Genomic DNA, 57,671 nt, shown 5'->3' on the forward strand with positions numbered 1-57,671 from the left:
CCCCGGCGGCCCGCAAGCAGCGGCCGCCGCGGCCGCCAAGGGCGCTCCCGCAGCAGCCGGAACGGAGCTGCCGCAAGAGAAGCCGCCTGCGGCCGAACAAGCGGCGGCCAAGCCAGCTAAACCCGAGGCGACGAAAAATATCGTGAAGGAAGCGGGCAAAACGCCTGTTTTGACGTTCGAGGACCTGTATTCCGAGATGACGGTGCGCGGCGTGAAACTATCGGATCAGGTGAATCAGTTGTCTGGTAAAAAAATGGAAATGACCGGTTTCATGGCTCCACCGTTGACCGCCAAAGTCAACTTTTTCGTGCTGACCAAAGTCGCGCTCACCGTCTGCCCGTTCTGTTCGACGGATGCGGACTGGCCGACGGATATCGTAGTCGTCTTTATGCCCAAGGGCAAGGACGTGACGCCGACGGAGCATCAGGTCAAAGTGACGGGCACGCTCAGCGTCGGCTCGCAGACGGACGAAGAAACCGGCTTCGTCAGCCTGATCCGCATCAACGCGGACAGCGTGGAGGTGCTGAAGTAATGCTGCATGCCGAGAACTTGACCAAGTCGTACCCCCTTCCGGGCAAGCGGCAGGTGGACGTGCTGAACATTTCCCATTTTGCCATGAACGCAGGCGAACGGGTGGCCTTGGTCGGACCGAGCGGCTCGGGCAAAAGCACTCTGCTTCAGCTCATCGCCGGCATCCTGCGGCCTACAAGCGGCACCATCCGCCTGCTGGACCGGCAGCTCGAACGGCTGAGCGAAGCGGAGCTGGACCGTTTCCGCGCGCAGCATATCGGCTACGTGTTCCAGAGCTTCAACCTGCTGCCGGGCTTTTCTGCGCTGGAGAACGTGCTGGCGGCCATGCAGTTCGGCAAAACCATCCCGCCGAAGGCGCAAAAACAGCGCGCCGGCGAGCTGCTGGCGCAGGTCGGCCTCGGGCACCGGCTTCACCACAAGCCGGACCAGCTCAGCGGCGGCGAGCAGCAGCGCGTCTCCATCGCGCGGGCGCTGGCGAACCGCCCGGCCCTTGTGCTGGCGGACGAGCCTACGGCCAGTCTGGACCACGCCAATGCGGAACAGGTGTTTTCGCTGCTGGCCGAAGCTTGCGAACAAAACGGAACGGCCCTGCTGCTGTGCACCCATGATCCGGAGCTGGCCGGCAGACTGGACCGCGTCGTGAGCCTCCGGGAGCTTTCCATTTACGATACCAGAGAGGTCGGGTAACATGTCTTTGCTGCACATGGCTTGGCGCAACCTCATGAACCGGCGGGTCCAAACGCTCATTACCGTCATCGTCGTAGGCATCGGCGTCGCGATGACGCTGAGCATCATGATGCTCTCTGCTGGCATCAAACAAGGCATCGTCAAAGCGAGCGAGCCGTTCGGCATGATCGTCGGCTCCAAGGGGAGCGCCAACCAGCTCGTGTTCAACACGATCTTTTTGATGGACAATCCGTTGGCGAATATTTCGCTAGATTATTACCATACGCTGGAGAACGATCCCCGGGTCATTCAAGCGGTTCCGTTTGCGCTCGGCGACAATTACCGGGGGTTCCGGCTCGTCGGCACGACCCCTTCCTTCTTCGCGCTGAAAGGGAAGCCCAGCGACCCGCCGTATTTCCAACTCACGGACGGGCGGTTGTTCGACAAGCCGTTCGAAGCGGTGCTTGGTGCTAAAGTCGCCAAAGAGACCGGGCTGAAGGTCGGGGACCGGCTCGTTTCGGGTCACGGCGTCGCCAAATCATTGCAGCACGACGAAGGCCACAAGGACCATCCGTACACGGTCGTCGGCATCCTGCACAGCGTATCGGCCCCTTCGGATCAAGGGATTTACGTCAGCATGGACAGCTACTGGATCAGCCATGAGCATCCGGGGGAGCAAAAGCACGAGGAAGATGAGCATGGCGTGACCGCCGCCTTGGTGAAGCCGCGAAGCTACGTGGACCTGATGAAGATGTATCAGGAGATCAACCAGGGCAAAGAGGCGCAAGCGGTGTTTCCCGGGCAAGTCATCGCCAAAATTTTCGATATGATGGGCAGTGGCGAGCAAATTTTGAAATATATCAGCTACGTCGTTCTGGGCATGGCCGGGCTGACCGTCGTTCTCGCCCTGTACGGCTCCACCGTGGAACGAAGACGGACCGTCGCCATCCTGCGCGCCATCGGGGCAAGCCGCAGCGCCGTCGTCACGATCGTGCTGCTCGAATCCGTGCTGGTGGTCGTCTTCGGCTGCGTGCTCGGCACGGCACTCGGCGGTGGACTCACCTTACTGTTGTCGGACTATATCGGCTCGCAAATATCCGTGACGGTCGCGGTCGCGTACAGTTGGGACGTAGCTGCCGTTATCGGAGGCGTTGCACTGCTGGGCATGGTCGCAGGCATTCTCCCCGCCGTCAGCGCCTACCGAACGGAAACGGCCCGTTATTTGCACACGGCCTAATCAAATTTGTAAAAAACGACGGGTCGCCCTCGCTTCAGCTCGGAATAAGCTGAAAGAGGGCGATTCGTCGTTTTCGTTTTAACGCTGGAGCAGCGCCGTTATTTTTTTCTCAAACGTGGCGTAGTCGGCAGCACCGGTAATTTTATCCGCGATCATGCCGCTGCGGTCTACCAGATACGTTGTCGGAATCGGCACGATACGGTACGCCTGGGCCGTCTCCGCCCGTTCATCGAGCAGCACCGGAAACGGCAAACCATGCTCCGAGACGAAAGCCCGGACGGATTCGATCCGGTCCTTGGCCGTAATGTTGACCGCCACCACCTCAACTTGGCCCTGATACCGCTCATACAGCCGGACCAGCGCCGGAGCTTCCGCTTTGCACGGCTCGCACCACGATGCCCAGAAATTAATGATCAGCGGCTTGCCGCGAAATTGCTCCGACGTATACGTTTGTCCGTCCAGCGCCGGGAGCGCGAAAGCAGGTGCCTGAGCCCCAATCTTCGCCGCCGTCCCGGAACGAGCCGGGAGCTTGGAATACAACACCAAGGATACCAGCGCGACCAGAAGCAGCAGCATCCCTTTTCTTTTCATCGTTTCACCGTCCGTCCTTCTCCTGCTTGTCCCCTTTATTGTATCGGAAGATTGTTTTCCGAATGTCAACAGAGATGTTTGTAAAAGAACATTCTGAAATGGTAGAATCAGGTTGTTCATGCAATTTATACGGGATTTTCTATGAATAGGTTTCGTCGCTGCCTGCGGTTCACGAGGCTTTGTGCAAAAAGAGTTTCCATCATATAGAGAAGGAGCGTATAAAAGCAGATGAAAAAACTTTTATTGTTGGCACTATGCCTCTCTTTGACCGGATCGACGGCGGCTTACGCCTACCAGCCCCAGAACGATCCGCCTGGCATAAGGAACAAGTCGAATGACGTTATGGATTATTTTTCTGTCGAAACCTCGAAAGAGGGCAGCTTCTTCTTCACATCCGGGGACGGAAAAGAGGATCTGAACCCTGGTGTAGACGGTTCGATTTATCGGGTCGTGATCAGTTCAAACGTGAATGCCGTCTTTACAGCCGTGTTCCCGGACGGCTCGGAGCAGGCCTTTGAGATGGACAAATCTCATAACGGTTACTTGTCGATTCCGATCGAGTCCGGCGTCAAGTCGCTCAAAATTAAAGTTGGAACGGACGGATCGCGAACGGTCAAGGCCAACTTGCACCAGTATCGCGTACATACGGAAAAAAATAATTTCATTTTCAATTATAAAAAATGGAAGAAGAAAACGAGGTAAGTTAACCGGACAGACTAAAAAGGGAACCCGCACCTGGTCCCCTAGAGTGTTGAGAAAGAGGTTTTTAAAGAAAATAGAGATACATATGGAGGTGGGGTATCTGCTGGAGGAGCGTGAGCGTTCGCCTTTGTCTGCTGGAAATATCCGCTACTACGCGGCTTCAAATATAGATTTCCTGCAGACAAGAGCGACCGGAAGTAGATATCCCACCCCCTCGTACACCTCTATTGACATTCCAGCCGGATCAGACCTCGCGTATCGCCACGTAAATCTCGACCTCGGCATCGCCGGGATCAAAGCCGCGCGCATCGTATACTTCGAAGTCGCCCGTATAGGCGCGCTCGTACGAAGACGTCTCGAACCACGCCCAGATGCGCTGCCACGCCTCGGCCACGATGCGGGCCACGGGACCCCGCTCGCTTTTGAACACGACGTACCGCGCCTGCGGAACCGCCTCTACGGCCAATCCTTCCGGCGCCGTCTCCTTCGCCCACGCATGCCCGATCAGCACCGTGTAAGCTCCGTTCACGTCGCTCTCGTAATCCGTATACAGCACGTAGGTCAAATGCGGCTCGCTCACCCCATCGATCCGGGATAGCTCCGCAGCAAAAAAATCGTTCCACAGCCGCGGAATCGCCCCGTCCGGGCCGATTTCGCGCTGATTCGTCGTTCGGGCGCTCACGCCGACAAGGTTCATTGCGGGTTTGGAAGCAAAGCTCGTTTCCATAGGTTCTTCCTCTTTTCATCGTATAGTTGACCATCAAGTAATTGTGATGTTCTGTAACCTTCGTTTCTTAGTATACGATGCTAAATTGGACAGCCCCCTGTCATAGTTCCGCGTACTGCGCGATAATCTTTTGCGCCCGCTCCTTCAGCTCCCTCGCTATAAACGCCGGCTCGTCGATTCTCACCTTGTCCCCGAAGCTGAGCATCCAGCCGTAAAGCCACTCGTTCGCCGGATAATTGCCGCGGATGCGGATCGAACCGTCCGGCAGCCGCTCCGCCTGCTCCGTCGGAAACGTATCCTCCACCCGGTCGCGGACTTCCGGCCGAAAGGTCAGCACTACATCCAAGGCGCCGGACCCCGACCATTCCGGCTGCCAGGAATATGAGTCCAAGGCCGGCGCCGGACGCGGCTCGAAACGCTCCTCCGTCACGCGAAGCTCCCGGACCCGGGACAGCCGAAATACGCGAAATTCGCCCCGCAGCGTGCAGTAGGCATGCAAGTACCACAGGTAGCCTTTGAGGATCAGGCCGATCGGCTCCACAGTCCGTTCGGTTCCCGCTCCATCCAGATTCGTGTAGCGAAAAGTAACCGTACGACGCTCCCCGATCGCGGTTCTTAGCGCCTGAACCCTGGCCCTTGCCGACGCGCTCTGCCCCCACGGATTGAAGTCGAACGTCAACGGCGCTCCCCCATGCTCCAGCAGCTCCCGCTCCGTCGGCTGGAGCATCGTTTTTACTTTTTCCAACAGATTGGAAACCGACTGGTCGTCAAACGCCGTACGTATGCCTTGGACCGCAGCCAGCATAGACAACAGCTCGTCCAGAGCCAGAAATTGACGGCTAATCGTAAACTGCTCCATAATCTCAAAACCGCCGGTCGTCCCCTGATGCGCGACAATCGGAATGCCCGCCAGGCTAAGCGCCTCGATATCGCGGTAAATCGTCTTGGTGGATACCTCAAACCGGTCGGCCAAAGCTTTGGCGCTGAGTCTTTTTCGATTCAGCAGCAGCACGGTGATCGCTAACAAACGATCCGTTCTCAGATGCCCCGCCCTCCCACCTCGTCATTACGGGGAGCTACCATCGTTCGTCAACAGCCCCTCCGTTGCCTTTTACGAGCATTATAACAGAAAGGACAGGCTGGGGCCGATGGCATCTATGTATTCCGTTCATCCCCAGAAACGCAATAAACGGACATCGAGCGGATTTTCGGCACGGCGGCGCTGTCCAACACGTTCAGACGAATCCGGTCCGTACGGACCCGAGCAAACCGGTCGATCTTCTTATGCCCGACCGCGCTGCCTCTTACGAGCTCAATCCACCGTCCGTCCAGCATCGCTTCCAGCGAATATTCCCGAATGCGCTCGCCATACCGGATGTCTTCCATCAGCACCGCATGATCCAGCTCCATAGGCTCGTCCAGCACCAAATCCACCCCGCCTTCTACATCCTGCACTTCGGCAAGCGATCTGCCAAAACGGCGGCGGATTTCCTCCCCGAGCGCCAGCACGCGCTCCACGTCCGCCTCCGGCAGCAGTCCCCGCCGATCCGGAGCTACGTTCAACAACAGCGTCGCTCCGTGCCCGACCGAGCGGTAATACACGTCCATGAGCTCCTCCAGGCTCAGCAGGCGAGCTTCGTCTTCCGGATGCCAAAACCAGTGATTCTTGCGGATCGGCACGTCGCATTCGGCCGGCAGCCAGGCCGGCGTCTCCGGCAGCCAGTTCACGGCCGCCTCGGTGAACATGCTGACCCGGGCCGTCTCGGCCGTGTTCCAGCACGGATACGGCGCGACGCCGTCCTCGTTCCCGACCCATCGGATGGTCGGGGCCCCCATGTTGAAAATCATCGCGTCCGGCTGATGCCGTTTGACGAGCGCGATGATGCGCGGCCAATCGTACTCGCGCCCTTCGGACCCGGCCCCGTCGAACCATACCTCGACGAGCGGCCCGTACTGCGTTAGCAGCTCAGTCAACTGCTCGGCGTAGAAGTCGTCGTATGCGGCGCGATCCCGATAGCAGGCCGCATTCCGGTCCCACGGCGATACATAAATGCCGAACCCGAGCCCCTCGCTTCGGCAGGCCTCCGCACAAGCGCGCACGACGTCGCCTTTCCCGTCAAGCCACGGGCTCGACTTCACCGAATAGTCCGTCGTCCGGGTCGGCCACAGGCAGAAGCCGTCATGGTGCTTCGCCGTCAATATAAAATAGCGAAACCCGGCCTGCTTCGCGGTCCTTACCCATTGAACGGCGTCCAGTGCCGTCGGATGGAACCGCTCGGGCGAGTCCGAGCCGTCGCCCCATTCCTGATCGCAAAACGTATTGATGCCAAAATGGCAAAACATCCCCAGCTCCATATCCTGCCAGCGGAGCTGCTGCTCCGTCGGTATAGCTAACAAAGGCTCATGCTTCATCATGCCGGCACATCTCCTTCCGCTTCTTCGAATTTTCGGGCAACCTCGCAGCCAAGCCCGCTCTGCCACTCCGTTGGGAGTACAGGCGGGCTTGGCTCGTCAGCCGGATTACTTCTGACCCTTGGCTTTAAAGCTCTCGTTCATTTCCTTGATGTGGCTTTGATAGCCCGGGTCGTCTTTCATTGTCTTGACGAATTTATCCCAATCGTCGATCGTCGATTTGCCGATGATAACATTGATAATCATATCGTTGATCTTTTTGTTCCAGTCGGCTCCTTTTTCCTTGAACGGCGCCGATTTCGGCAGCCCGAACTCCGGATTCGGCTCGGATTGTCCCGCGATCGTATCGACCAGCTTTTTATTGTACTCGAGAATGTCGGACGGCATGCCCGGCGCGCTGGCGCGCAAATACTTGTTGTAATAGCCGGTTACCCATTGGCCCGTAGAGTCGCCCGAATAGCCTTTCTTCTTGCCATCTTCCGTTTGCGTGACCGCACCGTCCGTGCCGATGGTGAAGTCCGTATCCTTAATGCCATACGTTCCCAGATTGTAGCCTTCCTCGGTAGCGGTATAGTCGTACACTTCCAGAATGCGCTTCAGCTTCTCCTCGCTCACTTTCTTGCTGACGAGGAATTGGCCGTAATAGCCGATAGCCTGCTCGTAATGCGCTTTGCCGTCCGCTGCTTTCGGAATCTCATAAGCCACCAGGTTGGCGTTCGGGTTCGCTTTTTTCAAATCTTGATTGAATTTATAGGCGTCGGAGACGTTCGTGATCGCCGCCCCTGCTTTGCCTTGAACGAGCATGTCGCGCACCTGCTGGCTCTTCAGAACCGGCAGATCCGGCACGATGCCTCCGGATTGGAACGTTTTGTTCCAGAATTGCATCGCCTCTCTCGCCTGTGGCGTCATCCAGTTCGGGGTGATGCTGCCGTCCGCGCCTTTCTGCCAGCCCGTTCCCGCACCGAACATACTGATCAGGTACCCGGCCGGGCCCGGTGAGCCGAAGAGCGCCAATCCGTACGTGTCGGCTTTGCCGTTGCCGTCCGGGTCGTTCTTCGCGAAAGCAGTCAGCACGTTATACAGCTCGTCCATCGTCTTCGGCGGCTGCATGCCGAGCTTGTCGAGCCAATCCTTGCGCAGCAGGAGCGCCTCGGAGCCGTCCAGCGGACGCACCCGCGGCAGCGAGTACAGCTTGCCTTTAATGGAGGCGTTATCAAAAACGTTTTGCGGATATTTGGATAAGTTCGGGTAATTTTTGATGTACGGCGTCAGTTCCCAGAACGCGCCTTTGTCGATCGCATTCAGGAAGCTCGGCGTCGTGTTGAAGTCTTCCACGAACATCACGTCGGTGATGTCGCTCGACGCCAGCAGTACGTTCAGCTTTTCCGTGATGTTGTTAGCCGGGATGTAGTTGATTTTCAGATTGACGTTGAACTTCTCGCCGATCTTCTTGAGCCCTTCCAGCTCGCCAGTCGGCGCTGCGCTGAACGCGATTGTCGTGACGGTGATATCCATCGGCTTGCCGGATTTGCCGTCCCCTTGAGCTGCCGGAGCATCGGATGCCTTCCCGCCGCAGGCGGCGAGCGAAGCAACCAGGGCGACCGATACGGCGCCTGCGGCGATTGTTTTCATCGTTTTCATTCAAGATGACCTCCCTTAAGTATGTTTCCGGATGCGAGGCGAATGTTCTTTTATCGGTGAACGGCCGGACACGGTCGGGCTAGGATACCATCAGCCTTTGACCGAGCCCACCATCATACCCTTGACAAAATACTTCTGCAAAAACGGATAAATTACAACGATCGGCAGCGAGGAGATGACGACGGCTGCCATTTTGATCACATCCGGCGGCACGGTCTGCTCGCTTTGGATCATGGCCGCAACGCTCGGGTCAGCCACCTGCGTGGACGCCTGAATCAGCAGCAGTTGAAGCAGCACCTGCATCGGCCGCAGCGAGTCGTCGTTGATGTACAGCACCGCACTGAAATACGTATTCCAGTACGCCACCGCAAAAAACAGTCCGAAAGCGGCCAGCGCCGGCAGCGACAGCGGCAGCATCACCCGGAAGAAGACGCCGATGTCCGAGCAGCCGTCGATGTTGGCGGCCTCCTCCAATTCGGCGGGCACGTCCTGATAAAAGTTCTTCATCAAGAACACGTACCAGGCCCCGGTCAGCACCGGCAGAATGAGCGCCCAGATCGTATTGGTAAGGCCCAAGCTGTCCACAAGCATATAGTTCGGAATCATCCCCGGCTGAAACAGCATCGTGAGCAAAATCGCCACGAGGAAAAACTGCTTGCCCTTGAGCCGCTTGCGCGACAGCACATACGAGAGCGAGCTGGTAACGACAAGACTGAGCAGGGTACCAACGACGGCCAACACCGCGCTGATTCCCATCGACCGGATGAACGTTCCCGTCGACAAAATGTAACGATACGAGTCAAGACTCCATTTTTCCGGGAAAATAACGACCGACTTCGTCACATACTCGTTCGCGTCGGTGAACGAGATGATCACCACATACAGAAACGGCAGCAGCGTCAGTAGCGAGATGACGGTCAACAGCACGTAATTCGCTGCTTGAAACAAACGGTAAGAGGCCGATGCTTTCATGTTAGTAGAGCCCCTCCTCTCCGAAACGCTTCGCGAGACGGTTGGCCGCAACGACGAGGATGAGACCGACGACGGATTTAAAGACGCCGACGACAGTTGCATAGCCGAACCGGCCGTTCAAGATGCCTACGCGGTAGACGTAGGTGTCGAACACGTCAGCTACGCTGGATACCGGAGCGCTTGCCATCAGGTAAATTTGCTCGAAGCCGACCTCCAGCACTTGTCCGAGCCGCAGGATAAACAGCACGATGATCGTACTGCGGATGCCCGGCAGTGTAATGTTCAGCATCTGCTTCCAGCGGTTCGCCCCGTCGATCTGGGCCGCTTCGTACAGCTCTTGGTTGATCGCTGTAAGCGCCGCGAGGAAAATAATCGTCCCCCAGCCCGCTTCCTTCCAGATGCTTTGCGCGGTCAGCATGAGCCAGAAGCCGTCCGGGTTCGTCAAGAAAGCAATCGACTTGCCTCCGGATTCCGTAATCAATTGGTTGACCACACCGGTGCCTTGGCTGAGCAGCAGAAAGCAGATACCCACAATAACGACCCAGGACAAGAAGTGAGGCAAATAAATAACCGTTTGCACGAATTTCTTAAAAAACAGCAAGCGCACTTCGTTCAGCAGCAGCGCCAGCACGATCGGCATCGGGAAGAAAAATAAGATGTTCATGAAGCTGATCCCCATCGTGTTGCGGAACAAAATCCAGAAGTCCGGGTTCGAGAAAAATTCCTGGAAATATTTGAACCCTACCCATTCGCTGCCCCAGAAGCCGCTCCAAGGCGAGTAATCCTTGAAGGCCAGAGCCAATCCCCAAATCGGGAAATATTTGAATACGAGAAAAAATAGCAATCCCGGCGCCGCGAGCAAGTACAAGCCTTTGTCTCTTCGCAAAGCAACCGCCCATTCCTTGATGAAGCCGTTTGTCTTCGGCCCGGCTCCATTCTTCCGCAAGCCGGCCGGAACGTTCGTACCGCGAACCGCTTCCGTTTCGGATGAACTCATGCTTCCACCTCCTGCGTTGTCAGATCAATCCGTCTTCGATCGAATATGTCTGCATCGTACAGTGAAGCGGAGATGGCGGCAAGGCGCAATTCTTGGAGCGGTCACCGGGCAAAAAAGGAGCATCGCCCCTCGGGACAGAGGCCGAAAAGACGCGCCTGTTCGAGACTTTCGCGCGTCATGCCCACTTCTTATCTTCTCGGGCATTACAAAAAATGAGCATGACTGCAGCACGCGTTTTCCAACCCATGGTTGAATTTCCCAGCCGAAAGGTCTATAATCAGTACTGCTTTTATCTATGATTCTACTACATACATCTGGGAGGCAACATCACATGAAGTCTGGAACATGGAGCAAATGGAAACGCGGTCTGGCCGGGGGCTTGCTCGCCGTCACCACAATGCTCGGAACGGTCGTACCCGCACTGGCGAACGAAGCGCCGCAGGCTGCGCCTCAGATCAGTCCATGGTCGATGGGCGTACTGAACGAAGGGGAAAAATACGGCATTTTCCCGCTGTCGTGGTACTATGACGGAACCTTTCAAAAACCGATCGCTCATGATAGATTTCAATCATTAGTCCAAGCGGCCGGAGCGAAGCTGGATGCGCTCGGATTAAGCAAAAAGAGCGAGTTCACGCTGCCATCGGGAACCGCAACGATCACTAGAGATGCCGTTCTCCAATCTTTGTTCGGTTTGTTAAAGCAGTACGAGCTGCCGGCAGCCTTCGAGATGGATAAGGATGCTGAGCCGATTGCGTATTTGCAGAAGAAAGGCATCGTCCAAGGAACGGGCAGCGGTCTGGAGCTGGATCAACCGTGCACCGTCGAGCAGGCGGCTGTGCTGGCCAGCCGGGTCATCGAATATGCCTACGAAACCGCCGACGGCGGGGCAAAAGGGCTTTTCTGGAAAGTGACGAAGGGCAACAACACGATGTATTTGCTCGGATCGATTCACCTGGGGATTCCGGAGATGTATCCGATGCGGAAAGAGGTCAAGGATGCGTTCCAATCGTCCGACGAGTTGCTGGTCGAAGTGAATCTCATGCCGGACGATACGGCTGGATTGGAGTATTTCACCAGTCTGACGAGCTATAACGATGGCACGACGCTAAAGGATCACGTATCCAAAGAAACCTATGAAAAGCTGGAGCGCGTAATCGACAAATTGGGACTGCCCAAGCAAGCCTTCGATCAGCTTAAGCCTTGGGTGATCAACTCCAATCTGGCCCTTACGGCGCTCATGAAATCTCCAGAGGAGTTAGCTCAGGCGGCCGCTTCGGGTGTCGATTTGCACTTCCTATCGAGCGCCAAGCTGGCCGGAAAACCGATTCAGGAGCTGGAAGGGTTCAAGCTGCAAGGCGATATTCTGAGCAGCGCGTCTCCGCAGGAGCAAGAGAAAGAACTGAACGCGGTGCTGGACCAGCTGTTAACGCCTGACGCCAATGCTCCGGATATGGCTGCACAGTTCAAGCAATGGCAGCAGCTGTGGGCCAAGGGGGACTTGGACGGCTTTACCCAAGCCTTCGCCGCTTCTTCCCAGCAATTTACCCAAAGCGGGATGGCTCAAAAACTGCTCGGGGAACGGGACAAGAACATGGCGAAAAAACTGGCGGAATTGTTGGAGAAAGACGGTAAATCGACCTATTTCGTCGTCATCGGTGCGGCGCACTATGCGGTGAAAGATATGGTTCTCGATCAATTGAAGCAAAAAGGCTATGACGTGCAATTTATTAAATAGGCGATAAAAGTGCCGCCCCGGATCGAAGCGCATTCGATACAGGGCGGCTTTTGCTATTCATCATTCGGATTCGCGAAAGAAAGACGTGACTTCAAAAAGCAGCCCGCCCAGGGCCGTAAAGTACAGGGTGTAGCCGCCTCTCATTTTTCTGGGACCGTGCTCCGTATGAATGTTGGCGACAGCAAGCTTGGCGTGGAACTCATCTACCTCGGCCATCGTTTCTACATAAAAACCGATGTGGAAATCCTTCGGGTAAGTTACGGTTTCTTCGCCAAAACGACTCAAAACAAGAGTGAATCCCTCTCCATCGCTCATCACGGCAAGAGCGTCGCCTTTCTGGTTGAGCAATTGAAAGCCGAATAAGTGCTGGAAGAAATCCGTTGCTTCGGACAGATCGTTGACACAAAGATTCAAGTGGTTCAGTTTCATAAAGTTGCCTCCTTTATAATTTTGACTCATCCGCAGTGCAGAATATGTACCTTAACGCAAGGGCTCGAAATAATGATCACTCTTCAATCTAAATATATTAGATTAATCTAATGATGTTAGAATAATCTAATATGGTATACTTGTCAACGGAAAGGGTGAATTCTCATGGCTAGGAAAAGGATCTCTCCCCCGGACTCCATCCTGGGTTGGCCGGAGGCAGAAGCTGCGCATATTCCGCTTGATCGGGTTCGTATCCTTCAAACCGCGCTGCAGGTGCTGGATGAGATCGGCCTGAAGGAGCTCAGCATGCGCAAAATCGCAGACAAGCTGCAGGTCAAAACCGCCTCCTTATATTATCATTTCAAAGATAAAGAGCAGTTGATGCAGTTGCTTTCGGACAAAATCAGCGGGGAAATGGTTTGGCCGGAGGCGTCGCTTCCATGGAAAGAGCAAGTTTTGCAATGGGGAGTTCAGTTCAGGAAAGTCCTTCTTCGGCACCGGGATGCGGTGGAACTGTTCAATCTTACCATCGGGGTAGGCTATCAGCGTCTAACGCAAATCGAAAAGCTCTATCAGCTCTTCGTCTCGGCTGGCTTCGCCGACCCTCAAATTCCGTGGATCGCGTCCATGCTGAAAAACTATGTGCTGGGATTCGTCGCGGAAGAAACCCGGCTTCACGCTTTTGCCGGAGATGAAGATCAGGCTTCGTTTGAAGCGTTGGGCGAGCGGTACAGCCGGTTTTTTCGCCAATTGCCGGAGGAGCACTTCCCCAATACGATCCGCCTGGCCCCCCATATCACGAATACGGATTGGGAGAAGGAGTTTTCTTTTGGCTTAAGCGTATTGATCGAAGGCTTTTCAACCTTTCAACAAAAATAAAACAGGTCCGGCTTTACGCCGAACCCGTCTCGCGGAACTGACCGGGCGTTTGCCCGGTTTGTTTTTTGAATACGCGGATGAAATTTTTCGGCTGGTAGCCGACGCTCTCCGCCACTTCGGCGACGGACAGGCCGGTCGTCTGCAGCAGCGTCTTGGCGCGGTCGATGCGGTAGGCCGTCAAATATTCGATGAACGATACGCCTATGATCCGCTTGAATAGCTTGCTGAAATAAGGAGGGCTGAGCCCGCAGCGCTCGGCGACTTGATCCAGCGACAGATCGATATGATGATTCGCCTCGATATAAGCGATCGCGGTCTCGAACGTCCGCTCGTATTCCTGATGATGCCTTTGCTGCACCTTCCGGGCAATCGGACGAATCAGCCGCTCCCGGAACCAGTCGTTCAGCTCCTGGATCGAATGCACATTCTTGATCTGCACGTAAAGGTCGGTTTCGTCGCCGGTCCCGTCCGCGCTTTCCCTAAGCGAAAGATTGAGCAGAAATACGACCCGCAGCGCGGCGGTGAGAAGCTGGTAATAGGCCGTCCGAATCCGCTCCGTCTCCCGCAGCGTCTCCTGCGCATAGGCGGCGAACTGCTCAAGCTGCAGCTCCGCTTCCGCGGCATCGCCGTTGCGCAGCGCCTGCTCCAGCCCCGCTTCGATCTCGAACGGGTACGGGTAGGACTTGGCTTCGCCCGCGTCCCCGTCCCCGCTGCGGATGACTTGACCTGTCCCGGCCCAGAACCGGGAGCGGATCGCCATCGCCGCCTGCGCAAACAGCCTTGGCAAGCCGCCCGGCGCCCCCGGTCCGTCCCCAAGCCCCGCCGTGACCGGCAGCTTCAAGTAGTCGGCCAGTACGGTACGCAGCCCCGCGGCCAATTCCTGCACCTGCGCGAACCATGCCGCGGGGTCCTCCGTGTCTTCCCAAAGCCAGACGGCAATCTGATCGTTCAGCAGATTCACGACCATGCCGCTTGCGCCCTGCTGCGCGAGTACGTCCTGCGCAATATTTTTCATTGTAAATACGATCAATTCCTTGTCGCTTTCCCGGAAGCGGCTGCTGCCGTCCGGCGATTGATCGTATGCAAGCGCAAAAACGGCGTGCATGTGCTGATAGGGCACGGCATACCGTTCGAACAGAACCGGAAGCTGCTCCGACGTATAATGCGCGTAATGCCCCTGCAGCCACTGCAGCGCGAACGCCTCGCGAATGGCCGGCAGCTGCCGGTTGAGCTGCGTTTGCAGGCGGGTTGTCGCCTGATTCAACTCCGCCCACCGGCTCTGCACATAGCCGATCTCGTCGGCCAGCAGCTCCTCCTCCCGGTTCCCGCGCACCAGCGAAACCAGATGCTCGATCGGCCGGTACAGCCGCTTCGTGCTCCAAGCCGTCGCCGCTGCGCCCAGCAACAGAAACACCAGCACGATGGCCACGGTGATGACGGCGATGCCGCGCGATTTGGCGTTCAGCTCCTGCAAGGGCACCATGTCGAGGTACGTCCAGCCGTTGGATGAAGAATGGAGGGCAGTGACCAAATAATCGCGCCCTTCCCATGGGAAGGAGAAGGCTTGTCCGGGATGCTCTCCCGCCTGCTCATACAACCCCTGAGGTGCGGGCTGCCCGGCGGACGAGACGACCTCCCGGCCCTGCTCGTTCAAGATGAACGACAGCTCGCCAGGATAAGCGGAAAAACGCGTCATATTTTCCTGAAGGAACGACGGGTTCAGCTGCAGAAGCAGCAGTCCGATCGGCTCCGCGGCTTGAAACGGCACCTGACATACGAGCGTCACGCTTGCCTGCCCGCCGGGGGCGTCCCCCATAAACCGGAACGTATCGTTGCTCCAGTACATCGCTTCGCGGGAAGCAAGCAGGCCTTGCAGCTGCCGGCGGTCCTCCTCTCTGGCTACCTTATGTCCGCCTTGATCCGGCGACACCAGATAGTCGTCTTCGGCAATATACATGACAATGCGGCTAATCTCGGCGTTACTATTTTGAAGAGAAGATAAATTTTGGAATAAATTGGAGTAAAATCCGGCGTAATTCATCCATTTCTGCTCCGTCAGGTTGCCGTTGAAAAACGACCCGAGCAGCATCTGAAGCGCATTGCTGCGGACCCGCTGCAGCGCCGTATCAATGGAATACGAAGCGTGGCTTAAGACGCGGGCGTTGGCTTGGTCCACTTCCTTGCGGATCGCGGACGACGAAAACCAATAGCTGGAGAACCCGACAAAGATGACGGGGAAGATCGAGGCAAAAAGCGACACAGCAAGCATGCGCCGCAGCATCGATTTGCGAAACGAAGCAAACGGGTTCCGTATGCGGAAATAGGTGCGTTTCATGGTGCGTGACTCCCCCTCGCTTTCTCCACTTTAGTCTAATGCGTCGTCCACCCGTTTGGCAAGACCGCAAGCGCACCGGTCAAAAAAGACACGGCGCGCCCCCATGGATGGCTTTCTATGGTCTTGTCCGGCAAGCCTACTTCCCCTGCGGATCGGCTGCCGTGATCATGTGCAGCAGCACTTGAGCGACTTCGGCGCGTGCTGCGTGAACTTGCGGAGCAAGCCGGTCTCCCGCCTGCCCCTGCAAGAAGCCCAGCTCAACCGCCTGCCGTACCGCGTCCTCCGCCCAAGCGGAGATTTGTCCGGCGTCGCGGTAGACCGCAAGCTGCTGCGCATCCGGCGCTGCCGCCTTGCCGCCCTGGAAGGCGTAAGCCCGCATCAGCATGACAGCCATTTGCTCCCGGGTGATCGGTTCGCCCGGGGCAAACGACGTGCCCGTCACCCCGTCGACAACCCCCGCTTCATGAACGGCCGCAATCGCGTCCGCATACCACGCCTTCGGGTCCACATCGCGGAAAGGCATCCCCGACGGGCTTGCTTTCAGCCCAAGGGTGCGAACGAGCATGGCGGCAAATTCCGCACGCGTCGTCGCTCCTTGGGGGTCGAATTCGCGTTCCGTCACGCCGCTGACGATATGCTTGGATGCCATCACCTTCAGCGTGCGGTACGCCCAATGATCCTCCGACACATCCGCGAACGATTTGTCGTAATCCAGTACGGCGAACGTACGGTAGGCCGTAACAGTGGCCGACACCGTCCCCGCCGCTTTATCGACCTTCGCCCCGACAAAATCCCATGTCTTCGACGTTTCGTTATAGGCGTAAATGCCTAGCCGGTCCGGATCGGCTGTCCGGGCGGCATCGTAAGGCAGCTTCAGCACGACCGGCGCAGAAAACTTCTCCAGACGGAAGGCTGGCTTGTTTGGCGAAACTGCGCCGATTTGCAGCTCATACACCGTCCCCGCCAAGCGCAGCTCCGACGACGGGTCGGGCTTGGCCGCATTCGGTGCGAGCGCTTGCTCTGCCGCCGGACGCAGTTGCAGCACGATCTGCGCGTCCGCCGTATTCGAAGGCAGGCTGCCGCTCACTTGTGCCAGCACGGCGGCCGGAATCGTGAGCGCCGCCTTGCCGATTTCCACTTCCAGCGGATTGTTCCGCAGCAAGGAGGCCGCTTGCGCCGGGAGCGCCAGTTCCGACGCCGATTCGTCCATACGCAGCGTCACCTTGCCATTCGCTGCCGGCCGCAGCTCCTCTTCCTTCACGACGACTGTCCCGGGCTTCTTGGACGGCTCGTTCGATCCTGTCGCAGCAGAGCCGGATGCTCCCGGCTGCGAAGTGGAACTCGGTGAAGTCTCAGATGTTGACGAGCCCGCGCCTGAGCCCGAGTCCGAGCTGGAATCCGAATCGGAGCTCGAATCAGGCTTCGGCGATGGTCCGGGGCTTGGGCCTGGTTCAGGCGACGGCCCGGGCTCAGGCGTTGGACCGGGCTCAGGCTTCGGCCCCGGGTCCGGGCCGGGACCCGGCTTCTCGGGCTCCATGCCCGCCGTGGTTAGCGTTACGCTCGGACCGCCGACGCTCCAATGGCCCGCGCCGTCCACCGCTTCGACGCGGAACGTGTAGGCCGTGTTCGGTGCCAAGCCCCGGATCACGGTCGAATACACGCTGCCGGCCACGGTAACCGATTGACCGGCGCCCCAGCCGATGCGATATCCGGCTACGCTGTTGTCATCGGCAGCAGGCGTCCAAGCGAGCGTGACTTCGCCGCGGTTCGCTTCCGCCGCGGTCAGCGTACTGCCTAACGGCCACGTAGGAGCGGCCGTATCCGGCCGCTCCGTACGCAAAGTCGTTACTGTGACGCTCGGACCGTCTGTGCTGACGCGTCCGCCCGTATCCGCCACCTGTACGGCGAACGTATAAGTCGTGCCCGGCGCCAATTGGCGCACGTCATACCCGTAAGTGCTGCCGCTGACGCTGGTGATCGGGGCACCGTTCTGATAGATGCGGTACGTCGCATCAGTTACCGTGCTCGTCACTGCCCCGGACCAGGCGAGAGATACGCCGGTTTCGGAGACGTTAGCGGCCTTCAGCGCGCCGCCTTCCCAGTGCGGGACGAGCGGGTCGCGCAGCTTGATCGTGTGCGTCGCCCCTGCCGAACCGGCCACGTTGATCTGTACGACCAGTTTAGGCGACGTCTGAACGACCTGCACCGTGCTGTCCTGGCTTACCGGCACCAGCGAGCCACGGTTCAACTCGACAGTCACCGACGATTGCTTCTGCGTCGGATCGGAAACGGAAAGCGTAATTTCTCCATTCCGTTCCTTCGCCATCACGGATACCGGATTTCTCGCCGTCAACGAGTCGATCGTCCCGGCCTGCCAGAAATTCGCCGCCGTAATCCCAAGCGACGGCTTTCGCACCGCCTGCACCTGAGCATTGTTCGCAAGAATCGACACCGGCGGCTGCGCGCTGTAGCTTTGGGTTGCTGCCGCATTCCGGTTCGGCAGCACGACGTAAGCGTAATCTGCGTTCACCGGCTTGACGCCGTGCGGAATCGCCAGACTCAAATAGTTGCGGGTGATCGGCGTCGCGCTGAACCCCGTATTGATGTCCTTCCATGCTCCGGTGCGCGCTTCCCGCTTCACAGCCACATTCGCTCCGTTCGGGAAATAATACCCGATATCCGTCCCGGGGACGTTCCCGGTCAGATGCGCCCATTGAACCGTCCGATTGAGATCGGTGGTCTCCTTCGGCACGACGGCGCCGTCGATCGTCAAAATGTTGTCGTTCCCGTCCGTAAGCTTCCGATTGTCGGCAATGGTCTCAACGGGATTGCTGCCCGTGGAGGTGATGCCGGCGCCAAGCGCGACAATTTCGTCGTCGAGCAGGAACCATGATTTTTTACCCTGCAGATCGCTGCCGGTGAGCTTCTTGAGCGTAAAGTCCATGCCGACCGCGCTGTACAGACCGTCCAGCGTAGAGCCGCCCACCCACGTTTGGGTGTTGGGATAGCTCGCCCAATCGGTCGCCGTCAGCGTTTTGCCGGAACCGTCCGTCGTTGTGCCCGGCAGCCGGAACGAGTCTACCGTCGGCCAAAAATCGTTGCGGTACTGCGTCTGATCGTCATTGTACAAATAGGTCATGCCCACGCCCGTAAACCAGCCCTTCAGGTTCTCGCCGTTGCCCTTCTCGAACGAGGAGATCCGGTCGGAGAAGAGGCTGACGCCGAACAGGTAGCCGGGACGGAAATGAAACACTTTGTCCATGCCCGCCATGATCTGGCTTTTCACCAGCTCGCCCCGCGGCTGCACGCTCGGATCGTTCAACAACCCTTTCAACAGCTTGATTTCATAAATCGACGAGGACGCCTGATAATAATTCGTCGTAATTTGATCCTTCGTCATCCATTCCTTGACCATGCTGCGGTAAGCAGCCGCTTTATCCGCCGGTGCGCCGTCGGACATGCGAAGGATGGTCATCATGAGGCCCCGTGCGGAACCAGCCGTCTGCCGGGAAATGCCCCGCCCGTTCGTCATATCGAGCGCGAGCCCGTTATAGATGATTGGCTCGAAGCTTTGCGACACCCAATCGTACACGGTGTTCGTCCGCGGGTCCGTAATCGGCCAAGGCGAGCCGTTCAGCATGTAGCCCATATCCGCAGCGCCCTTCAGCCACACCCCGCCGTACCCTGCAGTATAAGCGATGTTCGTGTGCTGTACGAGCGAGCCGTCGCGGTATACCCCGTCGCCGCTCGTCGTATAGACGAACTCGCTGCCGATCGCATCGCGGCCCTGTACGATTTTCGCGCCGTTCTTGCCGATCACGCCGCGAAGCGTAACGACCAGCGCCTTGTCCAGCAGGTTCGCGCCGTTTTGCTTTTTCCCTTTCACCCCGAGAACGGAGGAATAGACCGGGTCCGGACAAAACTGGTCGATCGCTCTTATGTATTGCTCCACCTGTGCCGGGCTTAAATCGTCATACAGCAGCACAAGAATATCGTTAATGGTTTGAGCCGCCCCGATCTCCCAATCCCACCAGTTGTCATACGGCGTTTTGTTCTCGTTGTACCGATTTGCGTACATCCAGTCCATGGCCTCGACAAGATCCTTTTTCAGCGCAGGATTGTTGTACAAGGCCGAGTAAGGCGTCTTATAAGCAACCGCCATCATTCTTAGGCGGGAGAAATTCGATGTCATCTGCGCGGAGACGGTCGTGCTGGTCAGATCGCTCCAGAGATACGTGCGTCCCGCCGCCGTGTTCAGCTTGTTCCAAAATCCGGTTTGCTCCGCATTGCTGACGGAGGAAGCCAGACTGTCCAGAAAATAGGCGTAGTCGGCATCCGCAGGGTCATAGCCGGTACCGCCCGTCAGCTTGTCCAGCCATTTCAGCCGGATCGCATCGTAGGCCTGCATCATCTGGGCGCTTTCCACGCTGACGATTGATTGCGCCGACAAACGGCCGTCATCGGTCTGAGCGGTAATGGTAGCGGAACCTACCTTGTTACCCGTAACCAAGCCCGCGTCCGATACGGAAGCGACCGAAGCGTCAGACGACGACCAGAGTACCTTCACGTCAGATGCCGCGCTGCTCGGCGTAACGACCGGAGTTAGCTGCGCGGTTTTCCCCACTTCGACGGATACGCCGGTTGGTTCCAAGGCAAGACCGGTCGCCCCGGTCCACTCCGTAAGCGTCACATCGTCCACCCAAGCGGTGCCGGAAGCAAAATCGAAGATCGGCTCCACGACGACTTTATTCACGTTCGACGGAATCGACAGATATAAATCATACGACTGCCAATCGTTGGTTCCTTTTAATTTCGGCGTAAGCGGACCGTCGCCGATTTTCGTACTGGAGTTAAGATACTGCGTCCGGACATACATGCCGCCGCTTCCGGCGTTCACGTTGTCCGTCTTCATCCACAAAGACAGCTTATAGCTTTTGTTCGGTGTGACGAGCGGCGATTGCGTAACGGAAGCCCGGTCCGACGTCGTGCTTCCGGACAGCTTCAAGGACTTCGTACCGCCGTGCGCTTGTGTTGAGTCCACAGCGAAGGCGCCACCGCCGACCTTGAATCCGCCTGTCCAGTTGGACGGCGCTTTCCCTCCCGTCCACTTCCCGGAGGTGTCCGTGACAACGGTTTCAAAATCGCCGTTCAACACCAAACTTCCCGTAGCGGCCATCCCGATCCCTCCTCCTATCGGGACTAACCAGCCGGGCATCACTAATGCCAGGATCGTCAAAATTTTCACCATGTTCGTTTTCATTCCGGTCCCTCCCAGCGGCTATCGGCCAAACGTCCCCCCAGTTCAAGCAGAACGCGCGGGACTCCGGCCGCTATTGCATCTCTATTCTTACAGAAACCTATTCTTACAGAAACGCCATCCGCTCGGCAAGGCTCAATTCTTGCAAATCCGCCCGGGCAAAAAATGTTCCCGGCTTTTCGCCGCCGCAATCCGCCATTTTCAAACGAAAAAACCCGTCTTATGGAAGCCCATAAGGACGGGTTAAACAGCATCGTAATTTCCGGATGCAAGCCGGATTAATTAACTTCTTTTTCCAATATGGTAATGAACACTTGGGGTGCGACTTCGACGTCTTTGGTTTCCACAAATCCGAACTGCCTGTATAACGAGATTGCCGAACCATTTTTCGCTCCCGTGCTCACCGCAAATTTGCGGATGCCCGGTTCGGATTCGAGCGCGTACTGAACCAAGCTTCGTCCGATGCCTCTGCGAAAATAATCCGGATGCACGACCAACCGGGTAATGTGCAGCACGTCCTCCTGCTTTTCGACCGCAACGACCCCCGCCAACGTCCCGTCCACAGCATAGCCGTAAAACGTCTCCTCCGCTTGCATCAACGTCTGGACCGTATCCCGGAGCTGGGGAATGCCGTCGAAGCCGATCAGCTCCGCTTCGACACGGTAGGCCGGAAGCTGCACCTGAAGCACTTGCTCGGCCACCTCGGGCTGCGTCATGTCCAACTGCTGTATCATCTTGACCCTATCTCCTTTTCGTCTTGGTTTGGTATCCCTTTATCGTAACGAAGAGGCGCGGGACTAGCCAAGCAAAAAATAGGTTTAGTCAAACGATCCGAAATCCGACCGACACCATTGAAGATGCAAGAGGATACTTTTGAACAAAACCCGAGTCATTTTTCCATAAAAATACATATCACAACTGACGCCCGAATAGGATACATTGTGGACATGGCCCCCGGTCCGATGCGCGTCCGCGGCAGCTTGCAGCCGGATTGTACTTTAACCGGGAATTCGAGTACGGAAGGAGGGAACGACGATGTGGGTTAAGCCAAAAGCTAAAATCATCGACGTCTGTGCCGAAGTAACCGGGTATGCCTGCCAGAAATAAACGGCTCTGAAGCCGCAGCGCACAACAATCGGGTTGCCGGAGAAATCCGGCATCCCTTCTATAAGGGGGACGATGGATGCTTCTCAAAATTATCGGGACGGCGGCCGGAGGAGGCTTCCCGCAATGGAACTGTGCTTGCCCCAACTGCCGCTTGGCACGCGCCCGTGACGGACAGGCGCTTACCCGGATGCAAAGCAGCGTGGCCGTCAGCAGCGACGGAGCCGCGTGGTACTTGATCAACGCTACGCCGGATATCCGCCAGCAGATCGAAGCGCAGCCCTCCCTTCGGCCCGGACCGGGGCTCCGCAGCACGCCTATTGCGGGGGTGCTGCTGACCGATGCGGAGCTCGATCATACGATCGGGCTGCTTAGTTTAAGGGAGGGCGGGCAGCTGGACATCTATGCGACCGGTCCGGTCATGCAAGCGCTGGCCGGGCCGTTTCCCGTCCGCCATATGCTGGAGCCGTACGCAGGCGCGCACTGGCGGGCAATTACTCCGGGTGATCCTTTTGCCCTGTTTGGCGGCAGGCTGGAGGTTACCCCATTCTATCTCGGCTCGAAAGCACCTCGCTATGCTTACGGATGCTTGGGCGGGAACGAAGGCGGGGAAGCGCCAACCTGGGTCGTCGGCTACCGGATCGAGGACCGGCTGACCGGCGGCAAAGCCGTCTACGCCCCGGGCATCGAGGCCTGGTCGGACGAGCTGGAGCGGATGCTGACGGATGCGGACTGCATTTTGCTGGACGGCACCTTCTGGCAGGCCGACGAGCTGAAGGGGCTGGGCGTCTCGGATCTCGCCGCTTGGGACATGGGGCATGTCCCGATCGACGGAACGGACGGGAGCCTGTATCGGCTTGCCCGCCTGACCGCGGCGCGTAAAATCTATGTACACATCAACAACACCAATCCGATATTGAACCCTGCGTCGTCCGAATGCCACACGCTGCTTGCGCTCGGCATCGAAATCGGATTCGACGGCATGGAGTTGGAGGTATGACGATGAGCGAGCCATGGTCGAACGACGAATTCTTGATGCGGCTGCGCCGGATCGGAGAGCAGCGGTATCACGACAAGCATCCTTATCACATCCGCATGCACGAGGGAAAGCTCAGCCCGGAGCAGCTTCGGGCCTGGGTCGCCAACCGGTTTTACTATCAGCAAAACATCCCGGTCAAAGACGCGCTCATCCTGGCCAAGCTGCCTACTCGGGAGGACCGGCGCCGCTGGCTGCAGCGTATCGTCGACCACGACGGCCGCGAGGGGGACGAAGGCGGCATCGAAGCGTGGATTCGCCTCGGGGAGGCCGTCGATATTCCCCGCGAGGACCTGCTCAGCGAGCGGCTCGTACTGCCCGCGGTCCGCTTCGCCGTCGATGCGTATGTGAACTTCTGCCGGCTGCAGCCGTGGCCGGAGGCCGTCGCTTCCTCCCTGACGGAGCTGTTCGCGCCGACGCTCGTCTCCCGGCGCATCGTCGTCTTCGAGGATTTGTATCCGTGGATACGCCCGCAGGGGCTTGACTATTTTCGCACCCGGCTCCACCAAGCGCCGCGCGACGCCGATCACGGGCTGGAGCTCGTGCTGCGCGAATGCCACTCTCGCCGCGAACAGGAACGGGCGGTCGCCGCGCTCTCGTTCAAGTGCGACGTGCTGTGGTCGCTCCTCGATGCGCTGCAGCTCGCATACCCGGACGGAGAGAGCTGCGTATGAACTGGGGGCTGCAGGAACGACCGGCCATTCGTCCCCCCGCCCGCATGAAGTACGATGCGCTGCGCAAGCAAGAGCTGCTGCTGCTGCCGGAGCGAGTCGTTCAATTGAATGAGACCGCCGGAGCGATTTTGCGGCTATGCGACGGGCAGCGAACCGTCGGGGAGCTGACGCGCGAGCTGGAAGCGAAGTATGAACAAACCGGTCTGCAGGATGACATTGCCGAATTTTTAACGCAGGCCGCGGAGGAAGGCTGGGTGGAACGATGTCTATGAGCTTGCCGTACGCGCTGACCGCCGAGCTGACCCACCGCTGTCCCCTCCGCTGTCCGTATTGCTCCAACCCGCAAGAGCTGGAGCAGCGGGACAACGAGCTGCCTACCGACGTATGGCTGCGCGTCCTGGAGGAAGCCGCCAGGCTGGGCGTCGTCCAGCTGCATCTGACAGGCGGGGAGCCGCTGCTGCGGGCGGATACCGAGCTGCTGATCGAACGGGCGCGTTCGCTCGGCCTATTCGTGAATCTGATCACAAGTGGTATCGGGCTGACTGAAGCACGCCTCCGCCGGTTAGCGGAAGCCGGGGTCGACAGCCTGCAGCTCAGCCTTCAAGCGGCAACCCCGAGCCTGTCCGACCATATTGCCGGCTTCCAGGCGTTCGATAGGAAGCGGCAAGCCGCCGCCCTCATCCGGGCCGCAGGCCTTCCTTTGAATATGAACGTCGTTCTGCATCGGCAAAATATCGGGGAACTGGAGGCAATCGTTGAACTTTGCCTCTCCTGGGGGGCGTCGCGACTGGAGCTGGCCAACACCCAGTATTACGGCTGGGCGCTGGCCAACCGGGAAGCGCTCATGCCGACGAAGGAGCAGCTCAAGGCGGCCGAAGCCTCTTTTGACGACTTAAAGAAGCGGATCGGCAAGCAAATGGAGCTGATCTGGGTCATCCCCGATTATTACGCCGAGCTTCCGAAGCCTTGTATGGGTGGCTGGGGCCGAATCTCGCTCACCGTGTCTCCGAGCGGCAAAGTGCTGCCTTGCCCTGCCGCTTCAAGCATCAAGGCGCTCACGTTCAACTCGGTGCGGGACCGGAGCCTCGCTTCGATCTGGTCCGAATCCGCCGCGCTGAATGCTTTTCGCAGCACGGATTGGATGCCGGAGCCGTGCCGCAGCTGCGACCACCGCTTCGAAGACTTCGGCGGCTGCCGCTGCCAAGCCTACCTGCTCACCGGCGATGCCCAGCAGACGGACCCGGTATGCCGTCAGTCGCCTCACCACAGCTTGATCTCGGACGCTGTTGCCAGGGTCAACGAAGCTGCAACTTCTATCGAAGCGCCACCTTCCTACGTTTACCGAGGCTGAAATAGCTCCCGCAAAAAAAATAAATCCAAGACCTATACGGAAGCTTTACTGTCCCAAGGTCTTGGATTAATGCATAATGATCCCGAAGCTCAAAGGGGAGCGGGGCTCCTCCATCCATTCGCTTAGCCGTTCCCTGCTGCGCCAAACGCCTTTTTTTACACGCTCCGGGGACATCTCTAAAATTTCCCCTATCTCTTCATAGGATAGCTGACATTCGTACTTCAGCGAGACGATCAGCCTCACCTCATCCGGCAGCGCATCGACGGCTTCGAGGATCGTACGGGGGCTGAGCTTGCGCGGCTTCAGCCTGCGTTTGCCCGAAGCTTTCGCCATTTTGCACCGGTGAATAAGCACCCGGTAGGCAGCCGTCCGCATGGAACCGGTCGTCGGCGCAAACCCTTCCTCTGCATGTCTGCGAAACACCTCGATGAACGTACGCTCCACCTCCTGCGCCGCAAGCTCCCGGTCTTGGAGCAGCCGGTACGCAAGCCGATAGATCGGATCGTGCAGCGATTCGACGAAGCTGCGGAATGGTTGAAGCTGTTCTTGGCCGTCTGCAGAAGCCGGCCGGTATTGCTGTGGATTCATGCTTTTTGCCTCCGTTCTCATCATCTCTTCCATTATAAGAACGCGATGTGTACTTCAAGTGTCTTTTTTGGAAAAACAGACACAAAAAAACAGCCTAAACCTCGATTGACGAGGTTTAGACTGCCTTGCAGCATATATGTTATTTACGCTTAACGCCCAGCGTGACAATCTCGTAAGGACCGACCGGCAGAGACAGGCTCGGACCCTCCGAAACGAGCGCTCCCGCTTCCTCCAAGACGTTGCTTTTGTAGACCGATTCCGCGCCGCGGGCCGAATGCAGCCCCAGCTCCGTTCCGGCCGCTTCCATGTTGAACCATCTCAGCATGAGATCGCCGGAAGCCTCGTTCACTTTCATGGACGAGAACGCAAGCGCGCCGCCTTCCCAGCGGTACGGGGCATAGCCCGAAGCGATCGGACCGCCGTGCACGCCGGTTTGGCAAACCGTCCACGGAATCTGGAACGAGTACGCCTCGGCAAAAGCGCCCGAAGCCGAACCGTCGCCGCTGTGCGGAATAATCTCCATCCGCACCGTGTGCTCGCCAAGACATTGCGCCTCCGGCGTCGGGAACAAGCCCCAATCGCCAAGCTCGCTGACGGATCTAAGCAGCGTGACGGCAATCGTGTTGCGTCCGTCCCGCAGCACTTCGTACTCCTGAAGCCCGAGGTTGGCGACCGTGAGGCCCGCCCCTGCTCCGCTTACGTCGACGAACGCTTGCTGATGCTGCGCATTGCTCGGATTTTCCCACTCCGCCGCCGGCTCGTTGTCCCGCGTCGCAATCTCGAAGATCGAATCGGCGCGGTGTACGGCCGTTTCCACGTCGGTCGGGAAGAGCGCGCGCAGCCGGTGATCCTTCGCCTGGTTGTTGAAGGACGCCTGCAGCTCGACACCGCGGCCGCTGCGGCTCAGACTGACCTGCGTGCGAATCGTGAGCGGCACCATATCCTTGACGCGCTGCCCTTGGCGGTGTGGGAAATAGACCAGCTCCCGCTTCTCCTGCTCGAACACGGCATCGCCGGAAGCCGGAACCGACCATTCGTGCACGATTTCCACCGTCGCACGGTATGGCGTATCCTCGACGACGCGGATATCCGCCTTCAGCCCTTTCGTCGTCAGCGCCGTCTCGCCGTTCGGCTGCTTATACATATACTCGTTGCCGATATCGCCGGTATTCTCGTACACGCCCAAATCGCGGAACGTGCGGCCTATTTGCTTGTCCGTCACGGCGAGGGAACCGTCCTCCGCGATCTCGACGCGAAGCATGGCGTTCTCCATCACCCGGTCGTCGTTCAGCAGCGAAGCGGCATCGGCAACCGTAGACAAAGCCGGATCGGCCGGCTTGAGCCACGCGTACACGGCAACGCCGAGCGCAGGCACGTTCTGCGCCTCGAAGGTGAGGCTTACCCTGCGGCACATATATGGCTGACGGAACTTGTCGTCCGGCAGGTCGTAGCCGAACTGCAGGCCCAGATCCTGCATCGTGAACGGCACAGCGCGGCCTTCTGCATCGACCAGCGTGCGGCCGGAGACGTCCAGCGCCTGCATGCGGCGGCTCATCTCGTCCAGCGGGAAGCCGTCGCGGAAATACAAGCGCTCCGCGTCCAGCTCCATAGTGACGACTCCGGTTCTCTCCCAGCCCGTCGTATTGAAGACGACGAGCGGGCGCGCCTCCGCGCCCATGCGGGCGAAGACGGACGTATCGACAGCTTCCGCGATGACGCGTTTGCTGTCGTCGACGATGGTCTCGGCCACATGGCGACTTTTGTCGAAGCGGGTTACCATTTCGCGGTGCACTTCGTCCACGCTGCAGCCGCAGATGCTGTCATGCGGGTGGTTTTGCATCAGCGTTTTCCAAGCGTACGTGAACAAGTGGTGCGGATACGCCTTGCCCAGCAAATGCGCAAAGGACGCCAGCGGCTCGGCTACCTTCTCCAGCAGCGCTTGCCCCTGCTGATTCATTTGCTTCAAGTAAATGCGGGCGGACGCGGTATTGACCAGCGTTGACCATCCGTCCGTGCGCTGGCTGCGCAGCTCGCCTTTCACCACGGACAGCTCCCGGTCCATGGACCGGTTCACGGCCTGCAAATAATCCGCCACGTTCGAGTGGACGAAGTCGGTATCCGGGAACAGCTTCCGCGCCGTGCGGATCGCCTCGGACAAATCCTGCTGGATCGGCTGATGGTCGCAGCCGTTCATGAACAGCAGCTCGCCGGTGGAAGCGTATTTCTCAGCATCCGCCAGCTTCCGCTCCCAGTATTCCTTCGCTTCCTTCTCGTCCGTCGGAACTTCCATCCCGTTGCAGTACCAGTTCGCGAACAAAATGCCAAGCACCCGCGAGCCGTCCGGACCTTCCCAGAGCAGCTCGGAGAACGACGATTCGTAGTCCGAATCGGACACGGTATTGTTGAAGCCCGTCGGCTTGACGCCGCGGCCGAACATCGCGTTGTCGATGCCCGCCTGGCGCAAAATTTGCGGAGCCTGCCCCATGTTGCCGAATGTGTCGGGGAAATAGCCGACCTTGGCGATCGTCCCGTACCGCGCGGCGTCCTGGTGTCCGATCTGCAGGTTGCGCAGGTTCGCTTCGCTGCTCGTCAGGAACGCGTCCTGCAAAATGTACCAAGGCCCGATATGAATGCGGCCTTCCCGGATGTATGCTTCAAGCTGCTCCTTTTTTTCTGGCCGGACCTGAAGATAATCCTCCAAAATAATCGTCTGGCCGTCCAAATAAAAGCTCTTGAACTCCGGATCGCGCTCGAGCGTATGAAGCAGCGTATCCATCAATTGGATCAGCAGCATATGATGCTTTTCGTAGGGCAAATACCATTCCCGGTCCCAGTGCGTATGGGAAATGATATGCGCGGTTCTTTTTTTGCTCATGGCTTGTGACGCCTCCTCCCCGGACTACTCTCCGGTCACTTGGATATGAACTTCCTTCGGCCGGTACACGGACTTCAAGCGGCCTTCCCGGTCGACCGCGAACAGCACCGAACGTTCTTTCTCCAGCACAAACGAATACCGGCGGCCCGTAGCCGGGTCCTTCACTTCCACATCGGTATCGAAGGCGAATTCGGACACGAAGACGAACAATGCGCCGTCCTGGAAAGCGAGCTTCCGTCCGTATACGCCCGGGAATCCGCCGCCGCGAAGCCATTCAAGCTCCGCTCGGAAGCCCGCCACCGTCAGCGCGTGTTGGTATAGCATAGCAAGCGGCTCGGCGCGCTCGTTCAATTCGACCGGCAGCGGGCACCAAAGGAGCCGCCCCGAACCGAGCGGAACCTCGATCAGCTTGTCGGCTTTCGCCTCAGCAGCCTCATCCGTTCGAACTTCCTTCGCCACCTCGGCGATCCGGCGCTGGCCGAACGAGACGGGCAGCAAGCGGCCGTCGAGCTCCAGCATTTCTTCGCGCCGCACGTTGGCCGGACGGTAAGAGCCGATCGCATCCTTAAGGCGCTCTTCCGGCTGCCAGTAGGCATCCAGCCCGAGAGGACCGGTGACGAGCAGCGTCGCTCCGGTAGCCCGTACAATGGCGATCAATTTCGCAAACGCTTCGCTATCTATATTATGTGCGCTCGGCAGGATGATCAGCTTCGCCGGCACTTCGGCGAGTGAATCCAGATGGTACTCCCCGACTCCGCGGAAAGGAACTTTCAGCTCGTAGGACAGCATCCGCGTCAGACGGGTCGTTGCATCGAACGCCAATTTCCGGTTGGAAAAATCGTTGGAATACGGGAAGACGACGGCGACCTCTTCCAGCTTGCGGCCTTGGAACAAATCCCGGATATCTTCCATAAAGTGGCCGAAGTCATAGGAAACGTCCGCCTCCGGCTTCTCCGTTCCGTCCGCCCGCAGCGCCCCGATGTGCGATTCGTTGGCATTGTCCATATAGAAATTGGTGTTCCAAATCCAATGAACCGCCCCCGCGCCGCCCGTCGAGAAAGCATAGGCATATTTGCGCTCCAGAATGCTGCGCAGCTCCGTCTCCGAACGCTTCGCCCGTCCATCTGGCGTCTCCACATACATGATGCCGGTTTCCTGCACGAGATTCGGCTTATCCGGCGTCTTTGCAAAGATGCCGTCCCAGACCAAGTGATCGTTCAGCCACCACGAGTGAACAGTCGTGTAATCCGACGCCTCTGCGTAGAAGAACGGCGACGGCCGCTGCGCGCCCAAAGCTTCGTCCTGTCCAACGACGACCATATGGTCGGGGCAGACGTCCTTGATCGCGTCGTAGAGCTGCTTCGCCCACCGGTTGTGCATCTCCATCGAGAACAGCGCGTAGTCGAGCCAGCGGGTGCCTTTTTTCCCTTGGTGCATATCCTGCACGTTGAAGTTGATCTCTTCCGGCTCCGGTGGTACCGCCGCTTCAAAGTCCGGCAGCTGCACCGGCGACATGTTCCAGCGCTCCTGCAGCCGCACGATCGAGCCGTGCCGCTGTTTCAGCCATTCGCGGTAAGCTGCCAGTTCGAACGGATCGCGGCACGACCGCGGGCCGTCGGAGAAAATCTGCGGCGGATCGAACATCGACGGCTCGTTGATCAAATCCCAGTCGACATGCTTCGTATCCTTATGCCGTGAGACGATCGAACGCACGAACCGTTTCTGTGCTTCCACGCTGCGCGGATCGAGGTAAGGGTTGAGGCCCTCCCAAGGCTCCGGCGTAAACGAAAAGAACGTGAAGGTGATCTGCAAATCATGCTTCTTTGCCGTGAGCAGGAAGGCGTCGATCGAACGAAGCACCTCTTCGGAAGCGTGCCCGTCGACTTGCATGATGTTGCGGTACGCCGTCCAAATGCCGGTCCGAATCCAGTTGATCCCAGCCTTCTTCATCTGTGCCATGTCGCGGTCCCATACGGCCGCATTCGGCAGGAACAAAAACTTGCGCGCCACGTCCGATGTCATGTACGTCATCCCGACAACCGGGAGCGGACGACCGTCCTTGATAAAATAATCCCGGCCGCAGCTTACCGGCGTACCTGCGGCAAGCAGCTCAGCGTCGAAGCCCCAGAAGCCCTGACGCAGGGTGCGCGTCTCCCCATCCGGCGCTTGCGCCTGACAGACGATATGGTAAAAGCCGCTCTGAATGTCAAGCGGGACGGAAATGCGGTGAATATTCAGCTCCTCCGTGACGTCCGCCTCAAAGCGGTGCGTCCAGGAGGCTTGCCCTGCCTCGTGCTCCAGAGAAATCGAGAAGCTCCAAGTTCCGTCGCCCGACCCGTACCCGCGTCCGATCCGCTGCGTTTGCAGCGTAAGCATCGCCCGCTCACCCGGCTCGTACGAAGCGTAATTCGGCTTGATCCACAGCTCGGTCACGCCTTTGGCGCAAAACGCGGCCCATTCCTTCAGCGCTTCGGCCCCGCCCCCGTTCCAGAATGCCGCGGTCAGCGGCAAATGGACGAACAGCCATCGGCCTCCGGCGAAGGGGCCCTTTGTTTGCTCCCAGAGTACGACCGGCGCGGCTACCTCACGGCCTTCGGCCGAGATGCCCTTCAACAGCGGATAAATATGCGTGTCCATCGGTCCGGCGGAGCCCATCTGATGCGGCAAATCGCTGCTCTTCGTCACATGCGGCACCAGGTTCCACGTGTCCGCTATCGTAAGCAACGCTTCCTTGCCGGCCAGCAGCGGAATGTCGGCTGTGGCCCCGAGCTTTTCTACCGGCGCCGCATCGACCCGGAGCGCTTCATGTATATGAAGCTGCTGATGATACGCAGTTTGCTCGGCTTCGACATGCCAGCTTCCGTTCTCCTCCCGGACCGGGTGCTTGAACGGCGCGCCTCCGGCGCTAATGAGCCCGCCGCCCTGCCGGAGAAAGCCGAGAATCGCGGGCCAAGCGGCTTTCGGAAAATACGGTGCATGCAGGTTGACGAAGCAGCCGCCCTCGGCGGAGCTCAGCGCCTCCGCCAAGCGGTCCGCCGGGACGACCTGCCCGATCCCCTGCAGTAGTCCAGCATCGACCTGCATCCCTTCGCCGAGCGGAAAGCCCGGATCGTAGAAAATGACGATCGGCCGTGTCATACAATCCCTTCCTTCATCGCTTCGTATACAAGCAGCGAGAACAAGCTGTTGGACCATGCAAACCAGCTGCGCGTGAAGACGGTCGGGTCGTCCGCATGGAAGCCTTCATGCATAAAGCCGGTATCCGCGTCCGTCGCTTCCAGCATCGCCAGCATTTCCAGCTTCTCCTCTTTCGTGACCGCCGTCAGCCCCTGCATCGACAGCGCCATGTGCCAAATATAATCCGGCGGCGTGTGCGGGCTTCCGATGCCTTTCGCTACTTTGCCCTCGTAATAGAACGGATTTTGCTTGCTCAGGGCAAAACGTCTCGTATTTTGATAAATCGGGTCGTCCGGCGTCGTATAGCCGATATACGGAATTGACATGAGTCCCGGCGTTCCGGCGTCATCCATCAGGCAGTAATTGCCGAAGCCGTCCGTCTCGTAAGCGTAAATCGGACCAAACTCCGGATGGCGGTAAATGCCGTACAGCTGAATGCCGTGATCGACATCCGCTTCCAGTTTCTTCAATTCGTCGACGAACGCCAGATCGCGGAATACCCATTCGGCCATCTCGCGCATCTGCCGCAGCGTCACGACCGCGAACATGTTCGACGGAATGTTGTAGTGGAAATCGCAGGCGTCGTCGCTTGGACGGAAGCCCGACCAGATCATTCCCGTGTAGTTCACCGGCATGCCCAGCCCGTTGTTGCGCAGCGAATCCGTCGGCACGTCGTTATTGCGCATGAAGCGGTACGGCGACAGCTCGAAGTGGCGCTGCTCCGTTTTCCACAGGTCGACCGTTTTGCGCATCGCGGACTTGAAGTTCGTATCGAAAATGTCCGTCCGCTCCGTTTCCTTCCAGTACTTGTAAGCCAAACGCATCGAGAAGCAGATCGAATCGAGCTCGAATTTGCGCTCCCACACCCACGGGGACATTTCGGTCTCGTCCGTCGTATTCCAGTGCCAGTCGTTCGCCGATTCGTTAAAGGCGTTGGCATACGGATCGATATGGATATATTGAATGTGCCGTTTAATCAGTCCGGCAATCAGCTGCTGCAGATCTGGGTCGTTCTTCGCCAGCGGCACGTAATGTATCACTTGCTCTACGGAATCGCGCAGCCACATCGCCGGAATATCGCCGGTAATAATGAACGTTGTTCCGTCTTCCATCCGTTTCGTCGTCGTCGCCAGCGTGTTCGGGAAGCAATTTTTAAACAATTGCAGCAGCTTGGGACGATGAGCCAGCTTGACCTCCGCTTCCGCCAGCACGTCCTGCACCGCCCGTGGCAGCTCCATCGCAGGAATCGGAATTTTAGGTAATCTGAATTGTTCCATCTCGTCCGTCAACCTCCATTTTTTCTACTACTCACCGAAGGAGGAAGGAATATTTTTGGGAAATGGTTACGTAACTTAAGCAGCCGCAGTAGCACGGTGGCGGGGTATCCACTGGAGGAGCGATAGCGTCCGCCTTGGTCCTCGGGAAATCTCCGCTATCCAGCGGCTTCCAATCCAAATTTCCCGAGGACCACAGCGGCCGGAAGTGGATACCCCGCCACCCACCGCCGTTGCCGCTCCTCCTACGCACCTTCCCAAAACTTCCTTACTCCTTCACCGCTCCAACCGTCAACCCTTGAATAAAATACCGTTGGAAGAACGGGTACGCGAACACAATCGGCCCCGTCGCCAGGACGACCATCGCCATCCGCGACGTATCCTGCGGCAGCGATTGCAGCACGGCTACGCCCATCGACGGGTTGCTCGTATTTTGCAAAATAAACTGCATGCTCGTCTCGATCCGCATCAGCATGGATTGCAGCGGCACCAAACTCGGCTTGTCAATATAGAGCAGCGCGTTGAACCAGTCGTTCCAGTACCCGAGGGTGCTGAACAAGCCGATCGTCGCGAGCCCCGGAAGCGATAAGGGCAGAACCAGACGGAAGAAAATCCCGAATTCGCCCGCACCGTCGATTTTTCCCGATTCGATAATGGCATCCGGTACGCTCGTAGAGAAGAACGTCCGCATAATCATGATGTAGAAGGCGTTCACAGCCAGCGGCAGAATGAGTCCCCAGATGGAGTCCTTCAGTCCAAGCAGCTGCGTGACGACGATATAGGTCGGGACGAGCCCGCCGTTGAACAGCATTGTGAAGAAAGCAAAAAACGAGAAGAAATTGCGGTATTTGAAGCTTTTGCGCGAGATCGCGTAGGCGAACAGCGCAATCATAATCATGCTGAGCAACGTACCGATCACGGTAACGGCAATAGTGACACCGTAGGACCGCAGCAGTTGATCCCCGGCTTTAAACACGTAGCGGTAAGCTTCCAGACTCCATTTTTCCGGAATGATCCGGTAGCCGTTGCGCGCCAGCGTCCCTTCGTCCGTAAACGAAATGATCGTAACGAACACGAAAGGAAACACGCACGCAATAGCCAAAAAGCCGGCAATCAGGTTAAAAATAACGTTCCAAGCCGGAGACAAATGATGAAAATCCCGGCTTCGTTTCATCGTTCGCGCAGACACGGTCATCCCCTCCTTTTTCCATATGGATTAATACAATGCGTTGTCTTTATTGAATCTGCGAACAATGGCATTGGAGGTAATGACGAGCACGAAACCGACGAACGACTGATACAAACCGGCCGCGGTACTCATACCGATTTCCCCGGTAAACTTCAGACCCCGGTACACATATGTGTCGATAACGTTGGTAACCGAATACAGCGTTCCCGAGTTGCGCGGCACCTGGTAGAACAGCCCGAAATCTGCGTAAAAAATACGTCCGATCGCAAGCAGCGTCAAAATGGTAATCAGCGGCGTCAGCATCGGCACCGTAATGTGGCGGATTTGTTGCCATTTGTTCGCTCCGTCGATCATTGCCGCCTCGTACAGCGACTTGTCAATCCCCATGATGGCCGCCAAATACACGACGCTGTTGTAGCCGATCGACTTCCATAGAAAGACGAGTGTCAAAATAAGCGGCCAATACGTCGGGTCGTTATACCACTGCGTGGCGGTAAGCCCGAACGCTTTGGCGATTTGGTTGATCATACCTTTGTCGAAGCTAAGGAAGCTGAATACGAAATACCCGACAATAACCCACGACAAGAAGTAAGGCAGGAACATCCCGGTCTGATACAGCTTGGCAAGCTTCTTGTTGGTGATCTCAGCCAAGACGATAGCCAGCCCCACGGCCAGAACCAGGCCGATTACGATGAAGACGGCGTTATACAGCAGCGTGTTCCGCGTAATGAGAAAAGCGTCCTTCGTGCTGAACAGAAATTCGAAGTTTTTGAGCCCGACCCACTTGCTGTTCACAATGCTGGCCAGAAACCCGTCGCGGTGGTACCGGTATTCCTTGAAAGCGATAATCGTCCCGGCCATCGGCAGGTAAGAGAAGAAAAGAAACCAGATCGTGGCGGGAAGCACCATGATGAGCATGGCTTTGTTCCGGCTGATATCCTTGAGCACACCCTTCACATTCATCACCCCTCGCGTTCAAAGAGACGGGGCGAATGAATGCCATTCGCCCTGTGTCCCGTTCTTATCTTCCACCGAGAATGCCTCGGTCAAGAAGCTCTGTTGCCTTTTGAAGCTTGATTATTTTTTGGTTGCTTTCCACGCATCGATTTGACGCTGCGCTTCTTCCATGATTTTGTCGAGGCCGGCAGCTTTCAGCTTTTGGTCGGCCTGCGGAATAATTTGATCCGGATCAACCGTACCGGTCATCAGCGGCGCCCAGAATTCTTCTTTGACGTTTTGTACCGCTGCGATTTCGCTCGTCACTTTGGACGGGTCGAAGTTGAAGCCGAGCAGCGCGGCAGGCTTACCGGTAGCGTTAAATTTCTTGAAGCCATCCCATTTGTCCTTCGGATCGGTCGGGTTCAGGTATGTGATCATCAGGTTACCCAGCGAGAACGTCGGCATATCGTAGTTTTTCGATTCCGGCAGGTTCTCCATCACGTCGTCGCCGACTTTTTTGTAGTGCACGCCTTCGATCCCGGAGTCGACCATGTTGCGCAGCACCGGATCGGTGTTCAGCAGGTTGAGGAACTCCATTGCCTTCTCCGGATTTTTGGAGTTCGCCGAAATCGCTTGCATCGAGCCCATAACGGACCAGTTGTAGATGTAAGCCGGGCTGGCTGGCGTGGAGACGACCGGATATCCGTAGCTTGCCGTCCACAGGTTGTCCGCAAATGGCTGCGTCGTTGCTTTGTCTGCAAACCATTTGCCGGTTTTTTGAACGTCCGTCGAGGAAACCATCGTTGCTGCTTCCGTAGGAATGTAGCCGGCTTTGTAATATTTGTGCATCGTTTGGAGCGTTTGCTTCATTTCCGGTGTGTCCAGGATGTTGACAACTTTGTAGTCTTGGTTGTCGACTCTGACCGCCATCGGCATTTTCTCGATCACGTAGTCGTAAGGTACGAAGACGCCGTAGTTTTTGTCGACGGAGAACGGAATAACGCCCGGTTCTTTTTCTTTAATCGTTTTCAAGAGCGGCTCCAGGCTTTCCAGCGAGTTGACGTTCTTGATGTCGAGGTTGTACTTGTCGAGCAGCTGCTTGTTGAAGCGCCATACCTCTTGCGCCGGCAGCTCTTTGTTGGCCGGAATGCCGTAGTTGTGGCCGTCGACTTTGGAACCGCTTAAGAAGGCGGGATCAAGCATGTCCTTGATGCCTTTGCCTTGTTTCTCAAGCAGATCGTCGATCTTCATGAACGCGCCTTTTCTTGCGTTCTGAACGTAATCGAACGCCCAGGAAGACGTGAACATAATATCCATCGGCGTACCGGAAGCGGTCATGACCTGCATTTTTTGCGAGTAATCGCCAAAGTCGATCATGTTCATTTTGACGGTAACTCCGATTTTTTCTTTCGTATATTTGCTGACCTCTTCCATGACCCGGTCAACGTCCTTTTGAGGCGTGCCGATCGTATACCAAATCAGCTCAACAGGTTTGCCCGCGGCGCCTCCTGCGTCCTGCGCGCTGTCTTTGCTGCCTCCGCATGCGGTCAGAACGACCGAAGCCGACAGCATGAGCGCCAGTCCGGCAAACAGGCTTCTTTTTTTCATTTTCATGTTCGCAGATACCTCCCTTTTTCTTTCAAGCAGCCGTTGAATCGTTTCAATGGCTACCTTTACATTAACTCAAGAAAGCATTTACAAATAGGCAAGAAACTAAAGGTATGCTGTACAAAATAAAGAAAGGGTCTGCCGGTTTTTACCCTTCACAGCAGCCCTTTGAAATCCGTCGGAGAAATCCCGACATATTTTTTGAATTGTTTGTAAAAATAACTGGTTTCCCAGTACCCAACGGTTTTGGCGATTTCCTGAACTTTCAAATGCGTCTCCTTCAATAATGTCTTCGCCTTCTCGATGCGGTACTTGTTGATATACTCCGTAAAGTTCTCGCCCGTTTCCTTATGGAACAAGTGGCCGAGATACACCGGATGTATATTGAACTGCCCGCTGAGCGTCTTCAGCGACAGCTCTTCGGCATAGCTGTCGTGAATCAGCTTCAGCACCTGCTGAATGACAGGGCTGCGGACGTCCTGGATCAACGAATCGACGGTCAAGCCCGCCACCGTCTTCACGGCGTCGGCCAGCCGGTCCACTGTCCCGGCATGCAGCACGCGGTCGAAGGCTTCCTGATATAGCTCGGACGAATCCGTATGCTTGATCGCTTTCAGCTCCATCTTGAACCGGATCATCAGCTCGATGGAGATTTGCTGAAGCCGGGCGGGCGTCATGCCCTCCTGCGCCAGCAGCCGCTCGTAATCCTGATCGATGCGGGCGAGCAAGCTATCTTTATCTTTGGCTAAAATAAGCTTGGAATATTCCGCCCAGTCCAGCGGAAAATCGAGTCCGGCCGTCCCGTCGGAAACGGCGACCTCTTCATAATCGAGAATGTCGCAGTCGGGATACAACAGGAAAAACTCCTGCGCCTTCTTCGCATGCGCATAGCTTTGAGCCGCCTCGTAAGGCAGCCGCTCCACGCTGCCGAGCGAAATGCGGCAAGAGCGGGAAGCCGCGGCGCAATCCGCCTTCATCCGGGCCAGCATCTCCAGCGCGGCGCGCTTGCCCTCCGCCGCCTCGTCCAGCGTAAAGACGACGACCAGCTCACCGTCCATATTATGGAACGGAATGACCGACAAGCCCGGCAGCCTTTGTTCCGCGGCGAGGTCGGCGTCTCCCGCGTCACCCTCCGGAAAACGGACGAGCGCCACAAGCACATAGGGACGGTCCAGTTGCAATTGGAGCAGCTCGGCACGCTCGTCGAATTCGTTCGGTGCAATCTGGCCGGTCAGCCACCGGTGCATAATGTGCTCCTTCAAAATGCGCATGTCTTGTTCACCCAAGACGCGCTCGGCCTGCGCGGCGTTCAGCTTGTCCGTCGTCGTGGTTAGCGTGGAACGAAGCTCCTGTACGTCGATCGGCTTGAGCAAATAATTTTCGATTCCAAGCTGCATGCCTTCCTTCAAATAATCGAACTCGTTGAAGCCGCTCAGGATGATGACCTTGAGGCCCGGATTCCATTCACGGACGGCGCGGACAAGCTCCAGCCCTGTCATAACCGGCATCGAGATATCCGTAATCAGAATGTCGGCGGGCGTGCGCTTCAAGGCGTCCAGCGCCTTCTGCCCGTTCCCCGCGTGACCGACGATTTCGAGCCCCAGCGCGGCCCAATCGATAATATCGTACAGCCCTTCAATAATGAAAGGCTCGTCATCCACCAAAAACACTCTATACATCGGATTCGCCTGCTCCTTCCTTTTCCGGGAACCACACCGTCACGGTCGTACCGACCCCGGGCTTGCTTTTCAGCTCCATCCCGGCCCTATTTCCATGCAGCAGCTTGAGCCGCTCGTAGACGACCCGCAGTCCGAACGAGCCGCCAATCTCTTCGGGCGCTCCGAGCGCTTCCTTGATCTCCTCGAGCCGCTGCGGCTCGATCCCTCTGCCGTTGTCCTCCACCCGGACACGGATCGTCCCGTTCTCCCGGGAGAACCGGATGACGGCGTGGTTATCATCCCGGTCCGCCTCAATGCCGTGAACAATGTAGTTCTCGATGATCGGCTGGAGGAACATTTTGACGACGGGAATCCCATACAGCTCCCGGTCGCATTCGATGGCGTAAGTAAATCGATCTTTATACCGGATACGGAACAGCTCCAAATACAGGCGGCACGCCTCCAGCTCGTCCTTAAGCGTATAGACGGCCTTCTGCTGCACCACGTTGCGGAACAGCGCCGATAGGCTAAAGATCATCTCGGCTACGTCCTGCGCGCCTTGGGAGATGGCCCGCATCCGGATTACTTCAAGCGTGTTATATAGAAAATGCGGATTGACCCTCGCCTGAAGCGCAACGAATTCCGTATGCTTTTGCCGGATTTCCGCTTTATATACCCGCTCGATATAGCGGTTCAGCTCGTCCAGCATATCGTTGAAGCTGCGGGAAATTTGGCCCAGCTCGTCTTCCTTCGGCTCGATGATGCGCGAGGTCAGGTCTCCGGTCTCTACCTTTTTCATGAACCGGATAATTTTGTTCGTCCGCTTGGCGAAATTGATCACGACGAGCGACGGAAACAGAATGGCGATCAGAATCCCCAGCACGCTGGCGATAATGATCGTCCGTCTCCAGCCTTGGGAAGCAGCCGCGATCTCCTGCTTCGGAATCGTACCGACCACAACGTAGCCCGCTTGATTTTGCGCCAGCGTCGTAATATACGATTCCTGCTCCAGCATGCCCGTCTCCTGTTGAATTTGGCCCATATAAGGATAAGACTTGCCGTAATACGTGCCCGAGGAATCGAAAATCACATCCCCGTTCGGGGTCAGCACGAGAATAGTCCCCTTGAGCGTCTCTTTGTAGCTGGCCAGCGACTTCCAAATGCCGTCGGAATCGAAATAGATCAAAAGCTGCCCGATATATTTCAGCGAGTTCTTGTCGTTCATGACCGCCCGGACGGCAAACAGCCGGGGGTCCCATTGATCGATTTCCTTGCGAATCCACGGATTGGGCACGGAAACGTTCTTGTTGTCCAACGCCATCGCATCCGGGATATAAGAATGAACGGCATCGGTCATATGAAGCTTCGCCGATTTTTGCCGGTTGTACACGTACAAGTACTGCTTCTCCGCGCTGTACAGCATCAGATTCCGGATATCCGGATCGTCCTCAAGCCGGTTGGCAAAATAGGACAAGCCGTACGGAGCGACATCTTCTTCATAATATCGGTTCAAGCCGTGCTCGATGTAATCCCGAAAATCATGCTGCAGGAAATACGAGATGTCCGCAGCCAGCCTCGGATCGCGATACACGCCAAGCACCATCGACTGCACCGACTCGTATTTTTCGCTCAAAAACGCGTTTACGCTTTCCATCGCCTTCTTCTGGTTGTCCATCTCCCGCTGTACGACAGATTGCGACATCACATGATACATCAAGTACGAGAGCGTGATGATGGTCAGAATCGTAATCAGGGCAAACGAAAGCAGCAGCTTCATGAACAAGTTGTTTTTAATGTATCTCCGGTATACGCTTCCAATCATTCGTCCCACCCCCTGCTGCCGTTCCTATGCTACGATCCCTAAATTATAGCATGTCTGAAAATGAATCGGGAAATGTTCCAAAATAGTTCAAAAGTTCGAATTTTCACAAACGAAAACCCGGGATGACTGTGATCTAGATCATATATTCCGGGACAGCCTTTCCTCACAATAGAGATAGACCATGACAATCCTCACAACAATCCGTGACGGTTTGCCAAAACAACAGGAGAAAGGTGGAATAGAAGTCCCATGGATGTAGTGATGCTATCGCGGTTACAGTTTACCGCAACGACGATTTTTCACTTTATTTTCGTGCCCATCTCGATCGGATTAGCGCTGATGATTGCGATTATGGAGACGATGTACGTAGTCAAAGGCCAGGAAGAATATAAACGGATGGCCAAGTTCTGGGGCAAATTGTTTCTGATCAATTTTGCCGTCGGCGTGGTCACCGGGATTTTGCAGGAATTTCAGTTCGGCATGAACTGGTCGAGTTATTCGCGGTTTGTCGGGGACGTTTTCGGCGCTCCGCTGGCCATCGAGGCTTTGCTGGCGTTCTTCATGGAATCGACGTTTATCGGCTTATGGATCTTCGGATGGGAACGGCTGTCGAAGAAGGTCCATCTGGCCTGCATCTGGCTGGTGTCCATCGGTACGACGCTGTCGGCGTTCTGGATTCTCGCGGCGAACTCCTTCATGCAGCGTCCGGTCGGCTTCGCGGTCAATAACGGGCGAGCGGAAATGAACGACTTCCTCGCTCTGATCACGAACGGCCAGCTGTGGTGGGAATTCCCGCATACGGTGTTCGGCGCTTTTCTGACCGGTTCCTTTCTGGTGGCCGGGATCAGCGCCTGGAAGCTGCTGAAGCGCCAAGACGTATCTTTCTTCAAAAAGTCATTTCAACTCGCGATCGTGATCGCCTTGATCTCCTCCGTCGCCGTCGCGCTGTTCGGCCACCAGCAGGCGCAATACCTGGTTGGTACCCAGCCGATGAAAATGGCGGCCAGCGAAGGCCTCTGGGAAACGAGCAGCGATCCTGCGCCTTGGACAGTCACGGCGTTCATCGATCCGGTGAAGCAGCAGAATACGATGGAAATCAAAGTGCCGTATCTGCTCAGCTATTTGTCGTACAGCAAGTTTTCCGGCAGCGTGCCCGGGATGAAAAACCTTCAAGCAGAGTACGAGCAAAAGTACGGTCCGGGCAACTACATTCCGCCGGTGCGCACGACGTTCTGGAGCTTCCGCATTATGGTAGCTGCCGGCTCGATTATGATTTTGCTGGGTCTGTACGGCTGCCATCTCGCGGCCCGCAATAAGCTGGAGCAAGCGGGCAAGTGGTTCCTGCACGCGATGGTGTGGGGGATCTCCATGCCGTTCATCGCCAACACTTCGGGCTGGATTATGACAGAGATCGGCCGTCAGCCGTGGGCCGTATTCGGGCTTATGCGAACAGAGGACGGGGTGTCCCCGAGCGTCAGCGCCGGGCAGGTGCTGTTCTCGCTGATCTCGTTCACCGCCGCCTATACGGTGCTTGCTATCGTCATGGCCTACCTATTCATCCGAGTGATCAAAAAAGGGCCGAATGCCGTCGATCATGCCGAAATCGCGCATGCGGACGATCCATTCGACAGGGAGGGACAACATGCTTTCTCTAAATGAGCTTTGGTTTATTCTTGTAGCGGTTTTGTTCGTCGGCTTCTTCTTTCTGGAGGGCTTCGATTTCGGGGTGGGCATGTCTACGTCGTTGCTGGGCAAAACCGACGGACAGCGCCGCGTACTCATTAATTCGATCGGCCCGTTCTGGGACGCGAACGAAGTCTGGCTGCTGACAGCGGGCGGCGCGATGTTCGCGGCTTTCCCGAACTGGTACGCCACGCTGTTCAGCGGCTTCAATACGCCGCTTGTCGTTCTTCTGCTGGCCTTGATCGGCCGCGGAGTCGCCTTCGAGTTTCGCGGCAAGGTCGACAGCCGACGCTGGAAGAAGACCTGGGACGGTGTTATCTTCATGGGCAGTCTGCTGCCTCCGTTCCTGCTCGGGGTCGTCTTCGCCTGCCTGCTGAAAGGCTTGCCGATCGACGGACAGATGGAGATGCGCGCCGGATTGTTCGATATCGTGAACATCTATAGCGTCATCGGCGGAGTAACGGTCACGGTGCTGTGCCTCGTGCACGGCCTGATGTTTACGACGCTGCGGACGACGGGAGACTTGCAGGATCGGGCGCGCGCGCTTGGTGGCCGGCTGCTGATCCCGCTCGCGGGGCTGCTCGCGGTATTCGGGGCGATGACCTATGCGATGACGGACGTATTCCAGGTCCGCGGCGCAATTTTGACAGTCATGGCCGTTGCCGGGGTCGCCGCCTTCATACTCGCCGGAGCCTTTAACGCCAAGAAGAAGGACGGCTGGGCGTTCGGCATGACGGGCGCGGTGACCGCTCTGGCGATCGTTTCCGTATTCACCGGGCTGTTTCCGAGAGTGATGATCAGTTCTATCGACAGCGCGTTTAACCTGACGATCCACAATGCCGCTTCCGGTTCGTATTCGCTGACCGTGATGACGTACGTCGCTTTGGGCCTGCTTCCTTTCGTGCTCGGCTATCAAATCTGGAGCTACTTCGTCTTCCACAAGCGCGTGCACGAAAAGCAGCACCTGGAGTACTAACATGGGAAAGGCGCTGCTCGGTTATCAAGGAATCAAGCCGGTTCTCGTCATCATGACCTTGCTGACTTTGGTGCAGAGCGCCGCCATCCTGGGTCAGGCGGCATGGCTGGCGGAGGTCGTCTCCGCCCTGTTCGCCGGCACGCCGCTGCAGGAGCTGACAGGGACCACACTGCTGTTTCTGCTCGCATTTCTGCTCCGTCAGGCGACGGGACTCGTCCAGCAAAAGCTCGCGTATCGCTATGCCGAAAAGACGGGCGCGAGCTTGCGCAAGCAACTGATGGAGAAGCTGTTCGAGCTCGGGCCAAGGTTCGCCAAAACGGAAGGCACGGGCAACTTGGTTACGCTGGTGCTGGACGGGATCTCGCGGTTCCGCACCTTTCTCGAGCTGGTGATTCCCCGCATGCCTTCGGCGGGGGTTACCCCTGCGGTCGTGCTGGCGTACGTATTCTGGCTCGATGCCGTATCGGGCGTCATTTTGCTCGTGACAATGCCGATTCTCATCGCGTTCATGATCTTGATCGGACTCGCCGCGCGCAAGCAAATGCAGCAGCAGTGGCAGTCTTACCGCGTCTTGTCGAATCATTTTGTCGATTCGCTCCGCGGACTGGAGACGCTGAAGGTGCTCGGCCGCAGCCGTTCGCATAGCGAGACGATCGGTCGGGTAAGCGACAAGTACCGCTCCGCGACGATGCGCACCCTACGCGTGGCGTTCTTGTCATCGTTTGCGCTCGATTTCTTTACCATGCTGTCCGTCGCCTCGGTGGCCGTCAGCTTGGGGCTGCGTCTTGTAAGTGGCGATCTCATGTTGGTAACGGGGCTTACGGTACTTGTTTTGGCGCCGGAGTATTTCCTCCCTGTCCGCTTGGCGGGGGCCGATTACCATGCCACCTTGAACGGCAAAGAAGCGGGCGAGGCGATCCAGGCGATTCTGGATCGCCCGTCCGGGGCAAAAGCTGCGCCCGAGCTTCCAGCCTCATTCGTCTGGGGCAGCGACAGCGAGCTGACGCTTTCGCGGATTCAGGTGCAGCATGAGCCGGAGGGTCCGCCATCGCTGCAGAACGTATCCGTGCGCATCCGGGGCTTGCGGAAAATCGGCATTGTCGGCGAAAGCGGCGCAGGGAAATCGACGCTGATCGACGTGCTGGGCGGTTTTCTGCATCCGACGGCCGGGAATATCGAGCTTGACGGCTTCAAGGTTAGCTCTATGCATGCGGAGGCCTGGCTAAACCAAACGACGTACATTCCGCAGCATCCGTATTTGTTCCACGGCTCCTTGGCGGACAACGTTCGCTTCTATGCTCCGGAAGCGCCGCAGGAAGAAGTCGACCGCGCGATTGCCGCGGCTGGACTTGCCGGGCTCGTCGCCGGTTTACCGGGTGGCAGCGGGGAAATCGTCGGCAATGGCGGGCGGCCGCTGAGCGGCGGGCAGGAGCAGCGCGTCGCCCTGGCCCGCGCTTTTCTAAGCCGACGGCCGGTCATGCTGCTCGATGAGCCGACCGCTCATCTGGACATTGAAACGGAGTACGAGCTTAAAGAGACGATGCTTTCCTTGTTCGAGAATAAGCTGGTGTTTCTGGCGACGCATCGCCTGCACTGGATGCCGGATATGGACTGGATCATCGTCCTGGATCAAGGGCGTGTCGCCGAAACCGGCACGCACGAGGAGCTGCTGGAGAATAAAGGTATTTATTACCAATTGGTCATGTCACAACGGGAGGGGATAGCATGAGACGGGAAGCTTGGCTGCGCCCGGAGTCGCGGGCATTTTACTGGCGGTTCGCGGCGATTGTGGCATTAGGGGCGTTAACGGCCGGGTGCGCCGCTTCCCTGATGTTCACTTCCGGCTATCTCATCTCCAAGGCGGCGCTGCGGCCGGAAAATATTTTGATGGTTTACGTCCCTATCGTCTTGGTCCGAACCTTCGGAACAAGCCGGGCGGTCGTGCACTATGTCGAACGTCTCGTCGGACACGATACGATCCTGCGCATGATTTCGCATCTGCGCGTCCGGCTGTACCGGCTCCTCGAACCGCAGGCGCTGTTCATCCGCTCCCGCTTCCGCACGGGCGACATGCTCGGCGTGCTGGCCGACGATATCGAGCATCTGCAGAACGTTTATCTGCGCATCGTGTTTCCGGGCGCGGCCGCTTTCATCGTATTTATATTGTCGATCGCGGCAATGGGCTGCTTCGACGGAAGGTTCGCGCTGCTGACGGCCGTTTATTTGTTAGTTCTAGGCCTCTTGCTGCCTGCCGCTTCCTTAGCCGTAACGCGGAAAAACCATACGCTCATCAAACGGCAGCGCGGGGGCCTGTACCGGAAGCTGACGGATGCGGTGCTCGGGATGAACGACTGGGTCGTCAGCGGAAGAGCGGCAAGCTTCATTCAAAGCTACGAAGCCGACGAAGCGGAAATGGCGCGTCTGGAGCGGCGCACGAGCGATTGGACGCGACGAAGAAATGCGATCGCCCAAGGGGTGGTCGGCCTCATGATCGTCTCCATGATCTATTGGGCCGGCCAGCAAGCCGCCGACCAGCACATCGCCGTGACCTTGATCGCCGCTTTCGTGCTCGTCGTGTTCCCGGTGGCGGATGTGTTCCTGCCCCTTTCGGAGGCCGTGGAGAAGCTGCCGCAGTACCGGGAGTCGCTGAACCGGTTGTCGGGAATTAGCGAGCAGGTCGGCAGCGCCCCTGCCCCGGTGCGGGACGACCGTAAGGCCGCGGCGGTCCTGACAACAGCGCACCTTCAAGTCGATAGCGCGTGCTATCAGTACGAGATTGGAAACCGCCGGGAAATCGACCGCGTATCTCTGGATCTTCCGCAGGGGAAGAAGATCGCAATCATGGGGCGCAGCGGCGCAGGCAAATCAACGTTGCTGAAGCTCATTCAGGGGGCGGTCGTCCCTACGGAAGGGCAAGTTACGGTGAACGGTATGCCGGCACATTCGCTTGGCGACGGCATCTCCGGCGTCATCTCGGTCTTGAACCAGAGCCCGCACCTGTTCGATACTTCGGTGGCGAACAATATCCGGCTCGGGAAGCCCGAAGCCTCGGACGAGGACATTCGCCTGGCCGCCAAGCTCGTCAAGCTGGATGCCCTGATCGAATCGCTGCCCGCAGGCTATCGGACCCCCATGCATGAAACGGGTCAGCGCTTTTCGGGCGGCGAGCGCCAGCGGATCGCGCTTGCTCGCATCCTGTTGCAAGACACACCGGTCGTGCTGCTGGACGAGCCGACGGTCGGACTCGATCCCCGGACCGAACGGGATCTGCTGGCTACGATATTCGATACGTTGCGGGACAAATCCTTAATCTGGGTGACGCACCATCTCGTCGGGGCTGAGCAGATGGACGAAATTATATTTATGGAAAACGGCCGCGTCGAAATGAGAGGCAAGCACGCCGAACTCATGGAGCGCTATCCGCGCTATCGCAATTTATACCGTCTGGACCGGCCGGGCGAGCCGGTTCTATAATTCCAGCCCGCCTTAGAAGGCGGTGAGCTACTGCTGCTGACAGCCATTGTCAGTAGCTTTTTTTCATACTTCCAGCTTTCGGTTAAAATTAGTTACTGGCCATCGGGTACAAGCTTCAGCCGCTAAAACGATGAGCACAAAGGAAACAAGGACCACCTAAAAAAGGTCGTCCTTGTTCTTAAAACGATGGGAAAGGGAGCCGTGACCGTTCGAATCTTCAACTCTTGAGGAACGCTTGCATGCATGGATCATGCGGTCGCGGGCTACGAGATTTGTATGCCTTTCTTGAGCGACTTCAGGTCGCCATTCGGATTGACCAGCAAGGGCAGCATCTTCACACTACGAACCATCGGGGAGTGGCACTGCCGGCATACCGGCACATCCTCGAACGCAAAGTTGTCCCGCATCCAGCCCTTACATCCTTCCTTGCTGCAAGACCAGATCGTCGTGTTTTCCTCAGGGATATCCTCTAACGATTTCTTTTGAAAGTACACAGTTAACCCCTCCCTTGATTGAAAAACCTTGATCCTAAAAAAAACTGCCCTCAACACAAGTTAAGGGCAGTTTGCTTGGGCTTACATTACAGCTTTACAACATTTTCGGCTTGCGGTCCGCGGTTGCCTTGTACCACATTGAATGTGACACGCTGGCCCTCATCCAACGATTTGAAGCCGTCACCTGTAATCGCGCTGAAATGCACGAATACGTCGCCGCCGCCTTCCGTTTCGATAAAGCCAAAACCCTTGTCGGCATTAAACCATTTTACTGTACCTGTTTGCATCGTATAACCTCCAAAATTTGTTTTAACATGTCTTTTTTATCCTTCAAAGAAGAAAAAATTCACATATTGAAAAAGGTTCCATCACACAAATGATAACCCTTTACAATATGTGAATTCACAGGTCAACTTTATGATTAACCTAAGCTTACCATAATTAGATCCAAAAGACAAGTTTGTTACCGGAATTCGTGTACATTTGTCATAAATATAGGTTACTCAGACTTGGCTTGCTGCTTCCGTAAGATGACGTCCCCTTGATTGCGGGCGGCATCGCTTATCCTTTGTACGGTAAACTTGGAGATGGGCTCAGGGAGCTTATCGACCAAGAAAAATCCGACTTCGGCGATTTCTTTACCGTCCGGTACGGGCGTCCCCTCCCATTCCGTTATTTTAAAGTCAAAAACATAGGCGTTCCGCCCGGATAAATAATAGATGCCCGACAACGCAAAATCGGCGGGATGCATCGCCACCTGGATTTCTTCCTGGCACTCACGGATGGCGGTTTCCCATGCCGCTTCTCCTTCCCTTTGCCGGCCTCCCGGCAGTCCCCATTTCCTTTTCCCGTCTGCATGACGGACCAGAAGAACCTTGCCGGCATCGTCGAAAATGACAAAGCCTGCCCGAATGCTTGTTTTTGACGGCATACCCGCTTCACCTCCTATGAGAGTAGTGTATGCTGCCAAGGTCCAAAAAGAGCGAGGCCGATTCGGGTGTCTAACGAAATCGCAGCGTGGTATAATGTTAGTGATTGGAGATGATCCGAATGACGGAACTGCTGGACCCGCGGAACGACTTTGTGTTTAAACGAATTTTCGGCAGCGAAGAGAATAAAGATGTGCTGCTGTCCTTTCTGAATCATACGTTCATAGAGGCAGGCGAGCCGCCGCTGACCGAGATCGTGCTGCTCAATCCTTATACCGAAAAAGATGCTCCATACGACAAGCAATCCATCTTTGACATCTGGGCCAAAACTGCCGAGGGCAAGCTGATTAATGTTGAAATGCAGTTGTTCAACAAATATGACAACGAAAAGCGCACCTTGTACTATTGGGGGAAACGTTACTCCAATCAGCTTCAAGAGGGGCAGACCTACAAAGCCTTGAAGAAGTGCGTCACGATCAATATTTTAAACTTTTCATTCCTGCCTAACGACCGTTACCACAGCGTCTTTCACCTCCGGGAGGATCATACGCTGATTCCTCTGATCGACGACATCGAGGTACATTTTATCGAGCTACCTAAGCTTGACAATCGCGCCGTTCCGATGGAAGGCGGTCTGATCAACTGGCTGTTGTTCCTGAAAGGCGCGGATAAATCCAACTGGGAGGTGCTGGCCATGAACGAACCGACATTGAAGAAGGCGATGACGACGCTCGAATTCCTGAGTCAGGACGCCGAAGCCCGCAGGCTGTACGAAGCGAGGCAAAAATATTTGCATGACGAAGCTTCAATGATTGAAGGAGCGAAGACGGAAGGAAAGGCGCAAGGAATATTAGATGGAAAAATCGAAGTCGCCAAAAACATGCTGTCGATGGGCCTCGATATTCAACTGATCGTTAAAGCGACCGGATTAACGGAAGAAGAGATTCACGCCTTGAAACCGATGTGATCCGCCTTCGGATACGAACGCCAGCCTTTCGAGGTTGGCGTTTTTTCTTTAAAAAAATAGAACAAATAATCACCGCACAGAGCTTCTTCCTTAATTATATCGCTTCAAATGCACGAGGAATGTTGTATAATACTATACTATACGTAAAAATATAGGGAGCTTGTTCTCCTGGCACAGTGAAAGGTACAGAAAACATGCGAAAAGTTTCTCTACGGACGGTTTTACGCATATATACTTACGACATCCGGCGTATTGTTACGAATTGGGTCACCCTGACGGTGGTCTGCGGACTCATTCTTTTGCCGTCGCTTTACGCCTGGATTAACATTTATGCTTCCTGGGACCCCTACTCCAATACGAAGGGCATCAAGGTCGGGGTCGTCAATAACGACAAGGGCGGCACGCTCAAAGGGTTAACCTTTAATATCGGGGACGAAATCATTCACTCGCTGCAGCAGAATGAGAAGCTCGGCTGGACCTTCTATAATACGAAGGACGAAGGCGTAGCCAAGGCGGAAAACGGCGAGGTGTACGCAACCATTGTGATCCCCGACGATTTCTCGCTGAAAATGAGCACGATGCTCAGCGACCAGCCGGTTAAACCCGAACTGGAGTATTATGTAAACGAAAAAGAGAATGCCATCGCCGCGAAAATGACGGATGCGGGCGCCTCGACGATCCAGCGGGAGATCAGCACCTCCTTTATCGAAACGGTGACGGGGAAAGTGTTCGAAACCCTGAATAAAGCCGGCGCCGAGCTGGATCAGCAGTACCCGCAAATCGAAAAATACAAAAATTTGCTCTATACCCTCAATGAAAATATGCCGAAGCTGAATCAAAATCTGGATGAGATGCTGAACCGGGCAGAGAACGGTTTTACCCAGGTGGATAAGACAGCAGAGCATGTTCCTGCGGTTCAGGATACGCTCGGCAAACTCATCGAGCTGAACGACGGATTAAGCAAGGATATGTATAAAGCCAGCGACGACTTAAAGGATATCGCGCCGGATGTGAAAGAGAACCTGTATCGGCTTCAGACGATTTTCAACCGATTAACCGAGACGACCGAGGACGTGAACAACCAACTGACGGTGTATAAGCCGGAGGTGCTCACCCAGCTCGACAATGCCGTCACGGATCTCGATCAGCTGCAGCAGCGGGTGAAGGACACTTCAGAGCAGTTGGAAAAATCGGGCGTAACGGTGCCCGAAGAGACCCTCGGGATGGCGAGCGACATTGCAGTCGAACTGAACCAGTTCCGGATACTTCTGTTAGACTTAAAAGCAAAGATCAAGGATGTTAATGCGGCGGAAAATATTTTAAATAAGCTGCAGCCGATCAACGACCGACTTCTGGATAAAATAACCAAATTCCAGAGTGCCGTCAATGCACTGCTGGCTCCGCTCGATGAAGCCTTGAACATCCGGACATTTGCCATTCTCCGCGACAATCTGGAAAAGATACGGCAGTTGTCTGCCGGGATCAGCTCGTTTACCAGAAATTTAAGTACGACGCTGGCCTATAAAAAATCGGACTTGGACGGCAAGCTGTCCCAAAACATCGAAACGATTAGCGACATGATCAACAGAATTCTCAAAAACGCCAATTCGTTGGCTCAATCCTCCGCTAAAGGCTCGTTTCAGCTTAGCAAGGATTTGAAAAGCCTGGCCCAAAGGCTCGAGGAGTGGAAGGGCAAGACGGCCGATCTCCGGAAGAACATCGCGGACAACCACAATCTGGAGAAGCTGCTGCCGGATCTGACCCGGATGAACTTCTCGATTGCGGGAGATATCGGCAAGCTGTCGCTTGCGCTCGACCAAACCCTGTTCCCGAAAACGGAATCCTATCTGCAAAAAGGCTCGTTCCTTCTCGCCGATGTGAACGTGATTCTTGGCAACACGCAGGAGGATTTGGCCGCGGCGAAGGATTTGATGGCAAGCATGTCATCCGGGGGCAAAGTGGCGGTTGACGATATCCGGAACTTCAAAGAGCGCGTGCCGGATCTTCAGCAGCGCCTGAGCGACCTGACGGCGGTCTTCCAAAAAATCGACAGCACGGTTGATGTCAAGGACATGATCAAGCTGCTGCAAAACCGGGGCATCGCAGACAGCAACTTCCTTGCTCTTCCGGTGACGATGAGCACGCATCCGTTATTCCCGATCGCCAACTATGGAGCGGGCATGACACCTTTCTATACGACGCTGTGCTTGTGGGTCGGTTCCCTGCTGCTCACATCGTTGCTCACCGTCAAGTTCCAGCCGGCGGATTTCAGCTTTACCTCGCACGAAGAGTACCTGGGCAAATACTTATTGTTTTCGACCTTATCCGTGCTGCAGGGACTTATCGTAGCGCTTGGCGATATCTTTTTGCTGAAGATCCACATTCAGGAGGCCGGATTGTTCATCGGACTTACGCTGTTTTATTGTGTTGTCTTTTCCATGATCGTGTACACGTTGGTCACGCTCTTTAACAATATCGGCAAATCGATGGGCGTTGTCCTGCTGGTGCTCCAGCTTGCCGGCTCGGGGGGCACGTTCCCGATTCAGGTGACACCGGCTTTTTTCCAAACGATTCATTCGATGCTGCCTTTTACCTATGCGATCAGCGGGCTGCGGGAAGCGCTCGCCGGGGTAAGCTACCCGACGCTGATGAGGGATGTCTGGACGTTGGTCGGATTTTTCTTCGCATTTTTGGTCATTGGTTATATATTCAAACCTTCGCTCACGTCCTTTCTCAGCAAGTACTCCAAGCAGTTGCATCATTCAGGGGTTATTGGACACTGAGGGAAGTGGATACGCCAGCCCATGGGGGTTGGCGTTTTTTTCTTGTGCCGCCGGAATGGCCGCATGTATACTATCGTTAAATAGGGTAGAGAAGCTCACCGAATGGAAAGGATGATAGGATTGAAGCCGAATATCGGAGATATATATTGCGTATACGTCGAACGGCTGCAGCTCTATGCCGCCTGTCAGATTACTCGAATCGAAGAGGAAAAGGCTAGGCCGCTGGCCGCTGTGCTGGAGCTTGACTGGACCGGGGACAAGCTGCCCACAGAGGAAGAGCTCGACAAGATGAAGCCGCTGTACTGCGATTATTACTTTTGGAACAACCGGCTTGATCATTCCTATGTCACGGCACAGGTCCCAAAAAAATACATTTTTGTAGGAAACCGGACTCCGCTCGTCACCGAAAAAACAAACAGCTACAGTGGCGGTTGGCATACAGGCAGCAGTGTACTCAACCAATTGAAGTGGCGGAGCATTCCCGAAGATCGGCGCTGTTCGTTCAAGGAAGCGGCAAAGGACAATACGCCGGTTGTCATAGGCAACATACAACTGGCCCGCTCGGCCAGCGCAGTCAATCACGTCGCGCTCCGGGAGTTCTCCGACTTGTCCATGCTGGAACAGCTGCCCTGCCTGACGCGCATCGCCGCTGACCGTCCCTATGAGACACTACTGCCGTATGTTAACGGCAATCCGTTTATTTACGAGCTGCAGTTGGAGAACCACGGATATACGTCGATCGACCTCCGAGGCAGCAGATTAGAGCGCCTGATCCTTCAGGCGGACGGCTTGGAGGAGCTGTTTTTAAATAAAGGGCTGACCTTTCTATCGTTAACGGGAACCCCTTCACCCAAGCTGAAAATTCATGCCGAAGACGGCGGACAATGGCTGACGGCCGCCTTTACGGATAACGTGCCGCCGGTCTGCGGTCTGGAACGTTTGTCGGGGCTCCATGTGACACAAGCGAAGGAGCTGGATCTGGGACCGGTCGTCCGGAGCTACCCTGGGCTGAAGGATCTGCGTCTATGGGGCAAACCCGGCAACGTCGTTAATCTTCAACAGCTCGAACAATTAACAAACCTTAGCGTATTCAGCACCTATGATATGTTCGGCTTCGCCGGCGAAGCATTTCCAGGTCCGGACCGGCTGCCGAACCTTACGTGGCTTTGGATGACCAGCCTGCCCGCAGACGCTGCCAAAGCGATTAAGGACAAATATAAAAAAGAAGTCCCCAAAGGTCTGGACCTGTCAATCACCAAGCCGCGCAAGCCCGAATGGCTGGCCGAAAATCTCAATAACCCTTTTCGCGACTGGGACGGACGGGAGCACATCACGGCCGCCCAAGCTAAGAAAGCGATGAATCTGTACAAAAAAACACTGGCGGCCATATCGGTGTTACCGGAACAAATCCGGAACGGCGGCATGACAGTAGCCGAGGCGGAGTCCGCGCTGGACACTTTGGTGTCCGGTTACACCGAGGCGTTCAACAAAATGGACCGCAGCAGCGGCTTTATCGAAACGGTGGAGCGCGAGGAAATTTATACGGTGCTGGAGGACCTGCTCAGCGGGGCACAGCAGCAGTTATCTGCCGCAGGCGTCGCCGTGGACGTGGATAAGCTGTTCGGCACGTTCGATCAGCTGCGCGATTTTTAAGGTCGTTAAACTTAACGCAATAACCCAAAAAAGGGAAGCCCCGCTATAGCAGCGAGCGCTTCCCTTGCTTCATGCCGTTTAAAAAGGATTCATCACGTGGAAAAAGACATTGGGCGACGCCATCCGGTAATAATAGCTGCACCAGCCCACGCCGCGGTTGTTGAACCGGTTGGACGAGCTGTACACGAGCCGCTCCTGCTCCAGTTCTTCGATCTGCCCGATTCTGCCCTCCACATAATCAAGCAGCCTTAACGAAGCCGTATCCAGCCGGTTGACGACCCCGCCGTAGCGGATATCGATGACTTCCCAGCCGAACGGCTTGAACATTCGCAGCCACTGGGCGCGATGGGCGGCCCGCAGCTCCCGTACCGCTTCCGCAATTTCCGGCAGCACTTCCGTCGCGATGCGCCGCAGCGTCTCCGTATCCTTGGCGTCGTACGCCCGCTTGAGCTCAATGCCGATCTCGCTTTTCCGCTTAAGCACGCCGCACAGCTTCTCCGGCACCTCGAACAAGTAATCCAGCTCGGCTTCCTTGACACGACGGCTGCGGATGTCCTGCTCCACCTTCGCATAATGCGCGGACAAGTCCAGCCCTTCGATCTGCTTGTCGAACAGCCCGAGCAGCACGTCCTGGTACAGCAAAAACTTCGAAGGATTGCTCTGCATCCGGTTGTTCGGCTCGGAGCCGGGCACCTCGTCCAAATCCTTGAACGTCAGGAAGGCGTCGGCCTCGATGCCGGTGCAGAACTTGACCCGCTCCGCCAGCTTCGCCTGATCCGGCTTCGCATCCGAATACGCGTGCTCCGCGTAGAGCTGCAGGCCGAGCAGCGCCGCAAAAGGATTGCTCTCCATGCCGTCGTCGCCCCACATGGTCGCATAGACCTCACGGATGCCTTCTCTTTTGCACACCTGAAGAGCGGCGTCCGAGGCATTCAACGACAAGCCGTAATTGACCCCGAACGTGTTAAACACCCAGACGGCGCCGGCAAATACCAGATTGCAGCCGAGCGGACGGTGCTTGGCAATGAGGTTCTCGTAGTCCTCCTGCTCCATATGGTTATAATCCCAGTACACCATGTCCACATCTTTCGGAATACGGCGCGCCATCTCCTCCGGAATTTGCGTATCCTTGTCATAGTAATCGCTGCCGTTCTGCGAAGCGAGCTTCAGGAACATATCGCTCCACATCATCGCTTTCATGCCGCGTCGGCGCGTCATGTCCAGCACTTTGTCCAGATGCGCCATCATAATCTCGAACCGGCTCGTGTAGCCGTTGCGGTCCAAATATTTGCCACGGCCGAGCTCTTCCGCCTCGTCCATGCCGATGTGAATTTTGCGGCTGCGGAACGGGGCGCTGGCGGCTTCGATCATATTTTCGACCAGCCGGTCCGTCTGCTCGTCCCCGACCAGCAGCGCGCCTTTCGTATCCTTGTAGTGCTTCACCGGCTCCCACTTCAGGAACTCTTCCAGATGCGCCAAGGTCTGGATGCTCGGGAACGCCTCGATGCCGAATTGGTCGGCATAGTCGTCAATTTCCTTCAGCTCCGCTTGCGTATAGCGGCCGCGCATATAACCGAAATAAGGCTCTTCGCCAATTTCGTACGTATCCTCCAAATACAGCATGACGCTGTTTAATCCCATTAAAGCCATCTTGCGAAGCATGAATTTGAAGCTGTCGAGCGTCAATACCGCATTGCGGGACAGATCGAACATCGGCCCGATCGTATCGAACTGCTGCTGCTCCCGAAGGTGAAACGACTCCTTATGAAGGCCGTGCTGCACGAGAAGCCCGAGCCCGCGAAAGAACTGATGCTTTTGACCGTAGCGAATGTAGGCCTTTCCCTGCTCCAAGCCGACTTCCAGCTCGCCGGACGACGGCTCGATCCGGACGACGATTCCATCCTCCGCCTCGGTAATCCGAAGCTCTTGCGACAATTCGCGAATTCCCGGCAATAAAACGTTTAAATTCCCTTCAAACCGCAGCTTCATCTCCTGCTTCCTCTCCTTGGTCAAGTATCCTATCTGCCTCTATTATAAGAGAAAGCTGCGGTTTAGGGAATGCGTTACAAGGATGAATCGTAGGTATAAAAGCCTCTGCCCGTTTTGCGGCCGAGCCGACCGGCTTTCACGTATTTGCGCAGCAAGGGGCATGGGCGGTATTTGCTGTCTCCCAAGCCGCCGTGAAGAATCTCCATAATGGACAGGCACGTGTCCAGCCCGATAAAATCTGCCAGCTCCAACGGTCCCATCGGATGATTCATTCCCAGCTTCATCACCTTGTCCACCGCCTCCCGAGCCGCAACGCCTTCGTAGACGGTATAAATCGCCTCGTTGATCATCGGCATCAGGACGCGGTTCGATACGAAGCCGGGAAAATCGTTCACCTCAACGGGCGTTTTCCCCATGCGTTCCGCCAAATCGCGGATGTGCCCGAACACCTCGTCGGAGGTCTCCAGACCCCGGATGATCTCGACCAGCGGCATCACCGGAACCGGATTCATGAAATGCATGCCGATCACCTGTGAAGACCGTCCGGTCACGGCGGCGATCTCCGTGATCGGGAGCGAGGACGTATTGGTAGCGAGGATCGTATGCGGCCGGCACAGGTCGTCCAATCGCTTGAACAGCGTCGTTTTGTGCTCCATGCTTTCAATAATCGCTTCAATGACCAGATCGGCCTGAGCCGCTTGATCCAGATGGGCACAAGGGAGGATACGCCCCAGAATGCTTGTTTTCTCTTCCTCGGCAAGCTTTCCTTTCTCTACGCTCCGGCCAAGACTTTTCGTCAGCCGGGCGATGCCCTGATGAAGGGACGCTTCGGCAATATCGTGCAGCAGAACGTTCAGACCTGACGCTGCGGCGACCTGGGCAATGCCGCTGCCCATCTGTCCCGCGCCAATGACCATAACCGTCTGGATAGCCATGCTCTACACCTCCGATTCTTCTTTTTGAGAAGTAATATATTTCCATTATATATGATTTATGTCATTCAATACATTAAGCTGTCCGAAGCGGTCGCGCAGTCCCTTCGTTGCGCTGCAGGGTCGAATCGAGTGTCCTTGATTGAACGTATGGCTTTGTGTCGCCTCGCGGGATACGGCCCGTGCCGCCGCCCGCAGCGATCACATATTCCGGCGGTACTGCCCGCCTACTTGATAAAGCGCATGCGTAATTTGCCCCAGGCTGGCGGCCTTGACGGTTTCCATCAGCTCGGCAAAAATGTTGCCCCCATCCAAAGCTATCTGCTGGAGCCTCGCCAACGCGGCCGGAGCCTCATCTTGATGCTTCGCTTGAAACGCGCGCAGATTGGCGATCTGCTGCTCCTTCTCCTCGGTCGTGGCGCGGGCCATCGGAATGGGCAGATCGTCCGTCGGCGGGTTCGGATTCTGGAAGGTATTCACGCCGATGATCGGGAGCTCGCCATTGTGCTTTTTCGTCTCGTACAGAATCGACTCATCCTGAATTTTTCCGCGCTGGTACTGTGATTCCATCGCCCCGAGCACGCCACCCCGGTCGCTGATTCGCTCCAGCTCAAGCAGGACGGCTTCCTCTACCAGATCCGTCAGTTCTTCGATCACGAAGGAGCCTTGGAGCATATTTTCGCTTTTGGTGAGTCCGAGTTCTTTCGTGATGATCAACTGAATGGCCATGGCCCGGCGCACCGAATCCTCCGTCGGCGTCGTGATCGCCTCGTCGTAGGAGTTCGTATGCAGCGAATTGCAGTTGTCCATGATCGCGAGCAGCGCCTGCAGGGTCGTGCGGATGTCGTTAAAATCGATTTCCTGCGCATGCAGCGACCGGCCCGAGGTTTGGACGTGATACTTCAGCTTCTGGCTGCGCTCGTTCGCCTTGTATTTCTCCCGCATCACCGTGGACCAGATCCGCCTGGCCACCCGGCCGATCACGGTATATTCGGGATCGAGCCCGTTGCTAAAAAAGAACGACAGGTTCGGCGCAAAATCGTCGATGTGCATGCCACGGGACAAGTAGTATTCGACGTATGTGAAGCCGTTCGCCAAGGTGAAGGCGAGCTGCGAGATCGGATTCGCCCCGGCCTCCGCAATATGGTAGCCGGAGATCGACACGGAGTAGTAGTTCCGCACCTCGTGATCGATAAAATATTGCTGGATATCGCCCATCATTCGCAGCGCGAATTCGGTGGAAAAGATGCACGTATTCTGCCCCTGGTCCTCCTTCAAAATGTCCGCCTGTACGGTTCCGCGGACCTGCTTCAGCGCTTCCTTGGCGAGCTGACGCCGCTCCTCGCCGGACGGCTCCCTCCCCTGCACCTGGCGGAATTGATCCA

43 protein-coding genes (1 of these 43 running past the window's edge) are annotated in these 57,671 nt (G+C 56.6%); 17 read left to right on the top strand and 26 right to left on the bottom strand.

The window, feature by feature from the left end:
• The 3 genes from PEL01S_RS07200 to PEL01S_RS07210 all read left to right on the top strand — a co-directional run.
• Nucleotides 1–532 (top strand): hypothetical protein (locus tag PEL01S_RS07200; protein WP_218032545.1); only part of this gene is annotated, 532 nt, incomplete at its 5' end.
• Nucleotides 532–1,218, top strand: a complete 687-nt coding sequence (locus PEL01S_RS07205; RefSeq protein ID WP_127459831.1) for an ABC transporter ATP-binding protein — start codon at nt 532–534, stop codon at nt 1,216–1,218. The genes PEL01S_RS07200 and PEL01S_RS07205, both read left to right, overlap by 1 nt.
• Before the next feature lies 1 nt (nt 1,219).
• Entirely contained in the window at nt 1,220–2,434 is a 1,215-nt protein-coding gene (locus PEL01S_RS07210) for an ABC transporter permease (protein ID WP_127459832.1), read from the top strand.
• A gap of 78 nt (nt 2,435–2,512) precedes the next feature.
• Here the strand turns inward: PEL01S_RS07210 and PEL01S_RS07215 are convergent, their stop codons facing one another.
• Nucleotides 2,513–3,025, bottom strand: coding sequence for a TlpA family protein disulfide reductase (locus PEL01S_RS07215; protein WP_063182662.1), 513 nt, complete (start codon nt 3,023–3,025; stop codon nt 2,513–2,515).
• 228 nt (nt 3,026–3,253) lie between these two features.
• Here PEL01S_RS07215 and PEL01S_RS07220 point away from each other — a divergent pair, with 228 nt between their 5' ends.
• Nucleotides 3,254–3,727: a hypothetical protein gene (locus tag PEL01S_RS07220; protein WP_127459833.1), complete on the top strand. Its 474-nt coding sequence runs from the start codon at nt 3,254–3,256 to the stop codon at nt 3,725–3,727.
• A gap of 244 nt (nt 3,728–3,971) precedes the next feature.
• On the opposite strand, the gene PEL01S_RS07225 is transcribed toward PEL01S_RS07220, so the two are convergent.
• The 6 genes from PEL01S_RS07225 to PEL01S_RS07250 all read right to left on the bottom strand — a co-directional run bounded on the left by PEL01S_RS07225 (nt 3,972) and on the right by PEL01S_RS07250 (nt 10,476).
• Complete coding sequence (locus tag PEL01S_RS07225) at nt 3,972–4,454, bottom strand: GyrI-like domain-containing protein (protein WP_127459834.1); 483 nt, start codon at nt 4,452–4,454, stop codon at nt 3,972–3,974.
• Nucleotides 4,455–4,554: 100 nt separating this feature from the next.
• Nucleotides 4,555–5,481 (bottom strand): helix-turn-helix transcriptional regulator, encoded by a 927-nt coding sequence (locus PEL01S_RS07230; RefSeq protein ID WP_239551466.1) that lies wholly within the window; start codon nt 5,479–5,481, stop codon nt 4,555–4,557.
• Nucleotides 5,482–5,609: 128 nt separating this feature from the next.
• Nucleotides 5,610–6,869 carry an alpha-L-fucosidase gene (locus tag PEL01S_RS07235; protein WP_127459836.1) on the bottom strand — a complete coding sequence of 420 codons (1,260 nt, stop codon included), beginning with the start codon at nt 6,867–6,869 and terminating at the stop codon, nt 5,610–5,612.
• A gap of 105 nt (nt 6,870–6,974) precedes the next feature.
• Nucleotides 6,975–8,507 (bottom strand): type 2 periplasmic-binding domain-containing protein, encoded by a 1,533-nt coding sequence (locus tag PEL01S_RS07240; protein WP_127459837.1) that lies wholly within the window; start codon nt 8,505–8,507, stop codon nt 6,975–6,977.
• 90 nt (nt 8,508–8,597) lie between these two features.
• Nucleotides 8,598–9,479 carry a carbohydrate ABC transporter permease gene (locus PEL01S_RS07245; RefSeq protein ID WP_127459838.1) on the bottom strand — a complete coding sequence of 294 codons (882 nt, stop codon included), beginning with the start codon at nt 9,477–9,479 and terminating at the stop codon, nt 8,598–8,600.
• A gap of 1 nt (nt 9,480) precedes the next feature.
• Nucleotides 9,481–10,476 carry an ABC transporter permease gene (locus PEL01S_RS07250; protein WP_127459839.1) on the bottom strand — a complete coding sequence of 332 codons (996 nt, stop codon included), beginning with the start codon at nt 10,474–10,476 and terminating at the stop codon, nt 9,481–9,483.
• 331 nt (nt 10,477–10,807) lie between these two features.
• Here PEL01S_RS07250 and PEL01S_RS07255 point away from each other — a divergent pair, with 331 nt between their 5' ends.
• Nucleotides 10,808–12,211 (top strand): TraB/GumN family protein, encoded by a 1,404-nt coding sequence (locus PEL01S_RS07255; protein WP_127459840.1) that lies wholly within the window; start codon nt 10,808–10,810, stop codon nt 12,209–12,211.
• A 60-nt stretch (nt 12,212–12,271) separates the two neighbouring features.
• Here PEL01S_RS07255 and PEL01S_RS07260 read toward each other — a convergent pair whose 3' ends face one another.
• Nucleotides 12,272–12,640: a VOC family protein gene (locus tag PEL01S_RS07260; RefSeq protein WP_127459841.1), complete on the bottom strand. Its 369-nt coding sequence runs from the start codon at nt 12,638–12,640 to the stop codon at nt 12,272–12,274.
• 165 nt (nt 12,641–12,805) lie between these two features.
• On the opposite strand from PEL01S_RS07260, the gene PEL01S_RS07265 reads away from it, so the two are divergent.
• The gene (locus PEL01S_RS07265) at nt 12,806–13,519 is read left to right on the top strand and encodes a TetR/AcrR family transcriptional regulator C-terminal domain-containing protein (protein ID WP_127459842.1); all 714 of its coding nucleotides are present in this window, start codon (nt 12,806–12,808) and stop codon (nt 13,517–13,519) included.
• 13 nt (nt 13,520–13,532) lie between these two features.
• Here PEL01S_RS07265 and PEL01S_RS07270 read toward each other — a convergent pair whose 3' ends face one another.
• From PEL01S_RS07270 to PEL01S_RS07280, 3 genes are all read right to left on the bottom strand, one after another.
• On the bottom strand, nt 13,533–15,854 hold the full coding sequence (locus tag PEL01S_RS07270; RefSeq protein ID WP_127459843.1) for an AraC family transcriptional regulator: 2,322 nt from the start codon (nt 15,852–15,854) through the stop codon (nt 13,533–13,535).
• Between the two features lie 136 nt (nt 15,855–15,990).
• Nucleotides 15,991–21,114, bottom strand: a complete 5,124-nt coding sequence (locus tag PEL01S_RS07275; protein WP_127459844.1) for a polysaccharide lyase family 8 super-sandwich domain-containing protein — start codon at nt 21,112–21,114, stop codon at nt 15,991–15,993.
• Nucleotides 21,115–21,389: 275 nt separating this feature from the next.
• Nucleotides 21,390–21,845 carry a GNAT family N-acetyltransferase gene (locus PEL01S_RS07280; RefSeq protein ID WP_127459845.1) on the bottom strand — a complete coding sequence of 152 codons (456 nt, stop codon included), beginning with the start codon at nt 21,843–21,845 and terminating at the stop codon, nt 21,390–21,392.
• Nucleotides 21,846–22,294: 449 nt separating this feature from the next.
• Here PEL01S_RS07280 and pqqB point away from each other — a divergent pair, with 449 nt between their 5' ends.
• Genes pqqB through pqqE form a run of 4 tightly spaced genes read left to right on the top strand, consistent with a single transcriptional unit; the run spans nt 22,295 to nt 25,276 of the window.
• Nucleotides 22,295–23,215: a pyrroloquinoline quinone biosynthesis protein PqqB gene (gene pqqB, locus PEL01S_RS07285; protein WP_127459846.1), complete on the top strand. Its 921-nt coding sequence runs from the start codon at nt 22,295–22,297 to the stop codon at nt 23,213–23,215.
• 2 nt (nt 23,216–23,217) lie between these two features.
• Nucleotides 23,218–23,925: a pyrroloquinoline-quinone synthase PqqC gene (gene pqqC / locus PEL01S_RS07290; protein WP_127459847.1), complete on the top strand. Its 708-nt coding sequence runs from the start codon at nt 23,218–23,220 to the stop codon at nt 23,923–23,925.
• Nucleotides 23,922–24,197, top strand: a complete 276-nt coding sequence (gene pqqD, locus PEL01S_RS07295) for a pyrroloquinoline quinone biosynthesis peptide chaperone PqqD (RefSeq protein WP_127459848.1) — start codon at nt 23,922–23,924, stop codon at nt 24,195–24,197. Before pqqC ends, pqqD begins: the two co-directional genes overlap by 4 nt.
• Nucleotides 24,194–25,276, top strand: a complete 1,083-nt coding sequence (gene pqqE / locus PEL01S_RS07300) for a pyrroloquinoline quinone biosynthesis protein PqqE (protein ID WP_127459849.1) — start codon at nt 24,194–24,196, stop codon at nt 25,274–25,276. Before pqqD ends, pqqE begins: the two co-directional genes overlap by 4 nt.
• 66 nt (nt 25,277–25,342) lie before the next feature.
• On the opposite strand, the gene PEL01S_RS07305 is transcribed toward pqqE, so the two are convergent.
• From PEL01S_RS07305 to PEL01S_RS07345, 9 genes are all read right to left on the bottom strand, one after another.
• Nucleotides 25,343–25,864: an RNA polymerase sigma factor gene (locus tag PEL01S_RS07305; RefSeq protein WP_163768310.1), complete on the bottom strand. Its 522-nt coding sequence runs from the start codon at nt 25,862–25,864 to the stop codon at nt 25,343–25,345.
• 139 nt (nt 25,865–26,003) lie between these two features.
• Nucleotides 26,004–28,739 carry an alpha-mannosidase gene (locus PEL01S_RS07310; RefSeq protein ID WP_127459850.1) on the bottom strand — a complete coding sequence of 912 codons (2,736 nt, stop codon included), beginning with the start codon at nt 28,737–28,739 and terminating at the stop codon, nt 26,004–26,006.
• Between the two features lie 24 nt (nt 28,740–28,763).
• Complete coding sequence (locus PEL01S_RS07315; RefSeq protein ID WP_127459851.1) at nt 28,764–31,877, bottom strand: alpha-amylase family protein; 3,114 nt, start codon at nt 31,875–31,877, stop codon at nt 28,764–28,766.
• The gene (locus tag PEL01S_RS07320; protein ID WP_036686450.1) at nt 31,874–33,193 is read right to left on the bottom strand and encodes a glycoside hydrolase family 125 protein; all 1,320 of its coding nucleotides are present in this window, start codon (nt 33,191–33,193) and stop codon (nt 31,874–31,876) included. The genes PEL01S_RS07315 and PEL01S_RS07320 overlap by 4 nt, the downstream gene beginning before the upstream one ends.
• A 265-nt stretch (nt 33,194–33,458) precedes the next feature.
• Nucleotides 33,459–34,385: a carbohydrate ABC transporter permease gene (locus tag PEL01S_RS07325; protein WP_174806914.1), complete on the bottom strand. Its 927-nt coding sequence runs from the start codon at nt 34,383–34,385 to the stop codon at nt 33,459–33,461.
• A 21-nt stretch (nt 34,386–34,406) separates the two neighbouring features.
• Nucleotides 34,407–35,342, bottom strand: a complete 936-nt coding sequence (locus PEL01S_RS07330) for an ABC transporter permease (RefSeq protein WP_063182702.1) — start codon at nt 35,340–35,342, stop codon at nt 34,407–34,409.
• A gap of 114 nt (nt 35,343–35,456) precedes the next feature.
• Entirely contained in the window at nt 35,457–36,932 is a 1,476-nt protein-coding gene (locus PEL01S_RS07335; protein ID WP_063182704.1) for an ABC transporter substrate-binding protein, read from the bottom strand.
• Between the two features lie 149 nt (nt 36,933–37,081).
• On the bottom strand, nt 37,082–38,605 hold the full coding sequence (locus PEL01S_RS07340; protein ID WP_063182706.1) for a response regulator transcription factor: 1,524 nt from the start codon (nt 38,603–38,605) through the stop codon (nt 37,082–37,084).
• Entirely contained in the window at nt 38,598–40,406 is a 1,809-nt protein-coding gene (locus PEL01S_RS07345) for a sensor histidine kinase (RefSeq protein ID WP_063182708.1), read from the bottom strand. Before PEL01S_RS07345 ends, PEL01S_RS07340 begins: the two co-directional genes overlap by 8 nt.
• Before the next feature lie 249 nt (nt 40,407–40,655).
• Here PEL01S_RS07345 and PEL01S_RS07350 point away from each other — a divergent pair, with 249 nt between their 5' ends.
• The 4 genes from PEL01S_RS07350 to cydC are packed head-to-tail and all read left to right on the top strand — an operon-like array spanning nt 40,656 to nt 46,539.
• Nucleotides 40,656–42,065 carry a cytochrome ubiquinol oxidase subunit I gene (locus PEL01S_RS07350; protein WP_127459852.1) on the top strand — a complete coding sequence of 470 codons (1,410 nt, stop codon included), beginning with the start codon at nt 40,656–40,658 and terminating at the stop codon, nt 42,063–42,065.
• Nucleotides 42,049–43,065, top strand: coding sequence for a cytochrome d ubiquinol oxidase subunit II (cydB, locus tag PEL01S_RS07355; RefSeq protein WP_127459853.1), 1,017 nt, complete (start codon nt 42,049–42,051; stop codon nt 43,063–43,065). Before PEL01S_RS07350 ends, cydB begins: the two co-directional genes overlap by 17 nt.
• Before the next feature lies 1 nt (nt 43,066).
• Nucleotides 43,067–44,794, top strand: coding sequence for a thiol reductant ABC exporter subunit CydD (gene cydD, locus PEL01S_RS07360; protein ID WP_127459854.1), 1,728 nt, complete (start codon nt 43,067–43,069; stop codon nt 44,792–44,794).
• The gene (gene cydC / locus PEL01S_RS07365) at nt 44,791–46,539 is read left to right on the top strand and encodes a thiol reductant ABC exporter subunit CydC (RefSeq protein ID WP_127459855.1); all 1,749 of its coding nucleotides are present in this window, start codon (nt 44,791–44,793) and stop codon (nt 46,537–46,539) included. The genes cydD and cydC overlap by 4 nt, the downstream gene beginning before the upstream one ends.
• Nucleotides 46,540–46,802: 263 nt before the next feature.
• Here cydC and PEL01S_RS07370 read toward each other — a convergent pair whose 3' ends face one another.
• The 3 genes from PEL01S_RS07370 to PEL01S_RS07380 all read right to left on the bottom strand — a co-directional run bounded on the left by PEL01S_RS07370 (nt 46,803) and on the right by PEL01S_RS07380 (nt 47,964).
• On the bottom strand, nt 46,803–47,033 hold the full coding sequence (locus tag PEL01S_RS07370; RefSeq protein WP_010494370.1) for a cold-shock protein: 231 nt from the start codon (nt 47,031–47,033) through the stop codon (nt 46,803–46,805).
• Nucleotides 47,034–47,119: 86 nt separating this feature from the next.
• A complete protein-coding gene (locus PEL01S_RS07375) occupies nt 47,120–47,320 on the bottom strand; it encodes a cold-shock protein (RefSeq protein ID WP_010494372.1) in 201 nt (66 codons plus the stop codon).
• A 212-nt stretch (nt 47,321–47,532) separates the two neighbouring features.
• Nucleotides 47,533–47,964, bottom strand: a complete 432-nt coding sequence (locus tag PEL01S_RS07380; protein WP_127459856.1) for an NUDIX domain-containing protein — start codon at nt 47,962–47,964, stop codon at nt 47,533–47,535.
• Nucleotides 47,965–48,083: 119 nt separating this feature from the next.
• On the opposite strand from PEL01S_RS07380, the gene PEL01S_RS07385 reads away from it, so the two are divergent.
• The 3 genes from PEL01S_RS07385 (at nt 48,084) to PEL01S_RS07395 (ending at nt 53,365) form a co-directional block, all read left to right on the top strand.
• The gene (locus PEL01S_RS07385; RefSeq protein WP_127459857.1) at nt 48,084–48,929 is read left to right on the top strand and encodes an Rpn family recombination-promoting nuclease/putative transposase; all 846 of its coding nucleotides are present in this window, start codon (nt 48,084–48,086) and stop codon (nt 48,927–48,929) included.
• A 194-nt stretch (nt 48,930–49,123) separates the two neighbouring features.
• Nucleotides 49,124–51,712 carry a YhgE/Pip domain-containing protein gene (locus PEL01S_RS07390; RefSeq protein ID WP_127459858.1) on the top strand — a complete coding sequence of 863 codons (2,589 nt, stop codon included), beginning with the start codon at nt 49,124–49,126 and terminating at the stop codon, nt 51,710–51,712.
• 102 nt (nt 51,713–51,814) lie between these two features.
• On the top strand, nt 51,815–53,365 hold the full coding sequence (locus PEL01S_RS07395; RefSeq protein WP_239551467.1) for a hypothetical protein: 1,551 nt from the start codon (nt 51,815–51,817) through the stop codon (nt 53,363–53,365).
• Between the two features lie 78 nt (nt 53,366–53,443).
• On the opposite strand, the gene PEL01S_RS07400 is transcribed toward PEL01S_RS07395, so the two are convergent.
• From PEL01S_RS07400 to icmF, 3 genes are all read right to left on the bottom strand, one after another.
• Nucleotides 53,444–55,354, bottom strand: coding sequence for a beta-N-acetylhexosaminidase (locus tag PEL01S_RS07400; protein ID WP_127459859.1), 1,911 nt, complete (start codon nt 55,352–55,354; stop codon nt 53,444–53,446).
• A 74-nt stretch (nt 55,355–55,428) separates the two neighbouring features.
• Complete coding sequence (locus PEL01S_RS07405; protein ID WP_063182724.1) at nt 55,429–56,289, bottom strand: 3-hydroxybutyryl-CoA dehydrogenase; 861 nt, start codon at nt 56,287–56,289, stop codon at nt 55,429–55,431.
• A 198-nt stretch (nt 56,290–56,487) separates the two neighbouring features.
• On the bottom strand, nt 56,488–57,671 hold the 3' end of the coding sequence (icmF, locus tag PEL01S_RS07410; protein WP_127459860.1) for a fused isobutyryl-CoA mutase/GTPase IcmF. It continues 2,074 nt past the right edge of the window; 1,184 of the gene's 3,258 nt are visible here — the last part of the coding sequence; its start codon lies beyond the right edge, outside the window; it ends in the stop codon at nt 56,488–56,490.

This window comes from Paenibacillus elgii NBRC 100335 (genome assembly GCF_004000865.1).
Taxonomy (GTDB): domain Bacteria; phylum Bacillota; class Bacilli; order Paenibacillales; family NBRC-103111; genus Paenibacillus_G; species Paenibacillus_G elgii.

What these genes read in the sequence shown, in the direction of transcription:
- PEL01S_RS07220 (WP_127459833.1), top strand. Translation starts at nt 3,254, where the DNA reads ATGAAAAAACTTTTATTGTTGGCACTATGCCTCTCTTTGACCGGATCG.
- PEL01S_RS07215 (WP_063182662.1), bottom strand. Translation starts at nt 3,025, where the DNA reads ATGAAAAGAAAAGGGATGCTGCTGCTTCTGGTCGCGCTGGTATCCTTG.
- PEL01S_RS07380 (WP_127459856.1), bottom strand. Translation starts at nt 47,964, where the DNA reads ATGCCGTCAAAAACAAGCATTCGGGCAGGCTTTGTCATTTTCGACGAT.
- PEL01S_RS07240 (WP_127459837.1), bottom strand. Translation starts at nt 8,507, where the DNA reads ATGAAAACGATGAAAACAATCGCCGCAGGCGCCGTATCGGTCGCCCTG.
- PEL01S_RS07320 (WP_036686450.1), bottom strand. Translation starts at nt 33,193, where the DNA reads ATGGAACAATTCAGATTACCTAAAATTCCGATTCCTGCGATGGAGCTG.
- PEL01S_RS07245 (WP_127459838.1), bottom strand. Translation starts at nt 9,479, where the DNA reads ATGAAAGCATCGGCCTCTTACCGTTTGTTTCAAGCAGCGAATTACGTG.
- PEL01S_RS07305 (WP_163768310.1), bottom strand. Translation starts at nt 25,864, where the DNA reads ATGAATCCACAGCAATACCGGCCGGCTTCTGCAGACGGCCAAGAACAG.
- PEL01S_RS07335 (WP_063182704.1), bottom strand. Translation starts at nt 36,932, where the DNA reads ATGAAAATGAAAAAAAGAAGCCTGTTTGCCGGACTGGCGCTCATGCTG.
- PEL01S_RS07340 (WP_063182706.1), bottom strand. Translation starts at nt 38,605, where the DNA reads ATGTATAGAGTGTTTTTGGTGGATGACGAGCCTTTCATTATTGAAGGG.
- pqqE (WP_127459849.1), top strand. Translation starts at nt 24,194, where the DNA reads ATGAGCTTGCCGTACGCGCTGACCGCCGAGCTGACCCACCGCTGTCCC.
- PEL01S_RS07255 (WP_127459840.1), top strand. Translation starts at nt 10,808, where the DNA reads ATGAAGTCTGGAACATGGAGCAAATGGAAACGCGGTCTGGCCGGGGGC.
- PEL01S_RS07210 (WP_127459832.1), top strand. Translation starts at nt 1,220, where the DNA reads ATGTCTTTGCTGCACATGGCTTGGCGCAACCTCATGAACCGGCGGGTC.
- PEL01S_RS07265 (WP_127459842.1), top strand. Translation starts at nt 12,806, where the DNA reads ATGGCTAGGAAAAGGATCTCTCCCCCGGACTCCATCCTGGGTTGGCCG.
- PEL01S_RS07275 (WP_127459844.1), bottom strand. Translation starts at nt 21,114, where the DNA reads ATGAAAACGAACATGGTGAAAATTTTGACGATCCTGGCATTAGTGATG.
- PEL01S_RS07280 (WP_127459845.1), bottom strand. Translation starts at nt 21,845, where the DNA reads ATGATACAGCAGTTGGACATGACGCAGCCCGAGGTGGCCGAGCAAGTG.
- PEL01S_RS07260 (WP_127459841.1), bottom strand. Translation starts at nt 12,640, where the DNA reads ATGAAACTGAACCACTTGAATCTTTGTGTCAACGATCTGTCCGAAGCA.
- PEL01S_RS07270 (WP_127459843.1), bottom strand. Translation starts at nt 15,854, where the DNA reads ATGAAACGCACCTATTTCCGCATACGGAACCCGTTTGCTTCGTTTCGC.
- pqqD (WP_127459848.1), top strand. Translation starts at nt 23,922, where the DNA reads ATGAACTGGGGGCTGCAGGAACGACCGGCCATTCGTCCCCCCGCCCGC.
- PEL01S_RS07330 (WP_063182702.1), bottom strand. Translation starts at nt 35,342, where the DNA reads ATGAATGTGAAGGGTGTGCTCAAGGATATCAGCCGGAACAAAGCCATG.
- PEL01S_RS07315 (WP_127459851.1), bottom strand. Translation starts at nt 31,877, where the DNA reads ATGACACGGCCGATCGTCATTTTCTACGATCCGGGCTTTCCGCTCGGC.
- cydC (WP_127459855.1), top strand. Translation starts at nt 44,791, where the DNA reads ATGAGACGGGAAGCTTGGCTGCGCCCGGAGTCGCGGGCATTTTACTGG.
- pqqC (WP_127459847.1), top strand. Translation starts at nt 23,218, where the DNA reads ATGAGCGAGCCATGGTCGAACGACGAATTCTTGATGCGGCTGCGCCGG.
- PEL01S_RS07405 (WP_063182724.1), bottom strand. Translation starts at nt 56,289, where the DNA reads ATGGCTATCCAGACGGTTATGGTCATTGGCGCGGGACAGATGGGCAGC.
- cydD (WP_127459854.1), top strand. Translation starts at nt 43,067, where the DNA reads ATGGGAAAGGCGCTGCTCGGTTATCAAGGAATCAAGCCGGTTCTCGTC.
- PEL01S_RS07400 (WP_127459859.1), bottom strand. Translation starts at nt 55,354, where the DNA reads ATGAAGCTGCGGTTTGAAGGGAATTTAAACGTTTTATTGCCGGGAATT.
- PEL01S_RS07350 (WP_127459852.1), top strand. Translation starts at nt 40,656, where the DNA reads ATGGATGTAGTGATGCTATCGCGGTTACAGTTTACCGCAACGACGATT.
- PEL01S_RS07345 (WP_063182708.1), bottom strand. Translation starts at nt 40,406, where the DNA reads ATGATTGGAAGCGTATACCGGAGATACATTAAAAACAACTTGTTCATG.
- PEL01S_RS07250 (WP_127459839.1), bottom strand. Translation starts at nt 10,476, where the DNA reads ATGAGTTCATCCGAAACGGAAGCGGTTCGCGGTACGAACGTTCCGGCC.
- PEL01S_RS07385 (WP_127459857.1), top strand. Translation starts at nt 48,084, where the DNA reads ATGACGGAACTGCTGGACCCGCGGAACGACTTTGTGTTTAAACGAATT.
- PEL01S_RS07395 (WP_239551467.1), top strand. Translation starts at nt 51,815, where the DNA reads ATGGAAAGGATGATAGGATTGAAGCCGAATATCGGAGATATATATTGC.
- cydB (WP_127459853.1), top strand. Translation starts at nt 42,049, where the DNA reads ATGCTTTCTCTAAATGAGCTTTGGTTTATTCTTGTAGCGGTTTTGTTC.
- PEL01S_RS07235 (WP_127459836.1), bottom strand. Translation starts at nt 6,869, where the DNA reads ATGATGAAGCATGAGCCTTTGTTAGCTATACCGACGGAGCAGCAGCTC.
- PEL01S_RS07225 (WP_127459834.1), bottom strand. Translation starts at nt 4,454, where the DNA reads ATGGAAACGAGCTTTGCTTCCAAACCCGCAATGAACCTTGTCGGCGTG.
- PEL01S_RS07310 (WP_127459850.1), bottom strand. Translation starts at nt 28,739, where the DNA reads ATGAGCAAAAAAAGAACCGCGCATATCATTTCCCATACGCACTGGGAC.
- pqqB (WP_127459846.1), top strand. Translation starts at nt 22,295, where the DNA reads ATGCTTCTCAAAATTATCGGGACGGCGGCCGGAGGAGGCTTCCCGCAA.
- PEL01S_RS07375 (WP_010494372.1), bottom strand. Translation starts at nt 47,320, where the DNA reads ATGCAAACAGGTACAGTAAAATGGTTTAATGCCGACAAGGGTTTTGGC.
- PEL01S_RS07325 (WP_174806914.1), bottom strand. Translation starts at nt 34,385, where the DNA reads ATGACCGTGTCTGCGCGAACGATGAAACGAAGCCGGGATTTTCATCAT.
- PEL01S_RS07205 (WP_127459831.1), top strand. Translation starts at nt 532, where the DNA reads ATGCTGCATGCCGAGAACTTGACCAAGTCGTACCCCCTTCCGGGCAAG.
- PEL01S_RS07390 (WP_127459858.1), top strand. Translation starts at nt 49,124, where the DNA reads ATGCGAAAAGTTTCTCTACGGACGGTTTTACGCATATATACTTACGAC.